Genomic DNA, 48,429 nt, shown 5'->3' on the forward strand with positions numbered 1-48,429 from the left:
TCAAATGTGGAACAGAGCTAACTTATAAACGGGTACCCTTCGGGGAGCAGGTCACTATCTAGGACCGCGCTGAGTTTTTGAGAAAGCGTTCTGCTGTTCAGTTGTTTGATCTTGCCCTTGAAGATATCCAAACCTTCCTTCGCCAAAGAGTGCCTTTCTAATGTAGCAAGTAGGCTATCTTTGACTGCACTGAATTCCGAAGCGGGTAGAATTTTGGTCTCGGTATTTGGCAGTAGGTTTTCGAGAATTGTCTCAATGGCGGTCATGATGTTCAAAAACCGAACCTCTTCGATAGCCGTGCGACTGTTTAGCCACCCAACAGCAGTCCACACGGCCTCGGGAAAGGTATCTTTCCGGTCGAAATGCGTCGCTAAACATTCAATATAATCTGATTGATTGAGAAAATGAATTGAGGGCAAATGAGGGGGCGAGCCTTTGCCTTCGTAAAAGGTCGCAACGACTTCCTTTGAGCGATATTCTTGGATAAGCGAAATTGGAAGTCGGCCTCCATGGCCAAACTCCAGCCCACGCCAAACGAATTCGAGCATTTCATCCGCTTTTTCAAACCAGGCATCGTCAACGGCCATGCCATCGGGGTTTATGGCAAGGCTGCCCGTAACCTCATCGTACGATTCGAATTCATGCATTCCGCGCACAATGACGACACCTAAGCTCGTCTTAGTTGGTCGATTTCGAAAGCTTCTAAACCCTCTTAACGACCACTGAACCCCGACATCCTTGGCATCATCAGCCTCAGAGCGCTTCAAAATTATATGAGCCTTGCTAGCTGCAAGTTTCAGCCACGCTCCATCCGTTCCATGACCGTGTCCATAAACAGATAAATACGTTGATCGAAATATAGTGCCTTCTGAGCTTATGCCCTCAAATGCTAGCCAACTTGATTTACTACCAGGCGCCCCGACGTGCTTGGAAAGAGCAACGTAACACCTCGTTGAGACCGAGACTGGCTGAATTACCAATCGGCTATCAGGTCCCGCACGAAGAGTGAGCTCCATTTCAAATTTGTCGTCTCTGTCAGACAGAACTCCCGAAAAAATGGTTTCTTCAAATACATTTTTCTGACCATTTTTCCTCATTTGCAGCTCTCCATTACTGCGGTCGATTATATAAAATTTACCCTCCTACAAAGCTAATCCCTTTGAATTTTTCTTCTGATGGGATTGCAGCTGTAGACGGAGTATTTGCGCTTCTGCATTTAGGTCGATACGTCGACTATCACTTAGGGCTTTCCGATGACGTTTTGTCATAGCGCGACGCTGAGCTAACTGTCGGGTGACGTTTTCTGTGTGTTCTGCACGGTCTCGTTTCGCTGCCTCAACTGCTTCGAGTTTGTTTCGCCTGGCAATACGGAAATGCTCGCCACGCACGAAGTCCCAGACACCTTTCAGGCCTGACCGGAAGCGCTTCTGCCGTTCGACGACCTCTTCCTGGCGGCGCTTTTCCTGCCGCTCTTTGAGCTGTTTGCGCTCGGCGCGTTGGCGTTCTCTCAGTTCCTTGAGCGCAATCTGGAACGTCTGTTTCTGTTTGGCTTCCTGTGCGTCCAGTTCGGTGATAAATCCTTCGAGCTTTTGGGCGACAGCCTTGGCATTGCGCTCCTTAACCACATCGATGGTTGGGAGCGCATCGGCATCGCCTAGCGCCTCACGAACGACCTTCGTTTTCAGGCCCAGCTGGCGCGGAATGGAATAGACCTCACCGAAGCGATCCATCGCGACATGGCTTCGCCGGTTTCCCTGGGCGAGCGTGTAACCATGTTTCTCCAACTGTTCGGCGAAACTGTAACCACTCATATCCGCAACTGACCACGCCTCTCTAATCCGGCGCTTGATATCGCGCGGGTCTTGCTCTGTGCGCTTGGCCTGCTGCCATTCTTCCAGCGTGAAGTTCAGCGGATCGCTGAGCTTCTTGTCGACATGGCCAGGCGGAAGACGCCAACCGTGATCGAGATAGAGCTGCTTTGAGAGCGTGCAGAGCTTTTGCTTGTAATGCGAAAGCTGGACCGCCTTCATCTTCTCACAGTCGATCCGGCTCCACACCGCATGCGCATGGCGCCGGCCTTCCTTCTCATGGAAGACCACGGCGCGGGGCTGGCCTGTGAGGCCGAGCCGGTCTTCAACCTGATGAATCGCTTTTTCGAAGTCTGCAATGCCGACCGTTTCCTGTTCAGGAGGATTGAGCGAGAGCGAGAAGAGATATTGCTTGCAGCGTGTGCCTCGGCTGATCATCTCCGTTTCTCGGAAGGCACCCATGAGATCGTTTGCGACAAAGCCGCGTATCTCATGGACCTCAACATGATCATTCTCTTCTTTCATGAGGTGACGCGCGAGATCGCGCGCACCGCCACGCTGATTACCAACAAGGATCATCGCGTCACGCCTGACTGATCGCCTGCATCAGCGTATTGCGCATACTTTGCACATGGCCGCATGCCGAACTTAGTTCTTCCTGGACCTCATCCGTCACCGGCAGCGCACCAATCTCAGCGGCGTCTGCGAGCCTCGCCAAATTGACCGCCATGTCCGATGAGCCAAGCAAGCCCAGCACACGGGCCAACAGCACATGGTCGGGACATGGCTTGTGCGTTTTTCGCTTCGGTCGATTCCTGCATTGAGCCATTGTCCCATCAGGAAAGAGCCTCGCCCGAATATATCGGCTGAGCGTCATATCCCCGGCATCGCGTTCGAGCTGTTCGCGCTCTTCATGCGTCAGGCGCAGCGATATGGGGGACGGGTGCTTCTTGCGTATCCTGGCAGGAGTTCCCGCCGAAACTGTGAAGTCAGACGCGCAATCGTTCATGGAAGACGTCAGCATGGTGATGGCCCTCCATGCTGATGCGGGCGTCCTGGGTTGCTTTCCGATTGCTGCTGATCATCATCAGTGGTGGCGTCATGATGAGGATCAGGGAAGACCACATCACGGAGTAGGACTTCCCAGTTTTCCAGCTCTTTGAAGAGGTCGGTGTTCGAACAAACTTCCGGTTTGTCCGCCAGCCAGTCTTCTGAAAACTCCGATAGAATACTTGTGTTGAAAAAGTCCCGAACATAGCGGGATTTACTGATTATCCTGGTGGTTATTTTCCGCGCGCGTCGTCTCTCCACCCCTCCAGCGGGCGGGTGGTCTTGTCAGTCTCTTGCCGAGAGCCAGTTCGAATTCGAACTCGCAAGCTGGGCCGGGCGTGTTAGGGTCGAGAACAGAGACCTTGCCGACGAGGCCGAGACGTTAGGACGATGCTATGACCGACCCACTTCTCACCCAGTACCACCTACTGTCAGATCAGCGCCTACATTTCGGTCGTCTCTACTGGCAGTCGATCGCCTTTCTCTTCGCCCTGCTGATCGGCATCGCTGCGGTGTCCCGCGGCATGTCGCTCATCCCATACTCTGTGGGGCTGATTGGCTGTGGTGCCATCACCGCGCTGATGGGATTTGTTGCCGACAGGGTAAGACGGCTTGAGGGGCGCTATGAGGACCTTCTGGAAGCGATCGAAATTGAGCTTCGCCAGCAGGGCCATGCCGGAATTCAGACGGCGCCTAAATCCGGCTCTCTGGGCGCGAGGTTTGTGATCACGATGGGATTGTACGCGCTTGGCGCAGGCATCATTCTGCTGGGCGTTCTTGAGTGGATCGCTCAAGCGAGCTGATCGCGAGGGTCGTCCGGGCCCTTCGCGGAAGAGGCGCCAGCGCCTCCTCGTGCTTGGCCAGTGACTCGCCCCAGAATTCGCGAACTGACGGACCTTGCTTCCAGCGCCTGTCGCGGAAGAAAAAGCCAATGACCTCGTGAAACCAGACCCGGCGGCCCATCCTGTAATACCATCTCTGGGCGTGCCGAAGCCTCGGGTCCTTCAGCGTCAGCAGACGCAGCAGCGCACGCGGGCGCGACTGCACGATGAACTCGATGAACTTCACCCAGAGAAAGACACGCCAGGGCGGGACGTGCTGCGTCGCGAGTACCTGATGCTTGTAATCCCACCTTGCCTGATCGCCCTGTATGACTTCGCGGTTGGCGGCCTCGGAAAAGAAAGGCGTCCAGCGATGTGGCGTGACATAAATCGATTGTATCTGGTCTGGATCATATGAGATCAGCTGGCGAAGTGCGCGCCAGTAGTCGGCGTCTGTTTCTTCCTCGAAACCGACGACCCAGGTGGCCATGGAGAGCATGCCATGCTTGCGCATAAGGCGGATCGCCTCGCGGTCGGTTGTCGTGGACCCGCCCTTCCGGATTCTCGCGAGGACGGCCTCGTCGGTATTCTCCATCCCCATGAGAAAGCGCTCGACGCCAGCCTGCCTGTAGAGATGGAGATGATCACGGTCGCGCACGATATCGTCCGCCCGCGTTGATCCGACGAGGGTCACGTTCACGTCCTCGGCGATCAAGGCCTCAAGAAAACGCTTCCACATTTTCTTCGACGAGGTCGGGTTCTCGTCTGCGAAATTGAAAACCTCGACACCGTGGTTCCTGTGGAGTGACGCAATCTCTGCTGCCAGCAGCTCAGGGTTGCGATGACGCCACTTTGTCCAGAAGCCGCGCTGACCACAATAACTGCAAGGGTGCGGACACCCTCTGGAAAACTGTATGACGACCGCGCGTTTCCCGCCCCAGTACGAATAGTCAGCAAAATCAACCAGCTCCCAGCCTACGCGGTAAGCGTCGAGGTCGTCGATCATGGCCCGGGGCGATGTCGCAACCGGCTGGCCATTTGTCCTCATGGCGATGCCGGCGACACCTTCGAGGTCTCCGCCTGCGCTCAGCATGCGTACCAGCTGGCGGCAAGTTTCCTCGCCTTCGCCTCGCACGATGATATCAAATTGCGGGCAGTCGCGCAGGATATCCGCCCAGTGATAAGTTGGAAAGACACCGCCATAGACCACTATGAGGTCTGGCAGGACACGCTTGGCTCGCCGGGCAATCTCGGCGGATACGGGATGGGCTGATGTCGACCCTGAATGGCCAATCAGGACTATGTCGGGCTCTGTCTCACGCACTTGGCTCGTGATCTCGTCGAGAGTGGCAGGCCCGAACTCCGCATCGAACAAGGTTACCTCATGCCCGTCGTCCAGGAGGGGGCCGCCTATACAGAGGAGTCCGAGTGGCGGCAAATGGTCATCGGGTATGCGACTTCCGATAGATGGATGTGGAGGATTGATAATCAGGATGCGCAAGAAGGCTTCTCTCGCTGTCGGTGAGTCATTCTTCTCTCGCGGGATCTGGTGAGAGAAGCTTTTTAAGTGCTGTGGGAAAAAACTAACATCTCACCAGATCGACGCAATGAGAATTTCTACCTTTGAGGGACTGGGCTTGGCCGCTTGATCAGCAGGTCTGCAAACGCCTGAAGCTTGCTGGATTTCCCCGTTGACCTTGCCGCGCGTGCGCCGTATCACCCCGCCTTCCGAGACCTAGATTGCCCAGGTGGCGGAATTGGTAGACGCGCACGGTTCAGGTCCGTGTGTCGCAAGACGTGGAGGTTCGAGTCCTCTCCTGGGCACCATCTCGTTATCCAAAACAATCCTAAAAGCTCCGCAAAGCCTTCTATAATAGAGGTTTTTAGAAACTGACTGGCCATTTCTTGTCCGATCAGGTCCGGGGTTGTGTGTTGGTATCCCGCCGAAATGTTGGTATTTATGTTGGTAACTGCTGCTCGCGGGCGGCTTTGCGTGAGGGCGATACCAACAAATGCCACTGACAGATACGAAGCTGCGGACGCTGGCGCCGCAAGAGAAGCCCTATCGCATGGCCGATGGCGGCGGCCTGTTCATTCAGGTGGCGCCGACGGGATCTAGACTCTGGCGAATGGCCTATCGTTTCGATGGCAGGCAGAAGCTGCTTTCCTTCGGGGCTTATCCAGTTGTCACGTTAGCGCGGGCGCGTGAACTTCGTGCAGAGGCGAAGACCTTGCTGGCAGAAGGGATCGACCCTAGCGCCCATGCGAAAGCCGAAAAGGCTGCGCGAGCCGCCGTGAATGAGCATACCTTCGCGAAGATCGCCGCCGAGCTGATCGAGAAGCAGCGCAAGGAAGAAAAAGCCGAAACGACGATCAAGAAGAAGGAATGGCTTCTGGAGATGGCGACCGCCGCCTTTGGCGATCGTCCCATCACGGCGATTACGGCTGCCGAGATATTGGAGCCGCTTCGCGATGTAGAAGCGAAAGGCAATTACGAGACGGCCAAGCGACTACGCTCAACTGTCGGGCAGGTGTTCCGCTATGCAATCGCCACGGCGCGCGCGGAGAATGACCCGACCTATGGCCTTCGCGGCGCGCTCATCACGCCGAAGGTCTCTCATATGGCCGCCGTGACAGACTGGAAGGGCTTTGGCGACCTTGTGCGCGCCATCTGGTCTTATGAGGGCGGATCACCTTCCACGCGCGCCGCGCTCAAGCTGATGGCGCTGCTATACACCCGCCCTGGCGAATTGCGTCTCGCGCTTTGGGAAGAGTTTGATCTGGAGCGGTCGGTCTGGACCATACCGGCAGCGCGCACAAAGATGCGCCGTGAACACCAGAAGCCTCTGCCGCCGCTCGCTGTCGATATCTTGCAAGCGCTCAAGAAAGAGACAGGCAGCAACTACCGTGCCTTTCCGTCTTCGATCGCGCGCGATAAGCCGATCAGCGAGAACACGCTCAATCAGGCGCTTCGGCGCATGGGTTTCGATAAGCACGAGCACACCTCGCATGGTTTCCGCGCAAGTGCGTCCAGCCTGCTGAACGAAAGCGGGCGCTGGAATGCGGATGCGATCGAAGCGGAGCTTGGCCATGTCGGTGCGGATGAAGTGCGTCGGGCCTACCAACGCTCACTGTATTGGGATGAGCGCGTCAAGATGGCCAATTGGTGGACAAAAGCCATTCGCTCACAGCTTTCCGCGAAAGTCAGAATTTGATCGGAACATAATAAGTACGTCTGTAGCAAAACTGTCATAAATCAATCATACTGTACGCCATAGGTTGTTATAGGATCTGGTTGGAGCACAACATATGGGCGCACATCACTGTCTTGATGACTTCGAAAATCCGTACGCGGAACCCGAGGTCTTTGATGATTGGGCACGCTACAGGAACGTTTCCTGCCATTGGTCGCTGGTTGAGGAGTATGCAGTTAGCGATGCCGCACTTCTGGTTTTGGGGCTTGAGCCGCAAGGCGCACGGGCGGAAGTCCGGCGATCATATGGAAACGACCTGCCTGCTGGATATGAGGCAATATTGAATGCGTTGCGTACCGCCCTTAAGTGCGGGAAAATCGAAGGCTCTATCGTGCCTGAGGTTGAGCGAGATTTTAATCGTGGCGCTTACGAAGTGCCTGGAACTGTAGATTGCAACGCCTCTTGTATTGGCAGAGACAGTTTGATCAGATGGCTAGAGGAAGTCGGATATACAGACTGCCTCTTTTTCCAGATGCGCTTCCAAAAATCGGGTTATCGCGACCCCAGCCATCCCCGGTATTCAGCCAAGCTAGCAGCGGTGACAGAGGCGTGGGAAGCGTTTGACGAAAAGTCCGACGAGCGAGGCACGCCTAAGCAGCGGCTCGCAACATGGTTGAGGTTGAACGCTGCGCGCTTCGGGTTGATCAACGATGAGGGGAAACCAAGCGAAAACGTGATCGAAGAGTTGGCCAAAGTGGCGAACTGGGCGACCACGGGCGGAGCTCCTAGGCAAGCTCTTGAGGAAACTGACCCAGTTAATTTTCCATTTTAAATCATGCCATTAGTTGTTATCCAATGCTTTTCGGGTCATTCGCACAAAGGGAACTTGCCCAAAAGACTGCGCAATCTGGTGTGAACTTTTCGCAACCTGGCCAGCTATTATTGCTCTGTATCTGATCGGATCTTGTTGTCACCGCAAACACGGAGACAAACAATGTCCTACACAGCCGATCTTCCCGAAACCGGCTTCCTGCGCCTGAAGTCCATCCTCGCGCCTTACGGCCCTATCCCAGTCAGTAAATCAACCTGGTGGGCAGGCGTGAAAGACGGGCGCTTTCCGAAGCCAAAGAAGCTGGGCGCACGCGTGACCGTCTGGCGCGTCGAAGACATTCGCGATCTAATCGAAAATGGCGCGTCGTAATCGCGACCTAAGCTCAGATGTCACAGCCGACATATCCTAGCAGCCGCCATGACCGGCCTCACGCGCGAATTTACGATCACTGGCTTAAGCATCCAGCTTGGCTGAAGCTGTCACCTCCTGCGTTCAAGATCATATCAATTCTATTGGCATCATATCGCCCGGACGCCATTAACAGGTTTCCCGTTGGAGAGCGCCGCATGGCTGAGATGTGTGGGTGTTCTCCATCAACTGCCAAGCGGTCTATAAATGAACTTATTGCTGGTGGTTTCCTCAAGGAGGAACGTAAGGGCCGCAATCAAGGTCACGCAAGAAGCCGTGAACGTATCGTGTCACTCACTCGCTACGACACTGAGACCAAGGCTGGCGACCCAAATCTTCCGATCAAGCTCTGGCGCGAAAGCAACAAATCCGAACGCCTCAAATCTGTAGCATGAACGCATCAAATCTGATGCGTCTGAGAAGGAACGAAAATGTCCCAAAACCTCAGAAAACCTCAGTGCTACCAAGCCTGTACGTCGGATATCGCCGGACGCCAAAATTTCCCGTCCACCCATATAGCGTTGCAGCAGACTTGCTGAACCTGACAAAACCTGATGCTGAGCCCAACGCCGCCCCGCCGCTCACACGAGCGGGGCAAGGCGGTCCAGCAGGGTCCCGACACATCCACTTTGCACATGATTGCGAAAACAGAGGGCTGAGACATGGGCGGATACGGATCTGGAAGGCATGCGCGATGCGCCGCCAGGAGCGATCAGTTCCACAAGCTGGATTTGGCGGACTTTCCGCGTGAATGGTTTCAACGTCATCGCAGCGGCACCGTCACTTGGTCACGGGGCGATCACAAGACCGGCAGCATAAGCTATCGCCTCTCACCCGATCGAATGGTTCTGTACTATACCCTCCCAAAGGATGGCGAGCGCCAGCACATTGAAGAAAGCTTCGTGATGAGCGCCACTGAACAGCCTTTTGGCGGGCGTCGCTGGTGGATTGAGTGCAAGGGCTGCGGACTGCGCTGCAGGGTGCTCTATGGCGGCACCTATTTCCGTTGTCGGAAATGCTGCCGCCTCACCTATGAAAGCCAGTATGAGCGCATCTATGCCCCTGGCGTCACGCGGGCCATGCGGGTACGCCAGAAGATGAAAGGCGAAATGGGCCTGGCCTTGCCCTTTCCCGACCGGCCAAAGGGCATGCACTGGAAAACCTATTATCGGCTGAGAGAGGCCGACTGGGCCGCGCAGATGCGGATCGACGCGCTGCTGATGCAGGACGTGCTGAAGCTGGGGCGCAAGCGAAGGTAGGGGGGCATGGCAAACTCCGCAGCGTAACGCCTTCAAACCGGCTTCATATCCTTTTTGCGCGTCTCCTCAGTTCAAGAATTTGGAAGGGGGGCGAAAATGTCAGGAAGGTTTCTGCGCGCTACCGGCGCCTCTACTCGTCGCGATCGCTAACCCAGTTTTCTCGCGCGCGTGCGCAGGCGAGGGAGCAGCAAGAGATATATGATCAAACCTCAGTTGATCAGGATAACATACCTCAACCTTGACGGAATCTGATACGGAACCGATGCACTTATTGAATGGCGATTGCTGAGGCGTAGAGAATGACAAGCACTGAACAGCGCGCTGCGCTACAGAGAAAAATCTGGGATATCGCGAACGATGTACGCGGTTCGGTCGATGGATGGGACTTCAAACAGTACGTCCTGGGCACACTGTTCTATCGCTTCATTAGCGAGAACTTCGCTGCCTACATCGAGGCGGACGATGACGACATCAATTACGCTGGAATGTCGGACAACGTTATCACGGATGACATTAAAGACGATGCCATCAAGACAAAGGGCTATTTCATCTATCCCAGCCAGCTTTTCGCCAATGTCGCTAAGGGCGCTAACAAAAACGGAAGTCTGAACACCGATCTGGCGACGATTTTTGCGGCGATTGAGTCATCAGCGAATGGCTATCCATCTGAGCAGGACATCAAAGGCCTATTCGCTGATTTTGATACGACCAGCACGCGCCTGGGCAGCACGGTCCCCGAGAAAAACGAGCGGCTGGCGAAAGTGTTGAAGCGCGTTGCGGAACTGGAGTTTGGCGACTTCCAGAACAGCCAGATTGACCTGTTCGGAGATGCCTACGAGTTTCTGATCTCGAACTATGCGGCCAATGCAGGCAAGTCAGGCGGCGAGTTCTTTACCCCGCAGCACGTCTCAAAGCTTATCGCTCAACTCGCCATGCATGGGCAGGACAAGGTCAATAAGATCTACGATCCGGCGTGTGGCTCTGGCTCGCTGATGCTTCAAGCGAAGAAGCATTTTGATGAGCACATCATCGAGGACGGCTTCTTCGGGCAGGAGATTAACCACACCACCTTCAACCTCGCCCGCATGAACATGTTTCTGCACAATATCAATTACGACAAGTTCAATATCCGGCGCGGCGATACGCTGACGCAGCCGCATTTTCAGGACGACAAGCCGTTTGACGCGATCGTTTCCAACCCGCCATACTCGGTGAAGTGGATTGGCTCTGACGACCCGACCCTGATCAATGATGACCGTTTTGCGCCTGCCGGTGTGCTCGCGCCGAAATCAAAAGCCGACTTTGCCTTTGTGCTCCATGCGCTGAGCTATCTGTCAGCGAAGGGGCGCGCGGCGATCGTATGCTTTCCGGGGATCTTCTATCGTGACGGCGCGGAAAAGAAGATCAGGCAGTATCTGGTCGATAATAATTACGTCGAGACAGTAATCGCGCTCGCGCCTAACCTTTTCTACGGCACGACGATCGCGGTGACGATCCTGGTGCTCGCCAAGAACAAGACTGACACAGCCATCCAATTCATCGATGCCAGTGGCGAAGAGTTCTTCAAGAAGGCGACCAATACCAATCTGATGACGGATGATCACATCGCTAGGGTGATGGCGATGTTCGCGAGCAAGGATGATGTAGACCACGTCGCCGCTTCAGTGCCGTATGAGACGATCGTTGAGCGGGGCTATAACCTGTCGGTGAGTTCCTATGTGGAGCCGCGCGACACGCGTGAGGTGGTGAACATCGATGAGCTGAATGACGAGATCGGCGCGACGGTCGAGAAGATCAACAAGCTGCGTGCAGACATTGACGCTATCATCGCGGAGATTGACGCGTGAGTGCGGTGGGCTTTCTTGAGAAGCTGCTGGATGGGGCTGAGGTTGAGTGGATACCTCTAGGCGATGTCACTCAATACGAACAGCCGACGAAGTACATAGTGAAATCAACCAATTACAGCGACGACCACCAGACGCCCGTCTTGACAGCGGGACAATCATTTATTCTTGGCTACACAGACGAGGTCGACGGTGTTTTTCAAGGGTCAAAATCGCCAGTCATTATCTTTGATGATTTTACGACGGCAAACAAATGGGTAGATTTCGATTTCAAAGTAAAGTCGTCGGCCATGAAGATAATCACGTCGAGCGACGATGCTAGATTTAATTTGAGGTATGTTTTCCACTGGCTGAGTAGCTTGCCTAGTGGATTGGTGGCTGGAGACCATAAGCGACAATGGATCAGCAAATACTGCGCCAAGCCAATCCCTATACCATGCCCGGATGATCCGGAGAGATCGCTGGCGATACAGGGTGAGATTGTCCGGATACTCGACAGCTTTACTGAGCTTACCGCCGAGCTTACCGCCGAGCTTACCGCCCGCAAAAAGCAGTACAATTACTATCGCGACCAGCTCCTGACCGTCGACGAGAATGAGGTAGAGTGGAAGACGTTGGGTGAGGTCGCAGATTTCCAGAATGCGAAACCACACGAGAAGTTGGTTGCCAAGGACGGCGATGTCGCCCTTCTAACGGCAGGCTATATTTCAAGTGACGGCAAATCGGCGAGGTTTGTCAAAGCTGCTGATGTACTAACCCCTGCAATTAAGAATGATGTCGCGTTGGTGATGAGCGACCTTCCAAACGGTCGTGCGCTCGCAAAGACGTTCTTTGTTGAGGAAGATGGGCGGTTTGCGGCCAATCAGCGAGTTTGTCTTTTAAGGGTCAAGGAGCCGGAATCATACTCCCCAAGGTTTCTGCACTACGTGATGAATCGAAATCGACAACTTCTTAGATACGATAGCGGGTTTGACCAAACGCATCTTAAAAAGGACTGGATTCTAAACGTGAAACTCCCCGTCCCACCTCTCGCCGAACAAAAGCGCATCGTCGTCATTCTCGACAAGTTCGACGCGCTGACGACCTCCCTCACCGAAGGCTTGCCGCGCGAAATTGAGCTGCGCGAAAAGCAATATGCCTATTACCGCGATAGTCTGCTGAGTTTTCCTAAGCCGGACGAAGAGGCTGCTTAGATGGAACCAATGCTAAGAGGGATTGCGGAGGCACTTCGAGACGCGGACAAGAAAGTACAATTGATCTATGCGTTTAACGGTGTTGGCAAGACGCGACTTTCAAAGACATTCAAGGAGCTCATCGCGCCCAGTGGCGAAAACGGAGAACTGCCTGATGGTGGGGGGCTCGCCCGCGATAGAATCCTCTACTACAACGCATTCACCGAAGATCTCTTCTACTGGGACAACGATCTGGAAAACGATCTAGAGCCCAAGCTGACTATTCAGCCCAATACGTTTACGGATTGGGTGCTGCTCGATCAGGGGCAGGATCAGAACGTGATTGATAACTTCCAGAAATTGGCCAACCAACGTCTGACGCCAGCGTTCAATCAAAGTTACAGGATCATTGATCGCAGGCGCGTTCAGTATGTCAGCCATGTGACCTTCTCGATGGAAACCGGCGACGACGAGACAACCGACAACATCAAGATCTCTAAAGGCGAGGAAAGCAATTTCATCTGGAGCGTTTTCTTCACGCTGCTGCAGCAAATCGTTGCCGTTCTCGACGTCCCAGATCCTGACGACCGAGAAACAGACAAATTCGACCGGCTTCAATACGTTTTCATCGATGACCCTGTAAGTTCACTGGACGACAACCATCTCATCGCGCTTGCTGCGAACCTGGCGACTTTGATCAAGTCGAGCCGTTCGACCGATCTGAAGTTCATCATCACGACCCACAATCCGCTTTTTTACAATATTCTCTACAATGAGTTCGGGGCTAGAGATCAATCGTCCGGATACAGACCCAAACATGCGAAAAAATATCTGCTCGATAGAAAGCGTGACGGTAGTCTTCAGCTTGATGAGCAGCCAAATGACTCTCCCTTCTCCTACCACTTACTCCTGCTACAAGAACTGAATGCAGCGATCGAAAGTGGCGAGATTCAGAAGTATCACTTCAATTTTTTGAGGAATATTTTGGAGAAAACCGCCACTTTCTTGGGGCACCGGAAGTGGGGTGATCTATTGCCACCCACCGATGACGGTACACCCGACACATACGCTACACGTATCATCAACTTATGTAGTCACTCCGCCCATTCAGGCGAAGAAGCTGCAATAATAGAGGATGATGATAAGCGGGTTTTGGGGTTTCTCGTTCGCCGCATGATCCAAGACTACAGCTTCAAGTCACACGAGACGATCGAAAATGGCTGAGCAGACGACACCGATCGCAGAGACTAATCGCTTCATCGTGCTGGATAGGTACGAGCGTACCTGGGAAACGGCTGGAAGTTATCAGTCTGAGGCGGACCTTGAGCGCGAGCTGATCCAGGATTTGCGCAATCAGGGCTATGAGTTTCTGCCGGATATGAAATCGACCGAGGCGATGCTCGCGAATGTTCGCGAGCAGCTGCAGTCTCTCAACGGCGTTCAATTTACGGACAAGGAGTGGACGCGGTTTACTGAGACCTACCTCGACCGCCCAAGCGACAGCATCACGGACAAGGCTCGCAAGATCCACGACGACTATATTTTCGATTTCGTTTTCGATGATGGCCGGATTCAAAACATCTACCTCTTCGACAAGTCCAATGTCTGCCGCAACAAGGTCCAGGTTATAAAGCAATTCGAGCAGGCCGGGACGCACGCTAATCGTTATGATGTGACCATACTGGTGAACGGCTTGCCTTTGGTGCAGGTCGAGCTGAAAAAGCGCGGCGTCGCGATCCGCGAAGCGTTCAACCAGATACATCGCTACAGCAAGGAGAGCTTCAACTCAGAAAGCTCGCTCTTCAAATACCTCCAGATCTTCGTGATCTCGAACGGCACGGACACGCGCTATTTCGCGAATACGACGAAGCGCGACAAGCATAGCTTCGATTTTACGATGAACTGGGCGCAGGCGGACAACAGCCTGATTAAGGATTTGAAAGACTTTACGGCGACCTTCTTCGAGAAGCGCACCTTGTTGAAGGTGTTGCTGGATTATTCGGTCTTCGATGTGAGTGATACGCTTCTCGTCATGCGCCCCTATCAGATCGCAGCGACAGAACGCATATTGCGGAAGATCAGAAGCTCGTTTGAAGGGAAGGCGCTAGGAAAGCCTGAGAGTGGCGGATTCATCTGGCACACGACAGGCTCCGGCAAAACGCTGACGAGTTTCAAAGCGGCGCGCCTCGCGACGGAACTCGACTTCATCGACAAGGTCTTTTTCGTGGTCGACCGCAAAGACCTCGATTACCAGACGATGAAGGAATATCAGCGCTTTTCGCCCGATAGCGTCAACGGATCCGACAGCACGGCCGGTCTAAAGCGCAACCTGTCCAAAGACGACAACAAGATCATCGTCACAACGATTCAGAAGCTCAACAACCTGATGAAAAGCGAAGACGATCTGCCGGTCTATAACCAGCGCGTCGTCTTCATTTTCGATGAGTGCCATCGTAGCCAGTTCGGTGAAGCGCAGCGGAACCTAAAACGGAAGTTCAAGCGCTTCTGCCAGTTTGGTTTCACCGGCACGCCGATCTTTCCCGAAAATGCTTCAGGGGCGGACACCACGGCCAGTGTCTTCGGAAGCGAGCTTCATTCCTATGTCATTACGGACGCAATCCGCGATGAAAAAGTGCTTAAGTTCAAGGTCGACTACAATGATGTGCGGCCTCAGTTTAAGGCGATTGAGACTGAACAGGATGAGAGAACGCTCTCCGCTGCAGAAAACCGGCAAGCCCTGTTGCACCCCGACCGCATTGGCGAGATTTCCCAATATATCCTCGATAACTTCCGCAGGAAAACGCACCGACTTTATGGGGGCGATAAAGGCTTCAATGCCCTTTTCGCTGTGAGCAGCGTCGACGCAGCAAAACTCTACTATGAGAAACTGAACGAGCTGCAGGTCGACAGTGACAGGCCGCTCAAGATCGCGACCATTTTCTCATTTGCGGCGAATGAAGAGCAAGACGCCATCGGTGAAATTCCCGACGAAAGCTTTGAGGTGTCTGCCCTTAATAGCAGCGCCAAGGAATTTCTGGACGCTGCCATCGCGGACTACAATGCCTATTTCAAGACGAGCTTCAGCGTCGATAGCAAAGGCTTCCAGAACTATTACCGGGACTTGGCCAAACGCGTAAAATCCAAGGAAGTCGACCTACTTATCGTGGTGGGGATGTTCTTGACTGGATTTGACGCCCCAACGCTGAACACCCTGTTCGTTGACAAGAATCTACGCTTCCACGGGCTAATCCAAGCCTATTCGCGCACCAATCGTATTTTTGATGCGACAAAGTCATTCGGCAATATCGTGACCTTTCGTGATCTCGAGGACGCAACGGTCAAAGCAATCACACTCTTTGGTAATGCCAACACAAAGAACGTCGTCCTGGAAAAGAGCTACTCGGAGTATATGGACGGCTTCACCGACCAAACGACTGGTGAAGCGCGGCGCGGATTTATCGATATCGTTAGGGAGCTTGAAGAGCGCTTCCCAGACCCCGCGGCAATTGAAAGAGAAGCAGATAAGAAAGCATTCGCCAAGCTGTTCGGCGAGTATCTCCGCGTCGAAAACATTCTGCAGAACTACGACGAATTTGCGAACTTGAGGGAGCTTCAAGAGATCGATGATAGTGATCAAGAAGCACTGAACGCGTTCAAGGAACTGCATCACTTGAGTGATGATGACGTTGCTGAGCTTAAGAGAATCCACATGCCTGCTGATCGGAAGATCCAGGACTATCGGTCAACTTACAACGACATCCGGGATTGGCTTCGACGCGAGAAAGCCAGCGAAGAGCAAGCGGAGTCGACGATCGATTGGGATGATGTCGTCTTTGAGGTGGATCTTCTGAAGTCGCAGGAAATCAACCTGGATTACATCCTTGAGCTGATCTTCGAGCACAATAAAAAAACGAAAAGCAAATCGGATTTGGTTGAAGAAGTCCGCCGTGTGATCCGTGCCAGCGTGGGTAATCGTGCTAAAGAGGGCTTGGTAGTCGACTTTATCAATCAGACAAACCTCGATGACCTTTTGGATAAAGCAGGAGTGATGGAGGCCTTCTACGCTTTCGCGCAGGCGCAGCAACGTCGAGAGGCTGAGGAACTCATTGTCTCAGAGAAACTGAATGCAGAAGCCGCTAGGCGTTACATCGCAAATTCCATCAAGCGTGAGTATGCCAGCGAAAACGGCACAGAGTTGAACTCAATCCTGCCGAAAATGAGTCCTCTGAACCCAGGTTACCTTTCAAAGAAGCAGAGTGTTTTTCGAAAGGTGGCGGCGTTCGTTGAGAAGTTTAAGGAAGTGGGGGGCACAATCTGATTGGCTTCCGAAGTTGCGCGGTATTCTTTGCGGCGGAGGGGTAAGACTGGAGATTGTTGGTATATTTGTTGGTATGTAAAGGTAAGGATCGATAAATAATCAAATTAATCAATCTTCTATCTCCCTAATGTGATGCCTCTCCTGGCACCAGGAAATTTGCACAAGACAAAGTCGGCACCGCCAGTTTGTTTCTTGGGCATTTTCGCCCCTTCCAACATATTGGAAACATTACAATAAACCGGGGGCGAAGTCCGATTTCGCGGTCGTATTGCAAAACGCTCGTTGATGCGCAAACGGATGTCTGGTGCTCATCGTAGCGGCCATTGTCCCAGACTTTACAGGGCTTGAGAGAAACCCTCGAAAGAGTTCGGACATCTCCCTGAAGACCCATTTCATTTTGCCCGCATCCCTGACCTTAACCGGGAGCGATATCTTCTTGGTTTCCTGCGCGGTTATCTTGCGCTCATAAGCGTGGATGACTTTGCGACGTGGCCGTTGGAATGACTGCGGCCCATGCGCTTGTTTGATCTTGGCTTGGCATCCGGAGCCCTTTTCATTATTTCTGCCTTCTAAAGGGGGGGGATAAATGACGTCACGACGTAGAGAGCGGAACGGTACGACATGGCCATGGGCCGACATTGCTGCGATCACGGTCGTGATCTTCGCAGCGCGTCAGTTCGTTCCGGAATATGCCTATTGGACTGAATACCGGACCGCACCATTGACCGGCGAAGAATGTTTGCGCGATTTGGACACTGTTTGCGTCAAGGCCGAGCTGGATGAGCGCTATGGCCCTACCGGTTCCTTGCGCTGGCGAGAGTCCGATCTGTCTTGGATCTGGGGGTTGCGCTTTGTCGAAAGCGATGTCGACTATCGCGATCAGTTAGAGGCGATATTCGAGGCAGAGACAAAATCTTTCCGCAACGGATTGGAAGACTGGAAGCTTGCCGATCTTGCAAATGTTGGTTGGTTTCTGGCCGAGAGTGGCCGACCTGATGCATCCAGAGCTTATTTGGAAACGCTGATCGACATGCAGCGCGAGCGCGGTGGAAAGGTGCCTTCAGGGCTTGCGTCCTACCAGCCTTGGGCAAGCCAGACGAGTGATGAGTATTGCCGGAAAGTTGCTGAACGCTGGTTGGAGCCGTCGGGCTCACTTGCAAAAGCAAGCCAGTCCAACGAAATGCTTAGTCCCTGCTATCTCGAATATTTTCGGCAGTGGAGCGACGATGAGTTTGAGAGCGTCGTAGAACGCACGCTGGATGAGATGCAACAGCTGAAGAATAATTACGGAGAGGAACCTCATAAATCTGGCTATGGGGAAGGATTGCCGTCCTACCAGCGTCTCGACAGGATTGCCGCGATGGCGGCTATTGCCGCTTATCGTGAACAGAGCGGCTGGGGCGGGGCGTTCAATTAGTTCTTTTCCAGCCAGTGGCGCGCATCCATGAGCATCTTCTCCAGCTTCTTCAGACCTGTTTTCAAACCATCCTGAGACGAATCATCGAACTTGTGACGATCGAGCGTATGCTGCGTCGTCGGACGCGCGTTTCGGTCAGCCCTATACTTGGCTGCTTTCGAGAGCGAAACCGGCACGTTACCTTCATAGTTTACCCCTCGCTTTGCGCGTCCGATCTTCGTTTTAATCCGCAAAAAGACAAGTAAGCGTATCACGGCAACAGCCCCGACCACACCAAGGCCGCTTGCGAATAAAATCGGCGCAAGCCGATAGCTTTCATCTCCGTTCATGACGTCGAGAAAGGGTCCATCCCAATATGTCGGTAACCAAGCTGCAGCGCCAACCAATAAAGCGCCAAGCATATACATCGGAATAGCCGCACCGTTGAGTATCCATGAACCCTTGTGGGCGCGGCGCGCCTCTTCGAAGACGTAAGCCTTCTTAGTCCGTTCGATCAGCGACGGGAGCTGGATGAGATCTTCGATCCGACGCCGGCCCTCATTGCCAAACTTTTCGGCCAGCTCTTTCCTTCGTTTGAATGTTGCGTAGCGCAGCTGATCAACTTTGGCGGCGTAACTCGGCCGATCAAAATCCTCTGGTTCGTGATTGACCAGTTCAAGGGCAAGAATCTCGGTCTGAAAATACTCTCGAGCTGATCCGTCTTTTTCGATCTTCGCGTCTCGGACAAGCAACTTGTCGAACGATTCTTCAAGCTTGAAATTGGCCATTAACTCCGCTGCTTCGCGATCTGCGGCGGGGTCACGCACAGGCCGGTTCAACTGATCCTCAATCCTGCGAAGCTTCGCATTTGCTGAAGATACGTCGAGATAAGTCAGAGTGTTCATCACTGAATTATAATCGAACTTCATGGCTCACTCTCTCCCCCGTCGACTGCAGCCAACTGTTTTTATGTTTGCCGAGCCGGGCGGAAAACTCAACATGGGCTGGGATCGAAATAGTTATAATGCCAAAGACTACGTGTCCCGATGCAGAATGAAGCTATCGCAAGGGGAACGGCGATAGACTGATAGGGAGATAAAGTTGCTTCAAACCACAACCCCTACATCTTTTTGGTTGCTTCAATAGGCTGGCCCCAGTCAGCCCGGCTCGCACTTTGCGAGTTCGAGGCTGCTGTTAATACGGCAGGTAGGGGACCGGCAGCTGGCGCAGGGCGCCAGCGTCTTGCGGGGCTTTTCGCCTGGAGCGATCCGCACTATGGCCGCTCGCTATGGATAAATCTATCGATGACTGGTTCGTTCAGGATGTGCTGCCGCTTGAAGCGGAGCTCGAGCGCTTTCTTGCGCGCCACTGGTCGGATGTCTCCGAGGTCCGCGATCTCAGGCAGGAAGTCTATAGCCGCCTCTACAGGGCCGCGGCCAAGGAGCTGCCACGCAATACCCGCGCCCTTATGTACTCGACTGCCCGCCATCTCATCGTCGACTTGATCCGGCGTAAACGTGTGGTTTCCATAAATACGGTGATGGATTTTGAGAGCTGGGACGTCTCATCAGATGAGGCCGGGCCGTTTGAGACCGTTTCGGCCCGCCAGGAACTGACCATGCTTGAAGCTGCACTTAGAAGCCTGCCCAAACGTACACGCGACGTGATCAGCCTGCGGCGTATCCAGGGGCTTTCGCAACGCGAGACGGCGCGCGCGCTTGGCGTTTCCGAACCGACTGTCGAACGGCATGTGAGCCGCGGCGTGCGCCTGCTTGCCGATGCCCTGGCCCGCAAGGGCGTGCAGCGCGGTAAGGCCTCCGGGCGAAAGACTGAGCAGCGGGGCACGCATGAACGCTGAGTTTCCCCTTCATTCTGCTGAGGCGGTCGAAGAAGTGGCCGCCACATGGCTTGCACGCCTCGACAGAAACGGCTTGCTGCATGGTGAGTGCGACCTGGACGAGCTGAGCGTCGAGGATCCTGTGTTTTCGGCCTGGGTGCATGAGAGCACGCTGCATCGCGTCGCGTTCCTGCGCTTGCTGGCCGCATGGAAGCGAAGCGAGCGCCTTGCGGCCCGGCGCCGCGGCGACCTGTCTGCGCCCCGGTCATTCATTCGCCGCCCGGTCATACAGGCGCTGGCGGCTGCGGCCTGTATGGCGATTGCGGTTATCGGGGCGGGGACGATGGGCATGTTCGGCACCGCGCGCGAAGCCCCCGTGCCCAGCCACTATGAGACCTACCTTGGCGAAATCAGGACAGTGCAGCTTGCTGACGGATCGGCCGTCACGCTGAACACCGATACCCGTATCAGCGTTGCCTATACGCCAGAAGCGCGCCGCGTGACCCTGTTGAAGGGGGAAGCTTATTTCGAGGTCACCCCGGCGCCAGACCGTCCTTTCCAGATTGATGCGGGGGAGGGACGTGTTGAGGTTCTCGGCACCGCTTTTGGAATCGAGCTCCTTAATGCCGGCACCGAAGTTGCTGTCAGCGAGGGCACGGTCTGGTTCGGTAAGGCCGCTGATATTGAGAACGCTGCCAGCGTTCTTGAGGCTGGCATGATCGGCTATGCCAGCCCGGATGGAGTGATTGTCGAACGCTCGGGCGGACGCACGGTTCAGGACCGCCTTTTGTGGCGCGAAGGCCGCTTGAGATTTGACGACACACCGCTGCGTGACGTGGCGGCAGAGTTCAACCGCTATAATACCACCAAGCTTGTGATCGCCGATAATGCCACGGGGGCCGTCGAGATCGCAGGGACTTTCCCGCTCGACAATGTCGAGGCATTTGCCCGCCTGGCCGAGGAGGGGCTGGGCCTCCAGGTTTACCGCAGCACTGGCCGTATCGAGCTTTCCGGGAGCTAGGGCCGAAACCCGGTTTTCCGCCAGTGCCGCAAATATTGCAATTCCATGTCAAAAAGTTTGAGGGATTTTGCCCGGTCGCTCGTCCTGTCTTTCCAAGGGAAGTGGATTTGGCCACCCGCCCAGATTTTCGGGGAGACAATCAATGGCAAATTTGTCAGCAAAACTATTCGCCGGCGCAGCCTTCGTGGCGCTGTCAGCCGCACCCTCAATCGCGCAGCCGAACGCTGCTGCGGCTCAATCCTTTGACCTGCCATCCGGTCCGCTGAGCGAGGCGCTGGATGCTTTCATCACCCAGTCGGGCCGGGATCTGATCTACCGTACGGATCAAGCTGAAGGCATTCAGGTGAGCGGTGTCGAGGGCACGTTTTCCGACAATGAGGCGCTGGACCGTCTTCTGGCAGGCTCTAATATGAGGATGCGCACCGATGAGTCCGGCGCGATCCTTGTGTATGCGCAGGCCGAGTCCGAGCCCGCCCCTCGCGCGCCAGCACCGGCGCCGCGCCAGGTTGAAGCTCCGCAAACCCCGCCGCGCCGCGTCGCGGCCCCCGATACCGATGAGGAAGCCCGCCTCGACAGTGTGGTCGTGGTTGGCACCCAGATCCGGGGTGCACAGGTTGGCGGCGAGCTGCCCGTGACAGTGGTCGGCGACGAGCAGCTTGCCGCGATCGGCGCGGTCGACGGGGACGATGTCTTTCGCTCGATCCCGCAATTTGGCGATGTTGGCTTCAACAGCACCGAAAACGTTTCCGGTGGCGTGAACTCCGCTCGCGGTGATGTGGCCTCCATCAATCTGCGGGCGCTCGGCACGGGCAACACGCTGGTGCTGCTCAACGGCCGGCGGATGGTCAACCATCCCGGCACCCAGTCTGAAAATCTCGTGCCGGTCACAACCGTCAATGCGAACGCCATTCCGGTGACAGGCATTCGCCGGCTGGAAGTCCTGCTCGATGGCGCCTCGGCTCTCTATGGCTCCGACGCTGTGGCCGGTGTCGTCAACACAGTGCTGAAAGATGATTTCGAAGGACTCACCGTCTCGGCCCGCTACGGCACCGAGCCGGACATTGAATCCGACGAGTTCAACTTCACGCTTGAGGCCGGCAAGAACTTCAATGGCGGCCGTTCCAATGTCGCGCTGTTTGCAGCCTACACCGATCGCGATCCGGTCTTTGCGAGTGAGCGCGATTTTGCGGCCAATGCCGACCTGCGTGACCGCCTTCCGGACAGCTGGGCCGGGGATCTCAACTTCCGCAACAATTCCAACAATACGCCATGGGGCGCTTTCACGCTTCGCGATCCGGCGACGGGGGACACGGTGTCCCTGGATGGTGTTTCCAGTCGCGGCGGCGGCGTGCACGTTCAGCCCGATAGCTATGAGAACTGCCTGGCGGCCCTGGGCGACGGGCTCTGCCTCGATGAAGGCAATTCGGCCGGCGATGTCGCGCAGCGCTACAACACCAACTCGAGCCGCACGATCAATAATGGGGTGGAGCGGCTGAACCTGTTTGGCACGCTCAACCATGACTTCGACAATGGGGTGAGCTTCTTCTCGGAAGCCGGGCTTTATGCCGCAACTTCGAAGGCGCAACGGGCCGGCTCCGCGCAGCTTAGCGCCGCACGCATGCTGATACCCGCGGACAATTACTACAATCCCTTCGGCCCCGTCGGCTCGCCCAACCGTGTGGAAGGTATAGGGACGCCGGATGAAGGACTGGATGTCGAACTGCGCCGCTATCGCCTCGTCGATGCAGGACCGCGGGAAATCGAGGTCGAGAACACCAATTGGCGCCTGCTTGGCGGCCTGGAAGGCAACTGGGCCGGTTTCGACTGGGAATCTGCCCTCCTTTATTCCGAGGCGGAGACAACGGATACGACCTCACGTACTTCTAATACGCTGTTTCTCGAGGCGCTCAGCAAGACGACACCGGATGCCTATAATCCCTTCAATGGCGGCGGTTTCCCGATCTCTGACAGCGGTGACGGCACGCCCAGCGATGCCGCGACGATCGATAGTTTCATCGTGCCGGTCTACCGCAAGTCTTCGACCAGCCTCACGCTTTGGGATTTCAAGCTTTCGCGTCCGGACCTCTTCCAGATGTGGGCAGGACCTGTCGGGGCCGCTTTCGGTGTCGAAGCGCGTAATGAAACCTATGAAGATGACCGTGACCCGCGTCTCGACGGCACGATAGAATTCGTCTCCCCCATCACCGGTGAGGCGACCAGTGACGTCATGGGCTCCAGCCCGACGCTCGACTCCGAAGGTGAGCGCGACGTCTTTTCTGCCTTTGCAGAGCTCGCGGTGCCGCTTATCTCGCCGGAGATGAACGTGCCGCTGGCTCAGTCAGTCAACATGCAGCTGGCCGTGCGCTATGAGGATTACGATCTGTTCGGCAGCGTAACCAAGCCCAAGGTCGCGCTTGCCTGGCGCCCCACCGACTCCTTGCTCTTCCGTTCGGCCTGGTCGCAAGGTTTCAAGGCGCCGAACCTTCAGCAGCAGTTTGATCGCAGCCTTGAGCGCGTGAACAACCGCACCGACTTCATCCAGTGTGAAGCCGACCTGCGGGCCGGACGTATCGACAGCTTTTCTGCCTGTGAACAAACCGCAGCTGTTGTCAGCCAGCGTGAGGGCTCAACTGAGCTGGGACCGGAAGAATCCGAAAGCTTCTCGGCTGGGCTCGTCTATGACGCGACCTTCATGCCCCAGAAGTTCGGCACGCTCCAGGTGACGCTGGACTACTGGTCCATCGAGCAGGAAGACGTGGTCGGCATTTTCGGCGATGAAAATCACCTGATCCTGGACTATCTCCTGCGTACGCGCGGCAGCTCAAACCCCGCTGTGGTCCGGGCTGATCCGACGGCGGAGGACATCGCGGCCTATGAGGGGACGGGTCTCGATCCGGCGGGTGAGGTTCTCTACGTCGAGGACAATTACCTGAACCTTCTGCCGCGCGATGTCGAAGGCATCGACCTCGGCATCTATTATGACATCGAGACGTCCAGATGGGGTGATTTCGGCCTGGATGTGAACGTCGCTCAGCTGCGCGAATTCTACCAGGATATCGCGCCGCGCGAAGCGGAAATCCTGGCCGCCCAGGAAGCCGGTGAGATCAGTGAAGTTGTCTCGCTGTCTGGCGCAGGCGACCTGATCCGGCAGGACGGACGTCCCGAATGGCGCTGGAGTGCCTCGGCGACGTGGCGCAAGGATGCCTGGGGGGCTGGCTGGTACACCAGCTATGTCGATGATGTGCTCGATACGAGTGCAACGAATGACGACACGGGCGACTACTGGGTGGTCGACTCCGCTATCCGCCACAATGCCTATGTCCAGTACACATTCGATCATGAGACCGATAAACCGCTGCAATTGCGCGTCGGTGCGCGTAACGTGTTCGACGAGGAACCGCCGCTGGCCGACGAGTCCTTTGGCTATCTGGGCGGGCTGCATTCCTCGCGGGGCCGTTTCGTCTACGTAAACGCAAGGAAGAGTTTCTGATGAGAAAGCTTGCAGGAAACGCGCTGCGGGGCTTCGGCCTCGCAGCGGGCGTCCTCGCCACTGCCTGTGCTCATGGCGCCCCGGGGGGTGAGACAGCCCAAGCCGCACTGTTGTGCGAGACCAGCGCAGTGGCGATCTCGACAGACTTCGAAGGCGCCGGTCAGCATGGTTGCGCCCTTTCTGCCGATGGGCCCGTCCTAACCGTATGGCCCGAAGCCTCGATTGCCGGGCCGATCAATCCGAGCCCGTGGTACGCCTTCCAAGCGGACATTCGCTCTCGCGCGCCTGTGAGCCTGCGTCTGGACTATGCAGGCTATGAGCATCGCTATCATCCTTGGGTGAGCCGCGATGACGGCGATAGCTGGATCCAATTGCCCGCAGACGCGGTTTCCGTGGGCGAGGAGGGGCATATCGCGACGCTTACTCTGCCAGCCGGGCCGGGTGAGTTTCTTGTGGCTGGACGCCCGCTGATTGCGCCGGCCGCCATGGCAGACTGGGCAGAGGGGCTGGCGAAACGCCAAGACATGGATCTGGTGAGCTATGGCGAAAGCCTGGACGGCCGCGATCTGACAGCCCTCGTTTCCGGGCCGGAAACGGCAAAGCGCCTCGTGGTTGCCATGACAGGGCAGCACCCGCCCGAACAGTCGGGCGTTGCGGCGTTCAAGGCGTTCTCTGAAGCGTTCATGGGCGACCTGCCGCCGGAAACCCGCGCAGATACGCGGGTCATCCTGCTGCCCCTGGTCAATCCGGATGGGCGAGCCCGTGGGCATTGGCGACATAATAATGGCGGACTGGACCTGAACCGTGACTGGCGGAACCCGACACAACCGGCCACGAAAGCGGTAACGGCGTTCCTTTCCAGGGAAGCACAGGGCCGGGAGGCCGTGGCCTTCATGGACTTCCATTCCACGCAGAAGACGCTTGTCTACACGCCGCCCTTTGAAGAGAACTTTGCGGATATGAGTTTCCCAAGGGAGCTGAAAGCGGCATTCGATGCGGGGATTGAGCCCGACCCGGAATGGATTGCAGGCCATAATGCAGAGGCGGGCACCTCCAAGAACTGGGCCCTGCAGATGCTGGATGTGGCCGGTCTGACGATTGAGCTGGCAGACGATGCGCCCGAAGCCGAAATCGCAAGCGTCGGTGAACTCGCTGCGCAGACGCTGCTGGCGTTTCTGGCCCGGGGGCCCCACACTTCGAACTAGTTAATACCCTGCCGGCTTCGTGCCGGCAGGGGTCAAATCTTCCGGCCAGGCTTGAGCGCAAAACCGGCGTCTGGACATGACGTGATTTCTGCGTCATCAGGGCGGCACTTACAGATCGCGAGACTCTCATCGAAGCTGCTATCTGGCCGGAGGCGTTGAAGTTGAGTGCGAACAAGCCACCGGAAGCAAGGCCTCTGCAACGAGGCTGCCGCGCAGCCGATCTGCTCTACCGGCTTCACTACAGACATCTCAAGGACTGGCTGCGGCGTCGTTATGGCGACGGCCCGCCGGAACCCGAAGACGTCGCGCAAGGAGCATTTGCCAAGATTTCGGCGATGGAAAATCTCGACCATGTCGAGGACCAGCGGGCCTTTCTTTATACGATCGCGGCGAACCTTGCCGTCTCTGGCTTCAGGTCACGGGAGCGAGCGGCAAGGCTGATCCGGGATAATCTCGTTGCCAACGAATTTAATATTGAAAATCTCACGCCGGAACGCGTCCTAGAGGGTAGGGACGATTTTGCCCACCTCATGAGGCTGCTTTCAGGCCTGAGCGACAGGCAGCGCGAAATTGTCCAACGGAGTAGACTGAAAGGACAGACCTACGCGCAGATCAGCGCCGAAACCGGCTGGAGCCTTGGAACCATATCCTCCGAGCTTAGAGCTGCGCTTCAGACCCTGGCGAGCGTACGGACAACAAGGGAAGACGTGTGACAGCGAACTGCGTGCCGGAGTATCTTCTTCCGCCAGGACTGGACGGATCTGAGGACGTCGATGCGCAGGCGGCTGCCTGGCTTGGCGAACTTTATTCCGGAGAGCTGACAGACGAGCTGGAAGCACGCTTTTCAGGCTGGATGGCGCATGATCGTGCCAATAGAATGGCTTTGGCTAATCTGGAACAGACCTGGCAGGATCTTGGCCTGTTGCTCGTGCGGGAGGACCTGGATCGCGAGGCCGCCTGGGGCGTCAAGCAGGGGCCGGCTGGCGAGCCGGTTGTCGCCGCGAATGACAATCTGGCGCACAGGATGCGCAAATGGGCGCTGCCAGCGGCAGCTGTCCTTCTTATCATGGTCTCGGCTCTCAGCTATCTGACGCTTTTCCCCTCATCGCCGGTGACAGAATTCAGCTATGCAAGCGCGCCGGGAGAAAGCCGCCAGATTGCCTTGGTGGATGGAACTGAGCTTACGCTGGGCGCGGCGACGTCGGTTTCCGGCCGGTTTTCAAGGAAGAAGCGCGAACTTACCCTGGAGACTGGACGCATCTTCATTGATGTCCACCGGGATGCTGAACGGCCATTTCTGCTAGAGTCCGGGAACGCGCGCGTGAGAGTGCTTGGAACGGCTTTTGATGTGCAGCGAGGTTATGACTGGGTGGGTGTCTCACTGACTCGCGGAAAGCTTCAGGTGGGGCTCAGCAGTGATGGAGGCGAGAACAAGCTGCTCTCACCTGGCGAGCGGGTGGAGGTTAGGCGCGACGGCACGATAAGTGATCCTGAGCCCTTTTTGCCGTCGGTCCTCTCCTGGCGCGAGGGCAATCTCGAATATGTGGATATGCCACTTCGGGAGGTGGTCTTCGATCTCAACCGGTATCGTTCCAAGCCCATCGTGATCGGGGACGAGGAGCTGGGGGATATGCGGGTGACCTTCGCGGTGCCGTCCGGAGACACAGACATTTTTTTGGATGCTGTGAGCAGCATGCTGCCGGTTGCCGTTGAAATATCTCCCGAGCACGCAACGCTTCGGAAAAAGACCTGAGCGCGATTTTTGTCATAAACGATCGACCTTGAGTAAGTAATAATACATAATTGCGAAAACTATTTTAAGTATTTGTGTCTTTTCGGCTTATCTTATCTCGATATTTTTCGAATTTATTTTGCGAAACATTTGTGAAGATTTCTGAAAAGCCTGAAAAAATGAGTTTCCCAGACGACAAGTTCACGGAAATCGGAGTTGGCCGCCGGTCCTCGGCCCAGCCTGCTTCATTTTCAGTGCAATTTTTCCGAGGGGAAACACAATGTCTCGAAATACCAGAGCGCAGGCTGGCGCCGGCCTGTCACGATCACTGCTGGCAGCGGCCTCGATTTTCGCGCTTCAGGGCGTGATCGCCCCGGCACTGGCCCAGGATGCCCGGGCTGTTCAATCAATTTCGCTGGAGGGCGGGAGCCTGAGCGAAGCCATCGTTGAGCTTTCGCGTGAGAGCGGAGTGGCGATCTTTGCGTCGGGCGACATCACGTCCGGAATCACGGTCGGGCCGCTTAGCGGGCAGATGGCCCCCTATGATGCCCTCGAAAGACTGATCGAAGGACACGGCCTGGAAATCAATGCCAGCGACAGGGGGGCACTTATCGTCCGGAAGGCCGAAGAGGAGCCAGCTCCGGCACCCAGCCCTGCCGCCGCCACGACATCGCTTTCCGGGCAGGTCACGACCGCTGGAACCGGGGGCTATCTTGAAGGTGCGATTGTCGAGATTCCTTCGCTCAATCGATCTGCCGAGACTGACCGCGAAGGCCGCTTTGTTATCCGTAACCTGCCGGCCGGCAGCTACGACGTGCTCATCACCTATCAGGGCAAGCAGGACTTCACGACGACGGTAAGGCCCTCTGGCGGGAACCCGAAGACACTTGATGTGGCTATGCTGCCTCTGGGAGTGGAAGAAGAAGGGATCATGAAGAAGGTCATCGTGACCTCTTCACCGATTGCCGACTCTGAGGCGGCTGCCTATTCGCGTCAGAAGGCCTCCGACAATCTGGTCAATATTATCGCCGCTGACACGATCGGCCGCTTTCCCGACCAGAACGTTGCTGCGGCCCTGTCGCGTGTGCCTGGTGTTTCTGTCGAGCGCGATCAGGGCCAGGAACGCTACATCAACCTGCGCGGCGCGCCCACCAAATGGTCGACCATATCCTTCAACGGGCTGAACATCATTTCGCCCGGCGGCCGCACGCCGCGTTTTGACACGGTGCCGAACGCAATTGTCTCCTCGGTGGAGACGACGAAAGCCATTACTGCGGACATGCCGGCAGAGTCGATTGCCGGTAACGTCAATATCATCACACGCAGCCCCTTCGATCATGATGGCCTTATGGTCTCTGGCCAGATCGCCGGCGGGTATATGGAACTGGGGGAGGGTGGTCAGCAGGACCTCAACCTCGCGCTCTCCAATACCTTCAACAATGACAGGATGGGGTTTGTGGTCTCCACCGCGCACTATGAGCGCGATCAGGTGACCGACAATATCGAGAACCGTTTCGAATATGCCGGCGAGGCCGAAGGAACGCCTGGGGAAGACATCATCTGGGCCAACCAGTACGATTACCGGCTCTACCGGCTAAACCGCCAGAACTCGGCCTATTCAGGCCGTTTCGACTGGCGCCCGAATGCCGACCATGAGTTGTTCCTTTCGTCGATCTATACTGAGTTCCGCGATCATGAGCAGCGGCATCTACTGCGCTTTGACCTCGATGATTCAGAAGCCTGTTATGCGCAGGTCAGCTGCGGGAACACCTTCGAGGAAGGCGTGATATATGGGGTCGAAGGCAATGGAGAGTTCAACACGGGACTGTCTATCCAGAGCATCCTGACCAATACGCTCGGCGGCGACCATTATATCGATGGCTGGGATGTCAGCTGGCGGCTCAACAACACGAATGCCGATGATGAGGGCTTTGCCTATTCGCAGTTCTCGTTCAGCAGCGACGGTGATCTCGATAGCCGGTTCACTGTGGATTACGATTATACCGATCCCGACTATCCGATCTTCTCGATGTACAACACGGTCGACAATGGTGATGGCACATATTCGAAAGCCGGGAACGAGCTGGATATCTATGATGTCAGCCGTCTGGCCTTCGACCGTGGCACGGAATACCACAATATCGACATGACGCAGACCTGGGGCGGGCGTCTGGATCTGTCGCGTGACATAACCGTCAATGATCTTCCTGTTTCCGTGAAGTTCGGTGGCTCTTACGACACCCGCCTCAAAAAGGTCAAAGAGGACCGCACGCAGGTCTCTGCGGACACCCTGGAAGCAGCTGGTCTCGCCCCCATCAATGCGACCGAAATCATGTCGGATGAACTGATGTTTGGGGAATTTCCAAGCAATTGGGATGCCTATCTCTACGATCACGACAAGGCGGCGCGGGTCCTGCGGGAGGCGATCGCCAATGGCGCGGGGGAGCATCAGGATGATCGCTTCCTGGAGGAATACTATCGTGTCCAGGAAGATATTTCCGCCGCCTATGGGATGGCGACGGTCAATTTCGACTGGGGCAATGTGGTGGCCGGTCTTCGCGTCGAACACTCCGAAAACGAAGGCCAGGCCTACGGTGTCGAGAATGACGAATTTGTGCCTCTGAACGCCGGCGATAGCCATACCGGCTATTTCCCCTCGGTCCATATCAACTATGATATCACTGAGGATCAGAAGTTCCGCCTGTCTTTCAACTCCGGGGTTGCCCGCGCCGATTTTGACGAGCGTGCACCAAACTTCGAGATCAACGACGCTGAGCAGGAGATTTCGGGCGGCAATCCGTATGTAAAGCCTGAACTCGCCTATGGCGTCGACGCATATTATGAGTGGTATCTGAAACCTGTCGGCATCCTGTCAGCCGGTGTGTTCTACAAATACATCAAGGACCCGATCGTTTCGATGAATACGAGATTCGGGTCGAAGGAATTCAATACACCGATTTTCGACCGCTCGGGGTATCTGTTCAATACGAATGCGAACGGCGACAAGGGCGAGTATTACGGTATAGAGCTTGTCTACGCCCAGAAGTTCGACTTCCTGCCGGATTACGGTCTTCCCGAATGGACAGATGGCTTTGGCTTCAACGGTAACATCACCATCGTGGATTCGGAGATCACTCTGGGTGATGGCCGGACTGCGCCAATGACGAGCTCCTCGAACTATAATTACAATACGTCCGTGTACTGGGAAAAATACGGTATCTCGGCGCGTGTGAACTGGCAGTGGCGGACCGAATGGCTGAACTCGTATGGCGATAGTGACGCGTTCGACCGCTATTGGGACGGTCTGGGGCGCCTGTCTTTCGGGGCGCGCTATCAGCTTAATGACAATTTCGAATTCTTCTTTGACGCCAACAATCTGACCGATCAGGTCGGGCGCCGCTACCGCGGCAATGAAAGCCGCGTCTATGAGATCGAAGGATTCGGCCGGTCTTACATGATCGGGTCCCGCTTCAATTTCTAAACTCTCGAATACCAGACCTCCGAGGCCGCTCCCGCTGGCCTCGGAGTATCCAGCCCAAAACAACGCTATCTATTGGAGACCACTGATGAAGTCTTTCGTGATTTCTATCTGTTGCCTGACCGTATGCATTGCGCCCCAGGCTTATGCCCATGAGGGCCATGACCATGACAGCCAGCCGCCCACCCCGCCATGGCAGGATGCCTCTGGCTGGCCGGACCGGATCGTCACAACCATACCGGAAACACCGCAGTCGAGTTTTGCCGTCACCTGGCGGACCGATGACGAGGTGACCTCTTCCATCGCTCAGATCGTCGAAGCAACAGATGCCGCGCGTTTCGATGTGGGCGCAGAAATCGTGCTCGGGGAGACGGAGTCGCTCAACCTCGTCGATGTGCCGATCGCAAAGGAAATCTGGAAAGCGGAATGGAATGACGGGCTAGCCCCGGTCAATTACCATTCGGTCGTGTTTCGTGGCCTGGAGCCCGACACCACCTATGCATATCGCGTGCGGGGGTCTGAAGGAAACTGGAGCGAGTGGTTCCAGATCCAGACTGCACCAGAGGATGGGCCGGTCAAATTCATCTATGTGGGCGACGCGCAGAATGGGGTGCTCTCACACTGGTCACGCCTCATCCGCGCGGCCTATGCCGCCGCGCCGGACTCCCGCTTCATCCTGCATGCCGGTGACCTCGTCAATAATGGGGCGAGGGACATTGAGTGGGCGAGCTGGTTCAAGGCAGTCGGCTTCATTCACGGCATGATCCCGGCAATACCCGTGGCGGGAAATCACGAATACCGGCGTTATACGCGCAATGGCGAAGAGTCCGACAGCCTGCTCTCCATGATGTGGCGCCCGCAATTCACGCTTCCTGAAGAGCCGGAGCTGCCGGACGATCTGCAGGAAGCGGCCTACGACATCCGGTATTCCGACGACATTCACATTTTCATTCTCTCCACGCAGAACCAGAATTTGCAGGCGCAGGCCGACTGGCTGGATCGTGAACTGGGGCGCAGCGATGCGAAGTGGAAAATTGTGTCCATGCATCACCCGATTTTCTCCTCCGGGAGTGACCGGGACAGCCCGGACCGGCGCAAGATCCTTCTGCCCGTTTTCGAGAAGCATGCTGTCGATCTCGTCCTGCAAGGCCATGACCATACCTATGCGCGCGGCATGATCGGCCAGACACCGGAACGGATCAGCTATAGCGATGCCGGCGGCGATATAGAGACGATGTTCGTGAACTCTGTCTCGGGGCCGAAGCAATATGACTTCAAGGAGAATGGCTGGGACGATTATGCCGACACGGGCGTTCAGCTGCAGCGAAAGGCGGAAAATACCCAGTTCTTCCAGATCATCACGATTGAGGATGACACGCTCACCTATGAGGCCCGCACCGCGCTGAATAATCTCTATGACGACTTTGTCATGACGAAGGATGAGTCGGGCCACAAGACGATCACGCGAGGCGCCCAGTCGACCATGGATGAGCGCATGTTCGAGACGTCCGAACCCTATATCCGCGAAGGTATCGACTGATACGTCGCGCGATGCAGAAATTGCCGTCTTCGCCGCTCCTTCGGAGAAATGTCCAGCAGGTCTCACCCCCTCTTCCTGCTGATAGGGCGAAGACGGCAGCCTTGCGGAGTTCAGTTCGCCAAATACCTTACCCTGCGCTTACCGGGTAGAATTTGGGCGGAACTTTTTTCGCAAATGCTTGCGTGTTGCTTGGTCAGGACAGGCCGCCTTTTGAGCACGGCGGTGTTCTCAGTGTCATTTCTCCGGCCTCACCTTGTTCATAGGAAGCCAGTGGCATCAGCATGCAGCAACAAGAGCAGGCTGGTGAACGTGTCCGGAAAGTCTTCTGTCCCCCTTGGTCAAGTGGAGCCCGCTTTCCACGAGTCCCGCAGCTCTTCGACATTCGACGAGCTTTACCGGGATTATTGGAACGAACTCTGTGCGAGATTATCGCGGACGTTTGGAAAAGGACCACCCGACCCGGAAGATGCGGCCCAAGCGGCCTTCGTCCGCTTCGCGTCGCTGAACGACCCTGGGCAGGTTAGAAATCCTCGCGCCTTTTTGCTCACCACCGCCAGGAACTTCATACTCGACCATAAACGGAACCACGCCCGGTCCTCCACGCATCTCCAGGCAGCGCTCCACGATCGCAACGAGGTTGAAATCGACAACCTCACCCCGGAAAGGGTTATGCTCGGCCGTGAACAGTTGGAGATTGTGGAGAAGGTGATTTCCAAACTCACTCAAAAACAGAAAACCGTACTTAATCTGAGCAGGATCAAGGGTTATACTTATACAGAGATCTGTAATGAGACAGGCTGGTCCTATGGTGACGTCTACCGGCAGACAAGCATAGCACTTGAAAAGCTGGCGGAAGCGCTTGATAGAGCAGATTGTCGGCGCTGACGTCAGGTTGAGGGAACGGAATGAGACCGCCCGAAGAATCAACGCGGGAGGAAGTGGCTCGGGACTGGGCTGTTGCGCTGAATTCCGGCGAGATTGATCTTGCCAGCCGCAACGCATTTGAAACCTGGCTATGCGAAGACGAACAAAATCTCCTCGCCTTCGAAAAATACGAGATGCTGCTTCAGTCGCTCTCCGGGTCGGCGGAACTGGCCAAGGCAGAGCCGTCTGCTCGCAGTTCCGGGCGTCCTTGGTGGCGCGGCGTCGTCGCGGTGGCCGCGTCCATCGCGGTCGTGGCTGGTGCGGCCTTGCTTGTCTATACGACTAACGGGTTTGAGCCGGAAGCTTCGCCCATCCAGACGGCGGCCGCAGAAATCCGCACGTTGACCCTGCCGGACGGCAGCGTGGCGACACTCGGCGGGCGCTCCAGGATCGAAACGCACTACGAGGCCGATGCCCGGCGCGTCACCCTGCTGGAAGGGGATGCCTATTTCGATGTGGTTCCTGATACCTCGCGGCCATTTTTCGTCGATGCTGGGACACGGGTCGTGCGCGTGGTCGGCACGGAATTTTCGGTCAGCCGGGACAGTGAGGCCGTCCGCATCGCCGTGGCAGAAGGCAAAGTCGAAGTCTTCAATCCTGGTGTCAAAGACCTGCCCGTCGAAGCCTTGCTGCCGGGCGACAAGATCGAAATTGTGAGCCGTCAAGGGATTACGCGGTCCACGGTAGAGCCAGCCTCGGTCGGGCGCTGGCGTGAGGGCTGGTTGTCGTTCAGGGATGCGTCTCTGGGGGAGATAGCCGAGAGCGTCGAGCGCTATTCCAATACGCGCCTGGTTTTTGCCTCCAGCGACCTGGAGGAGACGCGGGTGACGGCATCATTCGGCATCGACAATATCGAGCAGTTTCTGGCGGCGCTGGAGAGCTCTCACGACATCTCGTGGTCGCGCAACAGTAATGGCGACATCCTGATCAGGTGAGTGCGCTCACTTTTGCGCCTCAATGGCGTTCTTGAGCGTCCTTTTTGCTCCGCTCCCGAATTATTTTGGATAATCCGGGAGCGTTAATCGTCAACTCATACGGAAGCGCATCACCAATGGGGTGGGGCGCAGTCGCCCTGGCGACGCTTCTGATGAGGGGAATAGACATCATGAGACCGATCCGGCCATTCGTTTACAAGGCAGCCCTGAAAGCCGCCGCATCCGCCTTGCTTCTGGGGGCTCCGGCTCTGGCGCAGGAAACCAGTGTTGCGCGTTTCGATATTGAACCGCAGCCCTTGCAGAATGCGCTTCTCAGTTATTCTGAACAATCGCGTACAGCCATCGTAGTGCCGGCCGATCTTGTGGCAGGAAAGGCTGGGAATGCTGTTGCGGGCGAGATGTCACCTGGCGATGCGCTTGAGCTTCTCCTGCAGGGAACCGGTCTGTCGCCTGAACGAAAATCAAATGGCGCACTGACGATCGCGGTGGAAACCGTCTCAGAGGAGGCACCCAGGACTCCTGCCCCTTTGCAACTCGCTCAGGCCACGACGTCGAGTGAGCCTGAGCCGGTTTCCACTCAGACAGGAACGGAGCTGGAAGGTGAGCAGGACGACGAGGCAGAGCTGACCATGGATCAGATGGTTGTCACGGGATTTCGTGGCCGCCCGCGCTCTGTGACGGAAAGCCCGATCCCGATTGACGTCTTCGATGCCGAGCAGCTTGAATCGCTGCCGCAGACCGGCCTGTTCGAGTCGTTGCGCTACCTGGTGCCTTCGCTGAACCTGCCGCAGCGCGCCGGTGGCGGGACCGCAACATTCATCTCGTCAGCGGGCCTGCGTGGCCTCAATCCCGACCAGACGCTTATTCTGGTAAATGGCAAACGCCGCCACAAGACTGCCCTGATCAATACCAGCACAGGCCTCTTCAGTGGCTCTGCGGGTGTCGATCTCAACATGATCCCCTCCTCCGCAATCGCGCGGATTGAGGTCCTGCGGGATGGTGCGGCGGCTCAGTACGGGTCAGACGCCATTGCCGGCGTGATCAACATTATCCTGAAGGATGCGCCGGAAGGCGGGTCGGCCAATGCCAGCTATGGCGAGAATTTTGACCGCAATGATGGGGAGTTCTCAAACTTCTCCATCAATAATGGCTTCGCTCTGGGGGAGAACGGGTTTGCGAATCTCTCCTTCGCGCTGAAGGATTCAGGCTGGTCGAACCGGGCGGTTGCTGTGCCTCTGCCGGGCGAGCCGGGTGGAAACAATCTCTTCCCGTTGCAGGATGATGGAAGCTTCGATCCACGTGAAAACACGATCGATCGCATGATCACCACCAATTACGGCAACTTTCCGCAAACGCTTTATAGCTTCGGCGCCAATGCCGGCTACGATTTCGGCGGGGTGGAGCTTTACAGCTTTGCGACCTATTCGGAACGTGAAAGCACCTTGGACTTCACCTACCGCATCCCGCGTGATTCCCGGAATAATATGGGGATTTATGCTTTCGGCTACCGTCCACGTGAAGTCATCAATGAGGATGATTTCGACATTGTGGCCGGGCTCCTGACCACCGCGCTTGGTTTTGACTGGGACTTCTCGGTCGGCCACGGCTTCAACGACACGAAATGGGAAAACACACTCGGTCTCAACGCCAGTCTCGGCCTGGATAGCCCCACCTCCTTCTATCTCGGCGCGATGAATGCCAGTGAGACCACTGCCCAGTTTGATGCCACCCGCCTTCTTGATGTGCCGATGGGCGAGATGCAGGTCTCGTTCGGGGCGCAGTACCGGGAGGAAACTTTCGAGATCGAGCGCGGTGAACCAGCTTCTTATGCCGACGGTAACAATGGAGCTCCTCCGGGCGCGCAGGGCTTCCCAGGATTTGCGCCCGAAGCCGAGAACGACGTCTCCCGCGACAACAAGAACGCGTATGTCGAACTTGCCTGGGAGCCGACCGAAAAACTGCTTCTTGCGGGCGCGCTTCGCTATGAGAGCTTCAGTGACTCTTCCGGTGAGGAGACGATTGGCAAGCTCAATGGCCGGTATGAGTTCAGTGATGCATTCGCCGTACGGGCGTCCTTTAATACCGGCTTCCGCGCGCCGAGCATCCAGCAGCTTGGCTTCAAGGGCAGCCGTGGCCAGTTCGCCGACCTCGACAATGATGGTGTGGCCGAGACCATTGTGCTGCGCCAGACCCTGCCGCCAACGGATGCAGCCGCCCAGGCGCTCGGTGCTGAGCCTCTGACACCGGAAAAGTCAGAGAATATCAGCGTCGGCTTCACCTTCACGCCAGGCTACAATTTCACGCTCACAGTGGATGCCTACCGCATCGATATCGAGGACCGGATCGCGCTCTCCACGCAGTTTAACCGTGGTGATGGCCGTGCGGCGCAGGGCGGCGGTACAATCGGTGACGAGATTTCGGCGCTTCTCGATGCGGCTGGCTTTGATCAATCGCTCGGTGGTGCGAATTATTTCACCAACGCGATCGATACACGCAGCGAAGGCGTCGATGTGGTGGCAACATGGACGACCGATCTTTCCTTTGGTTCGCTCGATCTGAGTGGTGCCTATAACTATAATGACGACAGTGTCGAAAAGGTGGACGAGAATCCGGAAGAACTGTCCGGCCTGATCCTGGCTGATGGTAGCCCGGTCGTTCAGTTCGACCGCTCGCGGCTTGGCACCTATACCGAAGCCATACCCGCCGACAAACTCAGCCTCAATGCAGCGCTTGAAAGTGGTCCCTTCCGCTTTACCGCCCGGGCCACCCGTTTTGGCGAGTTCACCAATGTCGCCACTTCTGAGGCGAACGATACCGAGAATGACCGCAAGTGGATCGCGGATATCGAAGCTGGGTACGTCTTCGACAATGGCGTCGAGATCTATGCCGGGGCGAACAATGTGTTCAACACCTATCCGGACCAGGTCCGCGACCCGAACAGTTATGGCAACGGGATGTATGACACGATCTCGCCTTACGGGTTTACCGGCGGCAACTGGTACGTCCGTGCCGGGTACAAGTGGTAATCAGCCGAAAGGAACCAGCCATGATCTTCAGACAGAAAGGAAGGGCGCTCAGCGCTCTTCTGCTTTCCTTATCGGTGATTTCGTGTGCCTCTCCGGCGCCCGAAAGCCTGCAGGCGGCGTCCGCGCCTGCAAAGGTCGAACAGGCTTCGACGGCTGATACAGCCGAGACAAAAAGTGAAATCCTGTGGGACACTTATGGCGTCCCGCACATCTATGGCGCGACCGAGGAAGACGTTTTCTACGGTTATGGCTGGGCCCAGACCCACAGTCATGGCGATCTACTACTGCGCCTTTATGGTGAGGCGCGCGGGAAGGGATCGGAATATTGGGGGCCCAAATATGAGGACACCTCGACCTGGCTGATCGCCAATTCGGTGCCCGAGCGGGCTCAGGAGTGGTATGATCTGCAGACGCCGCAATTCCAGGCTGACCTTGATGCCTTCGCGCAGGGCATCAACGACTATGTCGCTGAAAATCCTGATGCTATCGACGATGAGGTGGAAATTGTCCTGCCAATTACCGGCGTGGACGTGGTCGCTCATGCACACCGGCTGATGAACTTCATCTATGTCGCATCCCCGTCCCGCACGATCGGGCCAGCGGCGCCGCCGGCGCCAGCGGGCTCCAACACCTGGGCGGTCGCTCCGAAGAAAACCGAAAGCGGACATACGCTTCTGCTTCAGAACCCGCATCTTCCATGGGCCAGCGGTTTCTTCACCTATTACGAAGCTCATCTGAACGGACCAGACTTCGAGATGTATGGGGCCACCCAGGTCGGCCTCCCGGTCATCCGTTTTGCCTTCAATCAGCGGATGGGCATTTCGAACACGGTGAATGGTACGCTCGGCGCGACCTCTTACCTGCTGACGCTCGATGGCGACGGATATGTGTTCGATGGCGAGACGCTGCCCTTCGAGACACGTGAGGTGACATACAAGGTCCTTCAGGAGGATGGCTCTCTTCTTGAGAAGACGATGGACTTGCGCAAATCCGTGCATGGACCTGTCTTCGAGCGCGCTGACGGCGAAACCATCGCGCTTCGTGTCGCCGGCCTCGACCGGCCGGGTATGCTTCAGCAGTATTTCGATATGCTGAAGTCGGACAGTTTCGAGGAGTTTCAGGAGGTTATGGCACGCCTTCAGGTGCCGACCTTCAACATCACCTATGCCGACAAGGAAGGCCATATTCAGTATACGAGCAATGGTATCCTGCCCAAGCGTGACACAGGCGATCTGGCCTTCTGGGAGGGGCTCGTACCTGGCGACACCTCAGACTATGTCTGGACCGAAATCCACCCGATCACCGATCTGCCGATCGTGACGGACCCGCCAAGCGGCTTTGTTCAGAACTCCAATGATGCGCCGTGGCTGGCGACCTACCCGCCAGTCTACGAACCGGAGGATTTTCCGCCTTACGTCGCCGAACTTGGACCGATGTCTCTTCGCGCACAGAACTCCGTCAGCATGATGGTCAATGAGGAGAAGGTCAGTTTCGATGAATTCGTCGCGCTGAAAAAGTCCTCCTACGCCACCGCTGCAGAGCGCGTCCTGCCCGATCTTGTTGAAGCGGCGAAGGGTGATCCTGATCCCGAGATCCAAGAAGCCCTCTCGCTTCTTCAGGCCTGGGACAAGGAATTTGATCAGGATGCGCGTGGTGCGCTTCTGTTCGAGGAATTCATGACGCCCTTCATGGCCAAACCGAATGCGTTTCCGTTTGCCGGGCAGCAAAACTATGAGACGCCGTGGTCTCTCGACGAACCTTTGACCACTCCCTGGGGTGTCAAAGATCCAGAAGCCGCTCTCGAAATGCTGCGCGGCGCCATCGATCGCACCAAGGAAAAATACGGCGCGATTGATGCTGAGTATGGCGATTTCTCGCGCTATCAGATCGGGGACAAGGACATTGCGGGCCTTGGGAGCTACGGCAACCTCGGCGCGTTCAACGTCATCACCTGGTTTGATCCCGATGGCGACAATATCCGCACACCGGCCCATGGCGAAACGTGGATTGCGATGATCGAGTTCTCGGACCCGATCAAGGCCTATGGCCTGATGACCTATGGCAATTCGCGCCAACCCGGCACCACACATTATGACGATCAGGTCCAGATGCTTGCGGACGGTGAATACCGCAAGCTCTGGCTCCAGCGTGATGAGGTGGAGGCCAATCTTGAACGGCGTACGCCGCTCGCCCGCGACTGATATTGAGGCAGACAAGCAATGAAGTACTCCATTCTTTTGGGCTCAGCCCTCATCCTTGCCGGCTGCGCTGCGGACATTTCCGAAGCGGAAAAGTCCGCGCCCGGTCAGCAGGGGAGTGAGGCGGCCTCTGCCGCTACGCCGGAGCCTGTGGTCCCCCCCGAGTTTACGCCGGTTCAGAGCGATCTGTTCGGCATTGTGGGGTCGCTGTCGAATGCGTGGGCAGATGTCGATAGTGATGGTGATCTCGATTACGCCGTTTCCCTGAAAGGCGGGGCTATTCAGCTCTACCTGCAGGAAGACGGCCTGTTTGTTGACGTTACCGGTGCATACGGCCTGCCACCCTTCGATCCGGACGCGCCGCCGCCCAGCGCCGAAGACTATCGGCGGGAGGACTATAAGGAGTTTCGGGGCCTGTCCTTCGGCGACTTCGACGCGGACGGGTATGTCGACCTTTATGCGGGCGCGACCATGCCCGCTCAAGCATCCCGCCTGTACAGGAATGTCGGCGGCGAATCCTTTGTCGATGTTGCCGCTGCAGCGGGTCTGACCTTTCCCGGACGGTCGTCACGTCAGAACAACTGGGTCGACTTCGATGCCGATGGGGACCTTGATCTCTATGCGGTCGATCGTATTGCCGAGAACAAATTGTTTGAGAACGAAGACGGCGTCTTCGAGCAGGTTTTTGCCGATGGCGGGCCTACAGACTCCCGGGCAACGGTGGGCGCATGCTGGTTCGACTATAACCAGGATGGCAGGCTGGACCTCTTCCTCGCCAATCAGTCGGGCGCAACCGATGCCCTCTGGCGAAATGACGGCGATACTTTCACGGATGTCGCGGCCGAGGCCGGTGTAGACAGTGCCGGGCGTGAAGAGGGAGAGGGCGGCGTCGGCTGCGCAATCGGCGATTACGATAATGACGGCGATTTCGATATCTTCCTGGCAGCCTACGGACCCAACCGTCTTTACAGGAATGAAGCCAATGGCACGTTCACAGATGTCTCCGAGACAGCGGGCATTTCGGAACCGGACCATGTCGTCGGCGCGGACTGGGGCGACTTTGACAATGATGGGGACCTCGACCTCTTCGTTGTCGGATATGAGGGCCCCTTTGGTGAGCAGACACCGCTGAACAAGCTCTACGTGAATGATGGCTCGGGTGGGTTTGAGAACATTCTCACGCTCGACTCGCCGCTCAACGCGGCAGATCACGGCGTCGTATGGGTCGACTATGACAAGGACGGGGATCTCGACCTGTCGGTGACGGATGGCTACGGCCCCGAAGGCGGTCACTTCGTGTTTCGAAACGATATGGAAGCCAGTCTGGCTGGTCACGCGCTGGAGATGATGGTGGTGACCGGCGAGGGGGCTGTCGCAGTGCCTGGCGCCGAGGTCCGGCTGTTCAATGCCGCAGGCGACCTGCTTGCCAGCCGTCTCATCACCTCCGGAGGGGGCTACAATGCGCAGAGCGTCATCCCCGTTCATTTCGGATTGCCCAGCGAGACTGTCGTGGATGCGGAAGTGACCTATTTCACGCCAAGTGGTGCAGCGAACCAAAGACTAGACAATGTCGACGTCTCCCAGTGGCAGGGCAAGGTTCTCAAGATAGAAGTCCCCGCCGGGGACTGATCACGATAGCTGGTAGCTGCAGCAACGCCATTCCACGCTAACGAACCAACGCAGGACGGCGGGGGCGTTTTTGCGGCGCGAGCTCTCAGCGGACTCTCATTATCTTTGACGAGCGGCCGGAGCTGCTGCAGACAGGCCCGCAACGGCCTGACAACCAAGGTCAGTCGGACAGTCACGATTCCAGGCTCTTGCCTGGAAGGGAGAAAGCCAATGGGACTCCATATTAAACGCGTGCTGCTCGCTGCGATCACAGCCGCAACGGCAGGAACACTCGCACCAGCGCCTGCCTCGGCGAGCTATGGCTACTATGTCGGCAAGAACCTCACCGAGGATGGCAGCGTTCTTATCGGTGGCACGGGAGAGGAGGTCTCCAGCCACTGGCTGGAAATCGTTCCGGCCAAAGACCATCCGGCCGGCGCCACAATCTCGGTTGGCGTGACGCAGGATGCGGCCATCCCGGGCGAGCTCATCGAGATTCCGCAGGTGCCGCACACCTTCAAATACATGACGATGAATTATAGCGACTATATGGGCTTTCCCGCGCCGCTGACGAATGGCGGCCTGAACGAACATAAGGTCGCCATACGCGACATCTGGTCGAATTCGCGCCGCGAACTCGTGGAGATGACGAAGACACCTCAGCACGGCGTTCAATATAGCGATGCGGCGCGGATTGCGCTTGAACGCGCAACCACGGCACGTGAGGCAGCCGAGATTATTGGCGGCCTCGTAGATGAGCATGGCTGGGCCACCTATGGCGGCAATTCGCACATGATCGCCGATCCGGACGAAGGCTGGGTGGTCCTGCAGTTTGCCGGCAGCCAGGGGCTCTGGGTCGCCGAACGTCTCGGCCCGGACGATGTCCGCGTGTCCTATCCCGGCTATATCGGTGACATACCGGATAATTATCTGGAGAGCCCCGATTACATGGGGTCTGAGAACCTCATTTCCTTTGCTGTCGAGCAAGGCTGGTACGACCCAAACTCAGGCGAGCCATTCAATGTGCATGAGGTTTATGGCGAGCAGGGCGTGCCCATGCGCAGCGGGGTCAAATACTTTGCCATCGCAGATATCGAGCAGGCGCTTCAGGAGAAGGCCCCCGTAACGGTAGAAGAGTTCATGAGGCTCGTCCGTGATCCGCGTATCGCTGACGAGGAAGCCGGTTATGGCCAGGTCGTCTCGCTCAGGAGAAATGTGCCGGTTGAACTGACCACCGTATGGATTACGCCGACGAGTTCGGTGACAACGCCTTTCATCCCCTGGTACTTCGGCGCCACCGACGTGCCGCCTGAATTCGGCCAGCACCGGTATCTGTCAAAGAATGCTGGATCGACTTTTCTTGATCCCGACTTCCAGGAGCAGGAAGCGACGGTTTTCGCAGGCCGGGTCTTCAAGCGCTTGCTTTATTATACCTGTTCACGTCCGGAGGAATTTCTTCCGGAAGTCAGGGCTGCTATGGAAGGGTTTGAGCGCAAGGCACGTGAGGACAATATCACCGTCTCGAAGATTGCCTCAACGCTTTACGAGTCCGATAAGCCCGACCTCGCGGAGAGCTATCTGAACTTCTACAGCCAGACCAAGGCGATGGAGGGGCTTCGTCTGGGTGAAGCACTGCTGATGGGCATCGAGGCGCGGACTAAGTGGCAGTATGGCATTCGCCGCCCGGAAGGCAGCCGGATGAATAGTGCCGGAGGGGAGACGCCCAACTGCCTCACCGGTCATGACCCCGATACGGCTGAGGACTGAGCCCCCCTCTTTAGTCGAAGGCGCTCTGACGGCGATCCTTACTTGTTCGGCGATGAAAATCCCTCATCGAAGTCATCCTGCTCAACCACGGATGCGCAAGTAAGGCCTATGGATCTATGGTCGGTTGCTGAAAACAGTACGGTAACAGAAGCGCCAAACTTGCGTGCTACTGCCAGCCATTGGACTGAGCGGAGTAGGGTAAGGTGCGAGCAAAGGCGGCCCTCTATGCGATCTGTAGCGTGGTCTTGCTCGCCCTGGCGTCGCCGGAATTGGTCTATGCGCAACAGGAAGCCGGAGGAGACCGGATTGCTCGCGAAGTGACGCTCGGCGGCGGGCGGCTGGATCGCTCGCTCGCCCGCCTTTCTGATCTCTATGGCATCAATATACTGGTGGCTTCGAGCCTGATCTCCGGCGCAAAGGCGAAACCGCTCAATGGCCGGTACACTTTCACGCAGGCGCTGGATGAGCTCATCGAAGGTCACGGCCTGAATGCGGTCCAGGTGAACGACGTCACCGTGACCATTGTCGCGGCAGAGGTTTCACCGGAGCCAAAACTTACCCCCAAGCGCGAGCCAGCTCGGCCTGCGTCACCTGTTTCGCTCCCAAGGCCGGACCCGGTCCGCCGGGAGGCGCCGGTCATCGTGACGGGCACCCGCGCGCCGGCCCGCACTGCCTTTGAATCGCTCGCTCCCATTGATGTGATTGGCGATGACGATCTTGCGCGCAGCACCTCTGATGAGTTGCTGGACAGCCTGTCCCAGTCTCTGCCTGGCTTCACGGCGTTCCGATTTCCATTGAATGACGGCAATATATTCAACCGGCCGACAGCGCTAAGAGGGCTGAGCTCCGATCAGACCCTGATCCTCGTCAACGGGCGCCGCCGCCATCGCTCGGCTTTCCTTGAGACATCGAACGGGCAGCCGGTCGACCTGTCCCAAATTCCGGTCACCGCCATAGAGCGGATCGAGGTGCTGCGCGACGGCGCTTCGGCGCAGTATGGTTCGGATGCAATTGGCGGCGTGATCAATGTGATCCTCACAGAGGAATTGGAGCCAAGCGCCTTCGCGCAATATGCCTCCTACTTTGAAGGGGACGGTGTTGCCTGGCGGGGCGGCGCCCGGACAGGCCTGAAGATCGGCGAAGAAGGCTTTGCGGTGCTGAGCACCGAACTCTTCGACACCGAACCGACCTCACGCACCCGCCAGCGTGCCGACGCCATCGCCTTTCAAGCGGCCAACCCGGAGCTGGACGTGCCAAACCCCGTACAGCGCTGGGGACAGCCAGAGCGCAGCGGCTGGCGACTCGGCTGGAATAGCGAGGTGCCCGTCAACGGTGTTGACCTCTATCTCTTTGGCACATTTGGCGAGACACACGGGCTCTCAGACTTTAACTGGCGAAATCCTGATGTCGCCAGTGCCTTCGAGACGAGCCCCGCTTTCCCCGACTTTGACTTACGCCAGGTCTATCCGGCCGGCTTCACTCCGCGTTTCGGTCAGGACGAGGTGGACGGGTCTGCCTTTTTCGGACTGCGGGGCAGGGCGGGGGAGGGACTCGAATGGGATATGAGTCTCGGCTACGGCCTCAGCCAGATCGACTACATCCTTCGCGAAAGTATCAACGCTTCGCTTGGACCAGATAGTCCGACTTCATTCCATCCAGGCAAGCTGCGGGAAACTGAGCTGGTCTTCAATACGGATATCCGCCAGCCCATCGCAGCAGGCCGTTCGGCAGGCGCGGGTAATCTCGCCGCCGGTATTGAGCTCCGACGCGAACGCTATGGCGTCGAAGCTGGCGATCTGGCGTCCTATGCTGTCGGACCCGGTGCAATCGATGGCTTGCCGCCTGGCTCGAACGGCTTTCCCGGCTATTCGCCGGAACAGACAGGCACCTTTGAGCAGGACAGCTATGCCGGCTGGGTCGATCTGGAGTGGCCGTTGACGCGTGCCTGGACGATGGGCGCCGCGCTTCGCTATGAGAATTATTCGATCTTTGGCGACATGTTGACGGGCAAAGCCTCAACTCGTTTTGAAGTCACGCCTGAATGGGCGCTGCGCGCCACCGTCTCGACCGGTTTCCGCGCGCCAACGCCGGGTCAGGCCTACACCCAGCGAACGAGCCAGTCGCTGGATACAGAAACGCTCGACATCCGCACGCGAGGACGCTTCTCACCGCTTGGGCCTGTTGCGGAGATTATCTCAAACCGCGAGGGGGTCGAAATACGGCCGCTGGAAGCCGAACGGTCAGAAAATTACTCGCTCGGATTTGGATATCGCGGAGGGCATGGTCTCAGTCTTACGGTGGATGCGTTCCAGATCAATGTCGATGACCGGTTCGACCTTGTTGGCGGATTCGAGTTGACCGATAGCGAACGCACCGAACTGGCCGCGCTCGCGCCCAATATGAATCCCAATATCTCGTCTGTTGGATTTTTCCAGAATGTGTATGATTCCCGCACACGGGGCCTTGAGATTGTGACGACATATAAGCGTCCGCTTGGCAGCGGTGATCTCAGCCTGACCGGCGCCTACACCACGATTGATAGCGATGTGACGCGGGCCGACAGGCCCCTCGACGAGGCTGAGCGCACCTTTTTCGAAAACCCGGTGCCCGAGCACCGTGCAACGATCTCGGCCGTTTATGAGCGTGGATGTCTCGAATGGTTCGCGAGGCTGCGCTATTATGGCGCCTGGTCGGATGTGAACGGCGACGTTGAAGCCGATTACCAGAATTTCGGCGGCCGCCGCTTTCTCGATCTCGGTATGACCTGGCATGTAAATGAGGCGCTGGCGTTCAAGGTTGGCGCCGAGAATGTTTTCGATGTCTATCCCGACAAGGCCCGCCGCCAGTCCAATCGCGGCCTGATCTATTCGCGCAATACACCCTATGACACAGATGGTGGGCTTCTTTACGCACGCCTCACCTCCCGTTTCTGACGTGTGCGGGCTCCCCGTGTGAATGTTTCGTGAAATCTGAATTGTGCGGCGCAAGAAATGACACCCGTTCCGTCTTCCCCCTTGCAGGGCGCGCTGACCTTCCTTGAGCGCTGCAGCCCTGTGACGGTCAACCGATTGAGGGGAATTCAGACATGTTCCGTACAACTTGCAAGGCAGCACTTCTGCTTGCCACCACATCCTGCCTGACACTGGGCTACGCCGCCCATGCGCAGCAGAGCGAAAACACCAATGAAGCGGCTGGCGATGAGTCACTGGTCGCCGATACCGTAATCGTGACAGGTACGCGCCAGGCCCAACGCACCGTATTCAGCTCTCTTGCGCCGATCGATGTCGTGTCCGGTGAAGCCATCGAAAGCACGTCATCGGAAGACCTGCTCGACACCGTTGCCCAGCTCGTGCCGAGCTTCAAGGTCCAGCGCCTTCCAATGGCCGATGGCAATATCTTCGTCCGGCCAGCCACGCTTCGAGGTCTGGGCCGCAACCACACCCTGGTTCTAGTCAACGGCAAGCGCCGTCACCGTTCTGCCTTGCTGGGCGCTGGTACGGACCTCGCTTCCATCCCGTCCTTTGCGATCAAGCGGATCGAAGTTTTGCGTGATGGTGCGTCTGCGCAATATGGTTCCGACGCGATTGCCGGCGTGATCAACATCATTCTCGACGATGAGCCCGGCTATGCGGCCTACGGCCAGTTTTCCCAGTACTATGAAGGGGACGGCACAAATTATCAGGCCGGCGCACAGGCCGGCTGGGAACTGGGTCTGGGCGGACACCTCGTCACCACGCTCGAATATTACGACGCTGAACGCACATCACGCTCGCGCCAGCGCCCGGACGCCATTGAGCTGCAGGCCAACAATCCCGATCTCGACGTCCCGAACCCTGTTCAGCACTGGGGGCAGCCGGACCGCAGCGCGACACGTTTTGCCTTCGATACGGGATATGACTTCAATCCTTTCGTTTCGGGCTATGCCTTCGGCACATATAATCAGGGGCAGGGCGTTTCGGACTTCAACTGGCGCAACCCGACCTCAGGCGTCTTCAACACGTCCGATGTTTTCCCGGACTGGGATCTTGCCGACATCTACCCGGCAGGCTTCAGCCCACGCTTTGGCCAGGAAGATGAAGATCTTGCTCTCGCGGCGGGCCTGAAGGGTGAGCTGGCTGAGGGGCAGTTCACCTGGGATCTCAGCGTCAATCATGGGCGAAACACGATCGAGTACTTCATGTATAATTCGATCAACGCCTCGCTCGGCCCCAATAGCCCGACCTCCTTTGATATCGGGACACTCGAGCAGCGCGAAACCAACATCAATGCCGATTTCGTCTATCTTGCCGATCTCGGACTTTCCTCGCCTGTTAACGTTGCTTTCGGCGCAGAGCGCCGCGAGGAAATCTATGAGATTGGGGCCGGTGAAGAGGCTTCCTGGGCCATTGGGCCGGGGGCTGCAGACGGGCTGCCGACAGGCTCCAACGGTTTCCGTGGGTTTGAGCCGCGTCAGGCAGGAGAGTTCGATCAGGAAAGCTATGCCGCCTATATCGACATTGAAGCGCCGCTCACCGAAGCCTGGACAGTTGGCGGCGCCCTTCGCTTCGAGGATTATAGCGAGTTCGGCGACACGACGACCGGCAAGCTGTCGACCCGCTATGAAATCACCCCTGAACTGGCTGTTCGGGCCACCGCTTCGACGGGCTTCCGCGCCCCGACACCGGGCGAGCTGTTCTCCGAATCCACCGGGCAGGGCCTGGACACCAAGACACTGGAAGTCTTCACGAATGGCCGTTTCTCTCCGGAAGGGCCCGTCGCGGCGATCATTGCCAAGCGCGAAGGCGTGACGCTAACCTCGCTGGAGCCCGAAGAGTCCGAAAGCTACACGCTGGGCCTCGCCTATCAGAATGATGCAGGTTTTTCGGGCAGCATTGACCTCTACAAGGTCGAGATCAGCGACGCGATTGGTTCCTCAGGTGGGTTCACGCTGACCGCTCAAGAGCGTCAGGCACTTCGCGATGCGGGTGTGCCAGGTGGCGGCACCTTCAGCAGCGTGTCCTTCTTTCAGAACCGCGATGGCAATGAGGTCCAGGGCGTCGATGTGGTCGGCAGCTACCGTATGGGGCTGAGCTCGGGCGACCTCAATCTGACCGGTGCCTATAACTATAATGAGCGCAAATCCACGTCGGACTCCGCCGATGAAGATCGCCGTTATGAACGTCAGTTGCCGCAGCACACGGCGAATCTGACGGCGACCTACATCACCGGTGCCTTCGAAGTGTTCGGGCGTGTTCGCTATTATGGCGAATGGACGGACTTCTCCGACAATGCCGACGGCCAGATCTATCAGGATTTCGGGGCGAAAGCCTTCGTCGACATTGGTCTGACCTACAATGTCACCGATAATTATTCGGTGCGGGTCGGTGCGGAAAACGTCTTCGACGAATATCCGGATGAAGCGACCTATCAGGCCAATCGCGGTCTGATCTATTCGCGCAACGCGCCCTACGACACCGATGGCGGCAATTACTACATCCGCCTCGATGCCAAATTCTAGTCGTGGCAGGGGCCTTGACCTGCTCCCCGAAGGGTACCCGTTTATAAGTTAGCTCTGTTCCACATTTGA

32 protein-coding genes and 1 tRNA gene are annotated in these 48,429 nt (G+C 56.9%); 28 read left to right on the forward strand and 5 right to left on the reverse strand.

The genetic code is table 11. From position 1 onward, the window contains the following. Positions 1-17: 17 nt before the first annotated feature. The 3 genes from ABNU55_RS13405 to ABNU55_RS13415 are packed head-to-tail and all read right to left on the reverse strand — an operon-like array spanning position 18 to position 2,832. Positions 18-1,097, reverse strand: a complete 1,080-nt coding sequence (locus ABNU55_RS13405) for a hypothetical protein (protein WP_348764418.1) — start codon at positions 1,095-1,097, stop codon at positions 18-20. Positions 1,098-1,142: 45 nt separating this feature from the next. Continuing rightward, positions 1,143-2,387: a relaxase gene (locus ABNU55_RS13410; RefSeq protein ID WP_348764419.1), complete on the reverse strand. Its 1,245-nt coding sequence runs from the start codon at positions 2,385-2,387 to the stop codon at positions 1,143-1,145. Between the two features lie 4 nt (positions 2,388-2,391). Then, positions 2,392-2,832: a hypothetical protein gene (locus ABNU55_RS13415; protein WP_348764420.1), complete on the reverse strand. Its 441-nt coding sequence runs from the start codon at positions 2,830-2,832 to the stop codon at positions 2,392-2,394. A gap of 421 nt (positions 2,833-3,253) precedes the next feature. Here ABNU55_RS13415 and ABNU55_RS13420 point away from each other — a divergent pair, with 421 nt between their 5' ends. Continuing rightward, positions 3,254-3,661: a hypothetical protein gene (locus ABNU55_RS13420; protein ID WP_348764421.1), complete on the forward strand. Its 408-nt coding sequence runs from the start codon at positions 3,254-3,256 to the stop codon at positions 3,659-3,661. On the opposite strand, the gene bchE is transcribed toward ABNU55_RS13420, so the two are convergent. After that, positions 3,618-5,180 (reverse strand): magnesium-protoporphyrin IX monomethyl ester anaerobic oxidative cyclase, encoded by a 1,563-nt coding sequence (bchE, locus tag ABNU55_RS13425; RefSeq protein WP_348764422.1) that lies wholly within the window; start codon positions 5,178-5,180, stop codon positions 3,618-3,620. The genes ABNU55_RS13420 and bchE overlap by 44 nt on opposite strands. A gap of 241 nt (positions 5,181-5,421) precedes the next feature. Here bchE and ABNU55_RS13430 point away from each other — a divergent pair. The 11 genes from ABNU55_RS13430 (at position 5,422) to ABNU55_RS13480 (ending at position 18,123) form a co-directional block, all read left to right on the forward strand. Beyond that, positions 5,422-5,506: transfer RNA gene (locus ABNU55_RS13430), tRNA-Leu, on the forward strand. 185 nt (positions 5,507-5,691) lie between these two features. Further along, positions 5,692-6,894, forward strand: coding sequence for an integrase arm-type DNA-binding domain-containing protein (locus ABNU55_RS13435; protein ID WP_348764423.1), 1,203 nt, complete (start codon positions 5,692-5,694; stop codon positions 6,892-6,894). A gap of 94 nt (positions 6,895-6,988) precedes the next feature. Further along, positions 6,989-7,705: a hypothetical protein gene (locus ABNU55_RS13440; RefSeq protein WP_348764424.1), complete on the forward strand. Its 717-nt coding sequence runs from the start codon at positions 6,989-6,991 to the stop codon at positions 7,703-7,705. Between the two features lie 162 nt (positions 7,706-7,867). After that, positions 7,868-8,074, forward strand: coding sequence for an AlpA family phage regulatory protein (locus tag ABNU55_RS13445; protein ID WP_348764425.1), 207 nt, complete (start codon positions 7,868-7,870; stop codon positions 8,072-8,074). Positions 8,075-8,271: 197 nt separating this feature from the next. Beyond that, positions 8,272-8,508 (forward strand): hypothetical protein, encoded by a 237-nt coding sequence (locus ABNU55_RS13450; RefSeq protein ID WP_348764426.1) that lies wholly within the window; start codon positions 8,272-8,274, stop codon positions 8,506-8,508. A gap of 510 nt (positions 8,509-9,018) precedes the next feature. Further along, the gene (locus tag ABNU55_RS13455; RefSeq protein WP_348764427.1) at positions 9,019-9,372 is read left to right on the forward strand and encodes a hypothetical protein; all 354 of its coding nucleotides are present in this window, start codon (positions 9,019-9,021) and stop codon (positions 9,370-9,372) included. Between the two features lie 299 nt (positions 9,373-9,671). Beyond that, positions 9,672-11,219 (forward strand): type I restriction-modification system subunit M, encoded by a 1,548-nt coding sequence (locus tag ABNU55_RS13460; RefSeq protein WP_348764428.1) that lies wholly within the window; start codon positions 9,672-9,674, stop codon positions 11,217-11,219. Further along, on the forward strand, positions 11,216-12,409 hold the full coding sequence (locus ABNU55_RS13465) for a restriction endonuclease subunit S (RefSeq protein WP_348764429.1): 1,194 nt from the start codon (positions 11,216-11,218) through the stop codon (positions 12,407-12,409). Before ABNU55_RS13460 ends, ABNU55_RS13465 begins: the two co-directional genes overlap by 4 nt. Continuing rightward, the gene (locus ABNU55_RS13470; RefSeq protein WP_348764430.1) at positions 12,410-13,612 is read left to right on the forward strand and encodes an AAA family ATPase; all 1,203 of its coding nucleotides are present in this window, start codon (positions 12,410-12,412) and stop codon (positions 13,610-13,612) included. It begins immediately after the preceding gene. Then, on the forward strand, positions 13,605-16,706 hold the full coding sequence (locus tag ABNU55_RS13475) for a type I restriction endonuclease subunit R (RefSeq protein ID WP_348764431.1): 3,102 nt from the start codon (positions 13,605-13,607) through the stop codon (positions 16,704-16,706). The genes ABNU55_RS13470 and ABNU55_RS13475 overlap by 8 nt, the downstream gene beginning before the upstream one ends. A gap of 586 nt (positions 16,707-17,292) precedes the next feature. Next, on the forward strand, positions 17,293-18,123 hold the full coding sequence (locus tag ABNU55_RS13480) for a hypothetical protein (protein WP_348764432.1): 831 nt from the start codon (positions 17,293-17,295) through the stop codon (positions 18,121-18,123). Here ABNU55_RS13480 and ABNU55_RS13485 read toward each other — a convergent pair. Further along, entirely contained in the window at positions 18,120-19,031 is a 912-nt protein-coding gene (locus ABNU55_RS13485; RefSeq protein ID WP_348764433.1) for a hypothetical protein, read from the reverse strand. The genes ABNU55_RS13480 and ABNU55_RS13485 overlap by 4 nt on opposite strands. Positions 19,032-19,390: 359 nt before the next feature. Here ABNU55_RS13485 and ABNU55_RS13490 point away from each other — a divergent pair, with 359 nt between their 5' ends. From ABNU55_RS13490 to ABNU55_RS13565, 16 genes are all read left to right on the forward strand, one after another. Beyond that, a complete protein-coding gene (locus ABNU55_RS13490) occupies positions 19,391-19,960 on the forward strand; it encodes an RNA polymerase sigma factor (RefSeq protein WP_348764434.1) in 570 nt (189 codons plus the stop codon). Next, positions 19,950-20,960, forward strand: a complete 1,011-nt coding sequence (locus tag ABNU55_RS13495) for a FecR domain-containing protein (protein ID WP_348764435.1) — start codon at positions 19,950-19,952, stop codon at positions 20,958-20,960. Before ABNU55_RS13490 ends, ABNU55_RS13495 begins: the two co-directional genes overlap by 11 nt. Positions 20,961-21,102: 142 nt before the next feature. Then, positions 21,103-24,450 (forward strand): TonB-dependent receptor, encoded by a 3,348-nt coding sequence (locus ABNU55_RS13500; RefSeq protein ID WP_290759724.1) that lies wholly within the window; start codon positions 21,103-21,105, stop codon positions 24,448-24,450. After that, positions 24,450-25,655 carry a M14 family metallopeptidase gene (locus ABNU55_RS13505; protein WP_290759726.1) on the forward strand — a complete coding sequence of 402 codons (1,206 nt, stop codon included), beginning with the start codon at positions 24,450-24,452 and terminating at the stop codon, positions 25,653-25,655. Before ABNU55_RS13500 ends, ABNU55_RS13505 begins: the two co-directional genes overlap by 1 nt. 161 nt (positions 25,656-25,816) lie before the next feature. Further along, complete coding sequence (locus ABNU55_RS13510; protein WP_290759728.1) at positions 25,817-26,368, forward strand: RNA polymerase sigma factor; 552 nt, start codon at positions 25,817-25,819, stop codon at positions 26,366-26,368. Beyond that, positions 26,365-27,408, forward strand: a complete 1,044-nt coding sequence (locus ABNU55_RS13515) for a FecR domain-containing protein (protein ID WP_348764436.1) — start codon at positions 26,365-26,367, stop codon at positions 27,406-27,408. The genes ABNU55_RS13510 and ABNU55_RS13515 overlap by 4 nt, the downstream gene beginning before the upstream one ends. A gap of 259 nt (positions 27,409-27,667) precedes the next feature. Further along, on the forward strand, positions 27,668-30,868 hold the full coding sequence (locus ABNU55_RS13520; protein ID WP_290759730.1) for a TonB-dependent receptor: 3,201 nt from the start codon (positions 27,668-27,670) through the stop codon (positions 30,866-30,868). 85 nt (positions 30,869-30,953) lie between these two features. Further along, on the forward strand, positions 30,954-32,405 hold the full coding sequence (locus tag ABNU55_RS13525; protein WP_348764437.1) for a metallophosphoesterase family protein: 1,452 nt from the start codon (positions 30,954-30,956) through the stop codon (positions 32,403-32,405). 303 nt (positions 32,406-32,708) lie between these two features. Beyond that, entirely contained in the window at positions 32,709-33,290 is a 582-nt protein-coding gene (locus ABNU55_RS13530; protein WP_290759734.1) for a sigma-70 family RNA polymerase sigma factor, read from the forward strand. Positions 33,291-33,310: 20 nt separating this feature from the next. Then, positions 33,311-34,264: a FecR domain-containing protein gene (locus ABNU55_RS13535; RefSeq protein WP_348764438.1), complete on the forward strand. Its 954-nt coding sequence runs from the start codon at positions 33,311-33,313 to the stop codon at positions 34,262-34,264. A gap of 170 nt (positions 34,265-34,434) precedes the next feature. Then, a complete protein-coding gene (locus ABNU55_RS13540) occupies positions 34,435-37,290 on the forward strand; it encodes a TonB-dependent receptor (protein WP_348764439.1) in 2,856 nt (951 codons plus the stop codon). 20 nt (positions 37,291-37,310) lie between these two features. After that, on the forward strand, positions 37,311-39,491 hold the full coding sequence (locus tag ABNU55_RS13545; RefSeq protein WP_290759740.1) for an acylase: 2,181 nt from the start codon (positions 37,311-37,313) through the stop codon (positions 39,489-39,491). An 18-nt stretch (positions 39,492-39,509) separates the two neighbouring features. Next, the gene (locus ABNU55_RS13550; RefSeq protein ID WP_348764440.1) at positions 39,510-41,117 is read left to right on the forward strand and encodes a CRTAC1 family protein; all 1,608 of its coding nucleotides are present in this window, start codon (positions 39,510-39,512) and stop codon (positions 41,115-41,117) included. Between the two features lie 210 nt (positions 41,118-41,327). Beyond that, on the forward strand, positions 41,328-42,863 hold the full coding sequence (locus ABNU55_RS13555; protein WP_290752721.1) for a C69 family dipeptidase: 1,536 nt from the start codon (positions 41,328-41,330) through the stop codon (positions 42,861-42,863). A 203-nt stretch (positions 42,864-43,066) separates the two neighbouring features. After that, on the forward strand, positions 43,067-45,796 hold the full coding sequence (locus ABNU55_RS13560; RefSeq protein WP_290752718.1) for a TonB-dependent receptor: 2,730 nt from the start codon (positions 43,067-43,069) through the stop codon (positions 45,794-45,796). A 152-nt stretch (positions 45,797-45,948) separates the two neighbouring features. Beyond that, the gene (locus ABNU55_RS13565; protein WP_290752716.1) at positions 45,949-48,360 is read left to right on the forward strand and encodes a TonB-dependent receptor; all 2,412 of its coding nucleotides are present in this window, start codon (positions 45,949-45,951) and stop codon (positions 48,358-48,360) included. Positions 48,361-48,429 lie beyond the last annotated feature (69 nt).

The organism is uncultured Henriciella sp. (assembly GCF_964005855.1).
Taxonomy (GTDB): Bacteria; Pseudomonadota; Alphaproteobacteria; order Caulobacterales; family Hyphomonadaceae; genus Henriciella.

Bases quoted from the DNA above. Each gene is read 5' to 3' on its own strand.
- ABNU55_RS13435 (WP_348764423.1), top strand. From the start codon at position 5,692: ATGCCACTGACAGATACGAAGCTGCGGACGCTGGCGCCGCAAGAGAAG.
- ABNU55_RS13455 (WP_348764427.1), top strand. From the start codon at position 9,019: ATGAGCGCCACTGAACAGCCTTTTGGCGGGCGTCGCTGGTGGATTGAG.
- ABNU55_RS13450 (WP_348764426.1), top strand. From the start codon at position 8,272: ATGGCTGAGATGTGTGGGTGTTCTCCATCAACTGCCAAGCGGTCTATA.
- ABNU55_RS13475 (WP_348764431.1), top strand. From the start codon at position 13,605: ATGGCTGAGCAGACGACACCGATCGCAGAGACTAATCGCTTCATCGTG.
- ABNU55_RS13440 (WP_348764424.1), top strand. From the start codon at position 6,989: ATGGGCGCACATCACTGTCTTGATGACTTCGAAAATCCGTACGCGGAA.
- ABNU55_RS13415 (WP_348764420.1), bottom strand. From the start codon at position 2,832: ATGCTGACGTCTTCCATGAACGATTGCGCGTCTGACTTCACAGTTTCG.
- ABNU55_RS13410 (WP_348764419.1), bottom strand. From the start codon at position 2,387: ATGATCCTTGTTGGTAATCAGCGTGGCGGTGCGCGCGATCTCGCGCGT.
- ABNU55_RS13525 (WP_348764437.1), top strand. From the start codon at position 30,954: ATGAAGTCTTTCGTGATTTCTATCTGTTGCCTGACCGTATGCATTGCG.
- ABNU55_RS13490 (WP_348764434.1), top strand. From the start codon at position 19,391: ATGGATAAATCTATCGATGACTGGTTCGTTCAGGATGTGCTGCCGCTT.
- ABNU55_RS13470 (WP_348764430.1), top strand. From the start codon at position 12,410: ATGGAACCAATGCTAAGAGGGATTGCGGAGGCACTTCGAGACGCGGAC.
- ABNU55_RS13485 (WP_348764433.1), bottom strand. From the start codon at position 19,031: ATGAAGTTCGATTATAATTCAGTGATGAACACTCTGACTTATCTCGAC.
- ABNU55_RS13535 (WP_348764438.1), top strand. From the start codon at position 33,311: ATGAGACCGCCCGAAGAATCAACGCGGGAGGAAGTGGCTCGGGACTGG.
- ABNU55_RS13520 (WP_290759730.1), top strand. From the start codon at position 27,668: ATGTCTCGAAATACCAGAGCGCAGGCTGGCGCCGGCCTGTCACGATCA.
- ABNU55_RS13460 (WP_348764428.1), top strand. From the start codon at position 9,672: ATGACAAGCACTGAACAGCGCGCTGCGCTACAGAGAAAAATCTGGGAT.
- ABNU55_RS13505 (WP_290759726.1), top strand. From the start codon at position 24,450: ATGAGAAAGCTTGCAGGAAACGCGCTGCGGGGCTTCGGCCTCGCAGCG.
- ABNU55_RS13500 (WP_290759724.1), top strand. From the start codon at position 21,103: ATGGCAAATTTGTCAGCAAAACTATTCGCCGGCGCAGCCTTCGTGGCG.
- ABNU55_RS13480 (WP_348764432.1), top strand. From the start codon at position 17,293: ATGACGTCACGACGTAGAGAGCGGAACGGTACGACATGGCCATGGGCC.
- ABNU55_RS13555 (WP_290752721.1), top strand. From the start codon at position 41,328: ATGGGACTCCATATTAAACGCGTGCTGCTCGCTGCGATCACAGCCGCA.
- ABNU55_RS13565 (WP_290752716.1), top strand. From the start codon at position 45,949: ATGTTCCGTACAACTTGCAAGGCAGCACTTCTGCTTGCCACCACATCC.
- ABNU55_RS13495 (WP_348764435.1), top strand. From the start codon at position 19,950: ATGAACGCTGAGTTTCCCCTTCATTCTGCTGAGGCGGTCGAAGAAGTG.
- ABNU55_RS13545 (WP_290759740.1), top strand. From the start codon at position 37,311: ATGATCTTCAGACAGAAAGGAAGGGCGCTCAGCGCTCTTCTGCTTTCC.
- ABNU55_RS13445 (WP_348764425.1), top strand. From the start codon at position 7,868: ATGTCCTACACAGCCGATCTTCCCGAAACCGGCTTCCTGCGCCTGAAG.
- ABNU55_RS13420 (WP_348764421.1), top strand. From the start codon at position 3,254: ATGACCGACCCACTTCTCACCCAGTACCACCTACTGTCAGATCAGCGC.
- ABNU55_RS13540 (WP_348764439.1), top strand. From the start codon at position 34,435: ATGAGACCGATCCGGCCATTCGTTTACAAGGCAGCCCTGAAAGCCGCC.
- ABNU55_RS13405 (WP_348764418.1), bottom strand. From the start codon at position 1,097: ATGAGGAAAAATGGTCAGAAAAATGTATTTGAAGAAACCATTTTTTCG.
- ABNU55_RS13550 (WP_348764440.1), top strand. From the start codon at position 39,510: ATGAAGTACTCCATTCTTTTGGGCTCAGCCCTCATCCTTGCCGGCTGC.